General features: G+C 51.3%; 59 protein-coding genes and 1 other annotated feature (1 of these 60 only partly in view). Of the genes, 2 read left to right on the forward strand and 57 right to left on the reverse strand.

Going from position 1 to position 56,346, the window contains the following annotated elements; translation table 11 throughout:
• Positions 1-213: 213 nt before the first annotated feature.
• Together KO087_RS04935 and KO087_RS04940 are read right to left on the reverse strand one after the other, a co-directional pair.
• Positions 214-1,041: a bifunctional 5,10-methylenetetrahydrofolate dehydrogenase/5,10-methenyltetrahydrofolate cyclohydrolase gene (locus KO087_RS04935; RefSeq protein ID WP_215508193.1), complete on the reverse strand. Its 828-nt coding sequence runs from the start codon at positions 1,039-1,041 to the stop codon at positions 214-216.
• 54 nt (positions 1,042-1,095) lie between these two features.
• On the reverse strand, positions 1,096-2,169 hold the full coding sequence (locus tag KO087_RS04940; protein ID WP_215508194.1) for a C40 family peptidase: 1,074 nt from the start codon (positions 2,167-2,169) through the stop codon (positions 1,096-1,098).
• Between the two features lie 268 nt (positions 2,170-2,437).
• Between KO087_RS04940 and mgtE the strand changes: the two genes are divergently transcribed.
• The gene (gene mgtE / locus KO087_RS04945) at positions 2,438-3,796 is read left to right on the forward strand and encodes a magnesium transporter (protein WP_215508195.1); all 1,359 of its coding nucleotides are present in this window, start codon (positions 2,438-2,440) and stop codon (positions 3,794-3,796) included.
• Positions 3,797-3,866: 70 nt separating this feature from the next.
• Here the strand turns inward: mgtE and KO087_RS04950 are convergent, their stop codons facing one another.
• The 18 genes from KO087_RS04950 to cbiB all read right to left on the reverse strand — a co-directional run bounded on the left by KO087_RS04950 (position 3,867) and on the right by cbiB (position 17,364).
• Entirely contained in the window at positions 3,867-4,832 is a 966-nt protein-coding gene (locus KO087_RS04950; RefSeq protein ID WP_215508196.1) for an S-layer homology domain-containing protein, read from the reverse strand.
• 111 nt (positions 4,833-4,943) lie between these two features.
• Positions 4,944-5,465 (reverse strand): histidine phosphatase family protein, encoded by a 522-nt coding sequence (locus tag KO087_RS04955; protein WP_215508197.1) that lies wholly within the window; start codon positions 5,463-5,465, stop codon positions 4,944-4,946.
• On the reverse strand, positions 5,462-6,190 hold the full coding sequence (gene cobS / locus KO087_RS04960) for an adenosylcobinamide-GDP ribazoletransferase (RefSeq protein WP_215508198.1): 729 nt from the start codon (positions 6,188-6,190) through the stop codon (positions 5,462-5,464). Before cobS ends, KO087_RS04955 begins: the two co-directional genes overlap by 4 nt.
• Positions 6,187-6,717, reverse strand: a complete 531-nt coding sequence (cobU, locus tag KO087_RS04965; RefSeq protein ID WP_215508199.1) for a bifunctional adenosylcobinamide kinase/adenosylcobinamide-phosphate guanylyltransferase — start codon at positions 6,715-6,717, stop codon at positions 6,187-6,189. Before cobU ends, cobS begins: the two co-directional genes overlap by 4 nt.
• Positions 6,714-7,784, reverse strand: coding sequence for a nicotinate-nucleotide--dimethylbenzimidazole phosphoribosyltransferase (cobT, locus tag KO087_RS04970; protein WP_215508200.1), 1,071 nt, complete (start codon positions 7,782-7,784; stop codon positions 6,714-6,716). The genes cobU and cobT overlap by 4 nt, the downstream gene beginning before the upstream one ends.
• Positions 7,774-8,034 (reverse strand): cysteine-rich small domain-containing protein, encoded by a 261-nt coding sequence (locus tag KO087_RS04975; RefSeq protein WP_215508201.1) that lies wholly within the window; start codon positions 8,032-8,034, stop codon positions 7,774-7,776. The genes cobT and KO087_RS04975 overlap by 11 nt, the downstream gene beginning before the upstream one ends.
• Positions 8,003-8,761 (reverse strand): precorrin-6A reductase, encoded by a 759-nt coding sequence (cobK, locus tag KO087_RS04980; RefSeq protein WP_215508202.1) that lies wholly within the window; start codon positions 8,759-8,761, stop codon positions 8,003-8,005. Before cobK ends, KO087_RS04975 begins: the two co-directional genes overlap by 32 nt.
• Complete coding sequence (gene cobJ, locus KO087_RS04985; protein WP_215508203.1) at positions 8,758-9,486, reverse strand: precorrin-3B C(17)-methyltransferase; 729 nt, start codon at positions 9,484-9,486, stop codon at positions 8,758-8,760. Before cobJ ends, cobK begins: the two co-directional genes overlap by 4 nt.
• Positions 9,483-10,460 (reverse strand): cobalt-precorrin 5A hydrolase, encoded by a 978-nt coding sequence (locus KO087_RS04990; RefSeq protein WP_215508204.1) that lies wholly within the window; start codon positions 10,458-10,460, stop codon positions 9,483-9,485. Before KO087_RS04990 ends, cobJ begins: the two co-directional genes overlap by 4 nt.
• Complete coding sequence (gene cobM, locus KO087_RS04995) at positions 10,457-11,209, reverse strand: precorrin-4 C(11)-methyltransferase (RefSeq protein WP_215508205.1); 753 nt, start codon at positions 11,207-11,209, stop codon at positions 10,457-10,459. Before cobM ends, KO087_RS04990 begins: the two co-directional genes overlap by 4 nt.
• The gene (cbiT, locus tag KO087_RS05000; protein WP_251374922.1) at positions 11,206-11,742 is read right to left on the reverse strand and encodes a precorrin-6Y C5,15-methyltransferase (decarboxylating) subunit CbiT; all 537 of its coding nucleotides are present in this window, start codon (positions 11,740-11,742) and stop codon (positions 11,206-11,208) included. Before cbiT ends, cobM begins: the two co-directional genes overlap by 4 nt.
• The gene (cbiE, locus tag KO087_RS05005) at positions 11,735-12,334 is read right to left on the reverse strand and encodes a precorrin-6y C5,15-methyltransferase (decarboxylating) subunit CbiE (RefSeq protein ID WP_215508207.1); all 600 of its coding nucleotides are present in this window, start codon (positions 12,332-12,334) and stop codon (positions 11,735-11,737) included. Before cbiE ends, cbiT begins: the two co-directional genes overlap by 8 nt.
• A gap of 8 nt (positions 12,335-12,342) precedes the next feature.
• The gene (cbiD, locus tag KO087_RS05010) at positions 12,343-13,389 is read right to left on the reverse strand and encodes a cobalt-precorrin-5B (C(1))-methyltransferase CbiD (protein ID WP_215508208.1); all 1,047 of its coding nucleotides are present in this window, start codon (positions 13,387-13,389) and stop codon (positions 12,343-12,345) included.
• Positions 13,386-14,006 (reverse strand): precorrin-8X methylmutase, encoded by a 621-nt coding sequence (locus KO087_RS05015; RefSeq protein WP_215508209.1) that lies wholly within the window; start codon positions 14,004-14,006, stop codon positions 13,386-13,388. Before KO087_RS05015 ends, cbiD begins: the two co-directional genes overlap by 4 nt.
• The gene (locus KO087_RS05020) at positions 13,999-15,051 is read right to left on the reverse strand and encodes a pyridoxal phosphate-dependent aminotransferase (protein ID WP_215508210.1); all 1,053 of its coding nucleotides are present in this window, start codon (positions 15,049-15,051) and stop codon (positions 13,999-14,001) included. Before KO087_RS05020 ends, KO087_RS05015 begins: the two co-directional genes overlap by 8 nt.
• Positions 14,997-15,695, reverse strand: coding sequence for a precorrin-2 C(20)-methyltransferase (locus KO087_RS05025; protein ID WP_215508211.1), 699 nt, complete (start codon positions 15,693-15,695; stop codon positions 14,997-14,999). The genes KO087_RS05020 and KO087_RS05025 overlap by 55 nt, the downstream gene beginning before the upstream one ends.
• Positions 15,683-16,438, reverse strand: coding sequence for a sirohydrochlorin cobaltochelatase (locus KO087_RS05030; protein ID WP_215508212.1), 756 nt, complete (start codon positions 16,436-16,438; stop codon positions 15,683-15,685). The genes KO087_RS05025 and KO087_RS05030 overlap by 13 nt, the downstream gene beginning before the upstream one ends.
• Positions 16,439-16,446: 8 nt before the next feature.
• Entirely contained in the window at positions 16,447-17,364 is a 918-nt protein-coding gene (gene cbiB / locus KO087_RS05035; protein ID WP_215508213.1) for an adenosylcobinamide-phosphate synthase CbiB, read from the reverse strand.
• Positions 17,365-17,510: 146 nt separating this feature from the next.
• Between cbiB and KO087_RS05040 the strand changes: the two genes are divergently transcribed.
• A complete protein-coding gene (locus KO087_RS05040; RefSeq protein WP_215508214.1) occupies positions 17,511-20,951 on the forward strand; it encodes a pyruvate carboxylase in 3,441 nt (1,146 codons plus the stop codon).
• Positions 20,952-21,036: 85 nt separating this feature from the next.
• On the opposite strand, the gene KO087_RS05045 is transcribed toward KO087_RS05040, so the two are convergent.
• The 37 genes from KO087_RS05045 to KO087_RS05225 form a co-directional block, all read right to left on the reverse strand.
• Positions 21,037-22,440 (reverse strand): sensor histidine kinase, encoded by a 1,404-nt coding sequence (locus tag KO087_RS05045; RefSeq protein ID WP_251374921.1) that lies wholly within the window; start codon positions 22,438-22,440, stop codon positions 21,037-21,039.
• 14 nt (positions 22,441-22,454) lie between these two features.
• On the reverse strand, positions 22,455-23,132 hold the full coding sequence (locus KO087_RS05050) for a response regulator transcription factor (RefSeq protein ID WP_215508215.1): 678 nt from the start codon (positions 23,130-23,132) through the stop codon (positions 22,455-22,457).
• Between the two features lie 41 nt (positions 23,133-23,173).
• Entirely contained in the window at positions 23,174-24,895 is a 1,722-nt protein-coding gene (locus tag KO087_RS05055; protein WP_215508216.1) for a sensor histidine kinase, read from the reverse strand.
• On the reverse strand, positions 24,892-25,569 hold the full coding sequence (locus tag KO087_RS05060; protein ID WP_215508217.1) for a response regulator transcription factor: 678 nt from the start codon (positions 25,567-25,569) through the stop codon (positions 24,892-24,894). The genes KO087_RS05055 and KO087_RS05060 overlap by 4 nt, the downstream gene beginning before the upstream one ends.
• A 1-nt stretch (position 25,570) precedes the next feature.
• Positions 25,571-26,242 (reverse strand): phosphate signaling complex protein PhoU, encoded by a 672-nt coding sequence (gene phoU / locus KO087_RS05065; RefSeq protein WP_215508218.1) that lies wholly within the window; start codon positions 26,240-26,242, stop codon positions 25,571-25,573.
• Positions 26,243-26,254: 12 nt separating this feature from the next.
• Positions 26,255-27,013 carry a phosphate ABC transporter ATP-binding protein PstB gene (gene pstB, locus KO087_RS05070; protein ID WP_215508219.1) on the reverse strand — a complete coding sequence of 253 codons (759 nt, stop codon included), beginning with the start codon at positions 27,011-27,013 and terminating at the stop codon, positions 26,255-26,257.
• Positions 27,014-27,832, reverse strand: a complete 819-nt coding sequence (pstA, locus tag KO087_RS05075; RefSeq protein ID WP_215508220.1) for a phosphate ABC transporter permease PstA — start codon at positions 27,830-27,832, stop codon at positions 27,014-27,016. It lies immediately after the preceding gene.
• Positions 27,832-28,689, reverse strand: coding sequence for a phosphate ABC transporter permease subunit PstC (gene pstC, locus KO087_RS05080; protein WP_215508221.1), 858 nt, complete (start codon positions 28,687-28,689; stop codon positions 27,832-27,834). The genes pstA and pstC overlap by 1 nt, the downstream gene beginning before the upstream one ends.
• A 114-nt stretch (positions 28,690-28,803) precedes the next feature.
• Positions 28,804-29,757 carry a substrate-binding domain-containing protein gene (locus KO087_RS05085; protein ID WP_215508222.1) on the reverse strand — a complete coding sequence of 318 codons (954 nt, stop codon included), beginning with the start codon at positions 29,755-29,757 and terminating at the stop codon, positions 28,804-28,806.
• A gap of 111 nt (positions 29,758-29,868) precedes the next feature.
• A complete protein-coding gene (locus tag KO087_RS05090) occupies positions 29,869-30,327 on the reverse strand; it encodes a glutathione peroxidase (RefSeq protein ID WP_215508223.1) in 459 nt (152 codons plus the stop codon).
• 179 nt (positions 30,328-30,506) lie between these two features.
• Entirely contained in the window at positions 30,507-34,031 is a 3,525-nt protein-coding gene (gene nifJ, locus KO087_RS05095) for a pyruvate:ferredoxin (flavodoxin) oxidoreductase (RefSeq protein ID WP_215508224.1), read from the reverse strand.
• A gap of 155 nt (positions 34,032-34,186) precedes the next feature.
• Positions 34,187-35,131 (reverse strand): HPr(Ser) kinase/phosphatase, encoded by a 945-nt coding sequence (hprK, locus tag KO087_RS05100; RefSeq protein WP_215508225.1) that lies wholly within the window; start codon positions 35,129-35,131, stop codon positions 34,187-34,189.
• On the reverse strand, positions 35,121-36,986 hold the full coding sequence (gene uvrC, locus KO087_RS05105) for an excinuclease ABC subunit UvrC (protein ID WP_215508226.1): 1,866 nt from the start codon (positions 36,984-36,986) through the stop codon (positions 35,121-35,123). The genes hprK and uvrC overlap by 11 nt, the downstream gene beginning before the upstream one ends.
• Positions 36,987-37,032: 46 nt before the next feature.
• On the reverse strand, positions 37,033-37,644 hold the full coding sequence (locus KO087_RS05110) for a ComEA family DNA-binding protein (RefSeq protein WP_215508227.1): 612 nt from the start codon (positions 37,642-37,644) through the stop codon (positions 37,033-37,035).
• A gap of 16 nt (positions 37,645-37,660) precedes the next feature.
• Positions 37,661-38,029 (reverse strand): RidA family protein, encoded by a 369-nt coding sequence (locus tag KO087_RS05115; RefSeq protein WP_421949890.1) that lies wholly within the window; start codon positions 38,027-38,029, stop codon positions 37,661-37,663.
• A 2-nt stretch (positions 38,030-38,031) separates the two neighbouring features.
• Complete coding sequence (gene rsfS / locus KO087_RS05120) at positions 38,032-38,388, reverse strand: ribosome silencing factor (protein ID WP_215508229.1); 357 nt, start codon at positions 38,386-38,388, stop codon at positions 38,032-38,034.
• Between the two features lie 29 nt (positions 38,389-38,417).
• Positions 38,418-39,311: an LCP family protein gene (locus KO087_RS05125; protein WP_215508230.1), complete on the reverse strand. Its 894-nt coding sequence runs from the start codon at positions 39,309-39,311 to the stop codon at positions 38,418-38,420.
• Positions 39,308-39,871 carry a bis(5'-nucleosyl)-tetraphosphatase (symmetrical) YqeK gene (gene yqeK / locus KO087_RS05130; RefSeq protein WP_215508231.1) on the reverse strand — a complete coding sequence of 188 codons (564 nt, stop codon included), beginning with the start codon at positions 39,869-39,871 and terminating at the stop codon, positions 39,308-39,310. Before yqeK ends, KO087_RS05125 begins: the two co-directional genes overlap by 4 nt.
• Positions 39,868-40,476 carry a nicotinate-nucleotide adenylyltransferase gene (gene nadD, locus KO087_RS05135; protein ID WP_215508232.1) on the reverse strand — a complete coding sequence of 203 codons (609 nt, stop codon included), beginning with the start codon at positions 40,474-40,476 and terminating at the stop codon, positions 39,868-39,870. Before nadD ends, yqeK begins: the two co-directional genes overlap by 4 nt.
• 2 nt (positions 40,477-40,478) lie before the next feature.
• Positions 40,479-40,769 carry a ribosome assembly RNA-binding protein YhbY gene (yhbY, locus tag KO087_RS05140; RefSeq protein WP_215508233.1) on the reverse strand — a complete coding sequence of 97 codons (291 nt, stop codon included), beginning with the start codon at positions 40,767-40,769 and terminating at the stop codon, positions 40,479-40,481.
• A gap of 7 nt (positions 40,770-40,776) precedes the next feature.
• The gene (obgE, locus tag KO087_RS05145) at positions 40,777-42,048 is read right to left on the reverse strand and encodes a GTPase ObgE (RefSeq protein WP_215508234.1); all 1,272 of its coding nucleotides are present in this window, start codon (positions 42,046-42,048) and stop codon (positions 40,777-40,779) included.
• Positions 42,049-42,160: 112 nt separating this feature from the next.
• A complete protein-coding gene (rpmA, locus tag KO087_RS05150) occupies positions 42,161-42,451 on the reverse strand; it encodes a 50S ribosomal protein L27 (protein WP_215508235.1) in 291 nt (96 codons plus the stop codon).
• Positions 42,452-42,781, reverse strand: coding sequence for a ribosomal-processing cysteine protease Prp (locus tag KO087_RS05155; protein ID WP_215508236.1), 330 nt, complete (start codon positions 42,779-42,781; stop codon positions 42,452-42,454). It abuts the gene before it with no gap.
• Positions 42,781-43,089: a 50S ribosomal protein L21 gene (gene rplU, locus KO087_RS05160; protein WP_215508237.1), complete on the reverse strand. Its 309-nt coding sequence runs from the start codon at positions 43,087-43,089 to the stop codon at positions 42,781-42,783. Before rplU ends, KO087_RS05155 begins: the two co-directional genes overlap by 1 nt.
• An 11-nt stretch (positions 43,090-43,100) precedes the next feature.
• Positions 43,101-43,166 (reverse strand) — a sequence feature (ribosomal protein L21 leader region).
• 23 nt (positions 43,167-43,189) lie between these two features.
• Positions 43,190-44,371, reverse strand: a complete 1,182-nt coding sequence (locus KO087_RS05165) for a ribonuclease E/G (protein ID WP_251374925.1) — start codon at positions 44,369-44,371, stop codon at positions 43,190-43,192.
• Positions 44,355-45,026, reverse strand: a complete 672-nt coding sequence (locus KO087_RS05170) for a TIGR03936 family radical SAM-associated protein (RefSeq protein WP_215508239.1) — start codon at positions 45,024-45,026, stop codon at positions 44,355-44,357. Before KO087_RS05170 ends, KO087_RS05165 begins: the two co-directional genes overlap by 17 nt.
• Positions 45,016-46,869 (reverse strand): TIGR03960 family B12-binding radical SAM protein, encoded by a 1,854-nt coding sequence (locus KO087_RS05175; RefSeq protein ID WP_215508240.1) that lies wholly within the window; start codon positions 46,867-46,869, stop codon positions 45,016-45,018. Before KO087_RS05175 ends, KO087_RS05170 begins: the two co-directional genes overlap by 11 nt.
• A gap of 25 nt (positions 46,870-46,894) precedes the next feature.
• The gene (locus tag KO087_RS05180; RefSeq protein ID WP_215508241.1) at positions 46,895-47,539 is read right to left on the reverse strand and encodes a MinD/ParA family ATP-binding protein; all 645 of its coding nucleotides are present in this window, start codon (positions 47,537-47,539) and stop codon (positions 46,895-46,897) included.
• A 2-nt stretch (positions 47,540-47,541) separates the two neighbouring features.
• Positions 47,542-50,766 (reverse strand): penicillin-binding transpeptidase domain-containing protein, encoded by a 3,225-nt coding sequence (locus tag KO087_RS05185; protein ID WP_215508242.1) that lies wholly within the window; start codon positions 50,764-50,766, stop codon positions 47,542-47,544.
• Positions 50,759-51,253, reverse strand: a complete 495-nt coding sequence (locus KO087_RS05190) for a hypothetical protein (RefSeq protein WP_215508243.1) — start codon at positions 51,251-51,253, stop codon at positions 50,759-50,761. The genes KO087_RS05185 and KO087_RS05190 overlap by 8 nt, the downstream gene beginning before the upstream one ends.
• Positions 51,250-52,089: a rod shape-determining protein MreC gene (mreC, locus tag KO087_RS05195; protein WP_215508244.1), complete on the reverse strand. Its 840-nt coding sequence runs from the start codon at positions 52,087-52,089 to the stop codon at positions 51,250-51,252. The genes KO087_RS05190 and mreC overlap by 4 nt, the downstream gene beginning before the upstream one ends.
• Before the next feature lie 3 nt (positions 52,090-52,092).
• Positions 52,093-52,806 (reverse strand): RadC family protein, encoded by a 714-nt coding sequence (gene radC / locus KO087_RS05200; protein WP_215508245.1) that lies wholly within the window; start codon positions 52,804-52,806, stop codon positions 52,093-52,095.
• Positions 52,796-53,353 (reverse strand): Maf family protein, encoded by a 558-nt coding sequence (locus tag KO087_RS05205; RefSeq protein ID WP_215508246.1) that lies wholly within the window; start codon positions 53,351-53,353, stop codon positions 52,796-52,798. The genes radC and KO087_RS05205 overlap by 11 nt, the downstream gene beginning before the upstream one ends.
• Positions 53,350-53,853 carry a Gx transporter family protein gene (locus tag KO087_RS05210; RefSeq protein ID WP_215508247.1) on the reverse strand — a complete coding sequence of 168 codons (504 nt, stop codon included), beginning with the start codon at positions 53,851-53,853 and terminating at the stop codon, positions 53,350-53,352. The genes KO087_RS05205 and KO087_RS05210 overlap by 4 nt, the downstream gene beginning before the upstream one ends.
• A gap of 2 nt (positions 53,854-53,855) precedes the next feature.
• The gene (locus KO087_RS05215) at positions 53,856-54,233 is read right to left on the reverse strand and encodes a NusG domain II-containing protein (RefSeq protein ID WP_215508248.1); all 378 of its coding nucleotides are present in this window, start codon (positions 54,231-54,233) and stop codon (positions 53,856-53,858) included.
• Positions 54,234-54,374: 141 nt separating this feature from the next.
• On the reverse strand, positions 54,375-55,559 hold the full coding sequence (locus KO087_RS05220; RefSeq protein WP_215508249.1) for a hypothetical protein: 1,185 nt from the start codon (positions 55,557-55,559) through the stop codon (positions 54,375-54,377).
• A gap of 370 nt (positions 55,560-55,929) precedes the next feature.
• Positions 55,930-56,346: the final stretch of an RnfABCDGE type electron transport complex subunit B gene (locus KO087_RS05225; protein WP_215508250.1), read on the reverse strand. The gene runs 519 nt beyond the window's last position; 417 of the gene's 936 nt are visible here — the last part of the coding sequence; its start codon lies beyond the right edge, outside the window; its stop codon occupies positions 55,930-55,932.

Consider the following 56,346-nt stretch of genomic DNA (forward strand, 5'->3'; position numbering starts at 1 on the left):
TGTCATTATTCCCTCCTGATTGTGATTGGTTGGCAGACCTTTCTTATCATACCATTCTGGGAATAACGGGTGATTATCGCTAAAGCTAAACGGAACCCCCGGTCTAACCGGGGGTTTTCTAATGCAACAAAATCGAGTAAGCGAAATGCTTACTCGATTAAGTCCAACTTTATGGGGTCACTCTACCATTGTCGCGAGGGCTTTTTCATGGAATCAAATCGACTCCACAAACATATTGTCCAGCAATAATAAATTGGTCAGGCTTCCGACGCCGCCGGGCACGGAAGTCACGAGATGTGCCTTGTCCACCACCTCATCGAAATCCACATCGCCGGTTAATTTCCCCTTCTCGTCAAAGGCGATGCCGCAGTCGATGATGCATTGTCCTTCGCCGACAAAATCCGCCGTTACCCAGCGAGACTGCCCGGTGCCGTAAACCACCACGTCGTAATCCTTCGCCAGTTGAGGGATGTTTTTCGTACGAGAATGACCCAAGGTCACCGTGGCGTTTTTATCTAGAAGCATCATGGCCAGAGGCTTTCCGATGACCATGGAGCGGTTAATAATCAACACCCGCTTGCCTTCTAAATCCCCCATGGCTTCGGCGATCATTAAAGCGCTTTTCGCCGTGGCAGGCATCATTTTACCCTGCCCCGTGAAAATCTTCCATTGATTCAAGGGGCTCAAGCAGTCGATGTCTTTTTCCGACACAATGGCGCGGTCAATGGCCTCGGCGTCAAAATGCTTCGGCAGCGGATGAAAGATCAGAATTCCGCCGATGCGCCCATCCTTGTTGCCTCGTTCCACTTCCCGTAGGAGATCGCCCTCCGAAGCGCCTTCGTCGAATACGGTCACCGCCACATCCATGCCGACACTATCCGCCGATTTCTTAATGGCGTTTTCGTAACTGATGTCCGCCTTTTTATCGCCGATGCGAAGAATCAAAAGTTTATCGCCGATTTCTCTTTCTTTGGCAAGGGCCACTTTTTTCTTTAAATCCTCGAGAAGCTTCTCCCGCAAGGGGCTCACGTCAAATTTCATTAGTTCCTCCTCATTAAAAAAGAGCGGCGAACCGCTCTTCGTGTTTCCGACTTATTATAACACGCGCGTTGCATTGACAAAACGGGAGTCATAATATTTTTCAGATAATTTATTTTGTTTAACCCGTCCGCTGCCGCTGTTGGCGTGGATGAAGGTATCGTTGCCGATGTAAATGCCTACGTGGCTAACGCCCTTGCCCGTGGTGTTGAAGAAGATCAGATCACCCGGTTGCAATTGCGAACGATCCACTTGATTGCCCACTTGGGATTGTGCGGAAGACGTTCTGGGAAGGGAGATGCCCAATTCGTTGACATAAATGGCATAGACGAGACCGGAGCAGTCGTAACCGCCGTTGCCGGTAGCGCCCCATACATAGGGGGAGCCCATTTTGCCAAATGCCGAGTCGATTACGCGTTGCGCCTTGGCGCCGTCTACTTTCGGCGGTGCGGCAATGGGTTCGACCACTTTTTTGACCGGTGCTTGCTTTTGAATCACTTCGCGTTTTACGGCCTTCACGCCGCCTTCGCCGAAGTCTAAGTAGTTGGGATCGATTTGGAAATCCTTGCCTTCATCGTTAAGAATAATGAAGAGGCCGTCTTTATAGCTGACGACATTTACCGTTTGATCTTTGGCCAATTGGTAAGCGCCGTTGGCATTTTCAAGTCTTAAGTTTTGCTTTACCTTCGCCGGGGTCGTGTGGGGCCCTTCGATGGCTTCGATGTAAGCATTTTCTACGGATCCGAAAAGACCGTCTTCCGTATTTACCGCCACGGTGTTGGGGTAGTGTTTCACTGTTTGAAGTGTTTCACCGATAAAAAGGTTTCTGACAACCTTGCCGTCTTTTTTCAGGATGGCATTTTTCTTTACCGTGTAATATTGGGGCTTGCTTTCGGTTACCAGGATCTTTTCCTTGGGAACGGTGACCTTGGCATTGCCCTTTTGGACTATGTAGCCGCGATCATTGGTATCTACGATGTTCGCTTGTTCTTCTACGGCGAATTTCAATTCGCTGCCGCTGTACAATGTGGTGTTATGATCCTGCACGAAAACGCCGGTATCTCGAAGACCTACTACCGAAATGATTGCCAATGCAGTCGTTCCGATGGCAAGCTTGAACTTTTGATTCATGTAAAAACAACACTCCTTATTAATACTTCTCCTCGAACGATCCCTAAGGATCATTCCATTCGAAATTAGATTTTTCTTAATGATCTTTTGAAATTATAACACAGATGGTTACAGAATGTAACAATTTGAGAGGTCATTTATGTTACTTCTCTGTTACAGTTCTATGACTTATTATTTCTTTTTTAACAACCCACCTTCCACCTCGGGCTGACTTTTAATTGATTTCAATGGTATACTGTTAATGTAATCGAATCGGAGGTGACGGCCATTGGAATATGAAACCGACTATGACTTATTAAAAGAGAAAATCGATGCCTGCATTGCAAACGGCAGCATCAATGACGGCAAGGAGATCTTCAATACCTATCACTCCGTGGACATCGACGATGTGCTGGAGGATTTGGATACGACGGATCTGCAGTATTTCCTTTTTATGCTGGATCCGGAGGAGATTGCCAATCTCATCGAAAATGCCCGAGAAGAGCTTCAAGTTCGAATGGCTCATTTCTATTCGACAAAAGAATTAATCGATATTTTCAGTTACATGACCAACGCGGATGTGGCGGACTTGTTGGGGCTGTTGCCTACCAGCAAGCGCAAAGACGTCCTGAATTACATGAAGAAAAGCGAATCGAATATTCTTCAAATGATCTTGTCTTACGACGACGACAGCGCCGCAGGGATCATGACAACGGAATTTATTTCCCTGAAACAGTCCCTCACCGTGCGTGAAGCCCTGTTAAAGATCAAAGAAATCGCGCCGACGACGGAAATCATCGAATCGATTTTTATTACGGACAATTTGCACCGCTTGCAGGGGATCGTCGACTTAAGGGAAATTCTCGTGGCCCCGGGCTTTAAGCCTTTGGCGGATCTCGTGGAAAGCCATCCTTTCTTCGTCTATGCGGATCAGGACCAGGAAGAGGCCGCCAATTTAATTTATAAATACGACTTAAAGTATTTGCCCGTCGTGAACAAAAACGAAGCCATTCTCGGCGTTATTACCTCAGACGACATTATCGACGTTATGGAAGAGGAACATAACGAAGATATCTTGGCCATTGGTGGGGTTTCCAAAGACGAAGAATACGACTCCAACTTCCTTCACTCCGTGAAAAGCCGCCTGCCTTGGCTCGTTATCAATCTCTTTACGGCCTTTATGGCTTCGGCGGTAGTTGCCATGTTTGAAGACACCATCAGCCAAGTGGTGGCCCTTGCCGCCGCCATGCCCATTGTAACGGGCATGGGCGGAAACGCCGGCAATCAGGCACTTTCCATCGTCTTAACCAGTTTAGCCCGAGACGAAATCAGTTTGGAAGAAGACCTGCCTTTGGTTTTAAAAGAGATCGGTCTCGGCATTTTCGACGGCGCCGTCATCGGCTTTTTCGCCGGCATCGTCTTGTATCTGAAGTACCACAATGTGTATTTGGGGCTGATTATTTTTGCCGCCATGATTTTAAACATGGTTATCGCAGGCATCGTGGGCTTTTTACTGCCCCTTTTATTCGACAAGTTAAAGATCGACCCGGCCATTTCATCGCCGATTTTTCTCACCACATTTACCGATGTGTGCGGGTTCTTTATTTTTCTCGGCTTGGCCTCTGCCCTCTTGGCAAAATTAGTTTAATCCCTACAAACGACATAGATGCAAAAACCGAAGGTTATGTGCCTTCGGTTTTCTTTTTCCCTAAACAGGTTTATTTTGCAATTGTCGTATAGATGCGCTGAGCCAGTACCACGGCCTGTTCTCTGGAGGCGTGGGTCTTGGGCCTAAACGCATTGTCTTGATACCCGTCCATCAGTCCCATGGATCGGAGTGTGTAGACGGATTCACGTGCATAGGGGCTGATTTTATTGTGATCGCCAAAGGGCGCGCCGCTTGTTGCGTTTTCTTTCACGCCTACGCTCTTAATAAAGCGCGCCAGAATCGTCGCCATATCTTCCCGAGTAATCTTGGCATTCGGCGCAAATTTTCCGTTGCCTACGCCGTTGACCAGGCCTAAACGGGATGCGATGACCACGGATTCGTTTTTCGTGTCTTTAAAGGGGCTCTTGCCCGCCACCAAATGGACCCGTTCCACTTTTTCATAGAGGCGAACCATGACTTCCGTAAACTCTTCCCGGGTAATGTCTTTTTTCATGTCAGCCTTCACCGAAGGCGGAATCAATCCGTTTTTCCCGGCATCCCTTAATTCCTCTACAGACCAATTGCTGGAATTGTTAAATACCGGGCGATAGCCTACGGATACCGCATTGGTGTACCCGCTTTCGCCCGCACCGATGTAGCGGACGCGGAAGCTGTAGAGATTGCTCTCCAAAGCGGGATTCGCTAAATTCGAAAATTGCGCTCCGGAAAGCTTCACTTCCGCGCGGTCCTTGTCCTTTGCCGTGAGTTCGCCTTTAAAGCTTTGGCCCTTTGTTGAAGACCAGGGATTTTGATTGACTGAGCTGTCGATTTCAAAGGCCACGGTCTTGCCCGATGCCAATTGCTTCTTCACCCAATCGGGATTGATCCAACTGAGCGTAAAGGCATCGTAATTTCCGCTTTCACTTTGTGCCAAGGCCAAGGCCAAATTTTTCGGGCTTTCGACGCCTTGGGCGAAGACGCCTGTTGCGGGGAGTAAGATGGACGCACATAAAAAAAGTGCCAATAACCGTTTCAATGTGTATTTCAATGGTAACATCCTTTCTTTGCTTCTAAAGCTCCTAAAACTATAGCAAAAGGATGGGGCCCCTTGAAGACTTCCACCGGATTTGTAACGGAATTGTCACTTTTATTTGATTTCTATGATTTGAAAATTGTCCAACTTGTATTGGAAAAAGGACCGGACGTCGCCTTTTATGGCCGAAAGCACCAAGCGCATGAAGCCGTCGTGGCTCACGTAGAGGGTGTCGTCTTTTGCCCTCTTTAAAAAGGTTTCAGCCCGCACAAAGGCCTCTTTCAGGCTTTCGCCCCGAGGCGGCCCGTAATTAAAGGGATCGTCGATCCAAGGCGCGAGAGCTTCGCCGTATAAATCGTAGGCATCGTAAAAGCTGCGGCCTTCCAAAACGCCCAGATTCACTTCCCGAATCAGCGCCTCTTCTGCCACCGGCCCTCGATCCCATACCAGGGCCGCCGTCGCCTTTGCCCGCAAATAGGGGCTGGAGACGACGGATGTTACGCAAAGGGCGCCCACCGCTTCCTTCAATTTCTTCGCCGTGGCAGGATCCACGGGAAGCAAGGGTTCCGTCGACGTGGCGTAGTATTTCTTTTCATTGGCCAAGGTCTTTCCGTGGCGCATCATATAAATGCTCATGAGAAAAACACCCCGAAGAGGAGCAACATGAAAAGCTCCCCAGTCTCTGTTATGGCGCCGTAAACATCGCCCGTAAGGCCGCCGATTTTTCTTACGGAGAGTCGAGAGAAGACCACGCCCCATAGGCAGCCGGCCACGGGAAAGAGAAGAAAGGATTTGCCCCTCGTAAAGAGAATGATCGCAGAAAGGATCAGCCACTGCAGGTAGTAGCTGTTTTTCGACGCGCCATGTTTAAAGAAATTTCCCATGGACGAGGCGGGTGCCGAAGGGAAAAAGTGAATGGCGGTCAGTACGCCCATGCGCGCCGAGGCGAAGAATATTCCCATCTCCAAAGGCTGAATGGCCACCGATGCCAGCACGGAAAATTTCCCCAAGAGCACCAGCACCAAGGCCAAGACGGCAAAGACGCCGATGGTGGAATCGTGCATGATTTCCACGACCCGATCTCTGTCTCGATTAGACAAAAAGCCGTCCGCCGTGTCCATGAGCCCGTCCATGTGCAGGCCGCCGTTTAATAAGTACCAGGTGAGCAGACCGAAAAAGGCGGCGAAAAGAGGGCCGACGTCGTAGAAGAAATTGTTGACGAAACCGACGACCACCCCCATGAAAAGCGCAATCCAGGGAAACCAGAAAAGGCTCTTCCCCGCTTCTTTTTCGTTAAATTCCGTCTCCTGCGGAAGGGGCAGTCGCGTTAAAAATTGGATGGCTAAAAGTAAACTGTTCATTTGATCTTCACCGGAATTCCCGAAATACAGGCGTAGACTTCATCGGCCGCCAGTGCCAGTCGCTGATTCACGCGCCCCTGAATGTCTCTAAATGCCCTGGAGACGGGATGCATGGGTACGATGCCGCTTCCCACCTCGTTGGTGACGATCCACAGATCGCAGGACGTGCGCCGCGCCGCGGCAATTAAAGCCCCAAGCTCCTTCATGCAGGCCTCTTCGATTTTCTCCTCGTCCACTGCATCCTCCGCTGCGGAATACTTCCACAGGTAATTGGAAAGCATCACCGTGACGCAGTCCAAGAGGGCGGCGTCCGCTCCCTCGATCGCTTCCGCCAAGCGGTGATCCCGCTCCACCGTGCGCCATGAGGCGGGCCGCCTCTTTTTATGGGCTTCGATGCGGCGAATCATTTCCCCATCATCTGCGGTCTGCGCCGTGGCGATGTAGACGACGCGCTCGTAGCGACTCAATCGAGATTCCGCATAGCCGCTTTTTCCGCTCCTGGCGCCGCCGGTCACTAATGTAATCATAGAGACTCCTTTTCTATATTCACTAACAGGCCCGGATCGATGGCATTGTCTTCCATGGAGCCCATGTTTTTCATGGCGTAAAGAGCTCCCTCCATCAATTGAAAAAAGAGAGGACAGCCGCTCCCTTCCCCCAGTCGCATGGCGAGATCCAGTGGTGGTGTCATGCCTAAATGTGTGTTTACACGTTCCGATGCTTTCTCACAACTCTTATGGGAGAGAAAAATATAGTCGCTTGCATTCGGTGCCAATTGTACCGCCGCAAGGGCCGCCACGCCGGTGACGAAGCCGTCAACCACCGCCGCCACCTTTTCTTCTCCGCATGCCAAAAACACGCCGACGAGGCCTGCGAGATCCAACCCGCCCACTTGGGCGATTTTGTGAATCACATCGCCGTCTCCGGCGCGGGCCACGGCTTTTTTCACCACCGCCACTTTTTTCGCCAGCTGCGCTTTGGTAATGCCGGCGCCGTAGCCTACGCAATCTTCGGCGGACTCCCCGGTTAATGCGCTGAGCAGGGCCGCCGAGGTGGTGGTGTTTCCGATGCCCAGCTCCCCGGTGCCGATCATGGAGGCGCCATTTTTTATGGCCGCCTTCGCCACCGCCATGCCCCGCTTTATGGCTTCTATGGCCTCTTCCCGGCTCATGGCAGCCTCTTCGGCAATATTGCCAGTGCCGCAGCGAATGGGCGCATCGATAATCGATGCCTCCCGCGCCACATCTTTCTTCATGCCTATGTCTACGATATAAAGCTCTGAATCCGCCCAACGACTCAATGTCGCCACGCCGGTTTCCCCTCGGGCCATGGCATTGGCGAGCATTTGCGTAAAGACCTGAGGCGAGGAGCTCACATCTTCCGCCACCACGCCGTTGTCGGCACAAAAGACGACGATGGCCTTTTTCTCCACAGAAGGAATGACCCGCCGCTGAATCCCCGCCAGGCGAATGGTCATTCCTTCCAAGGCGCCGAAGGAGCCCGTAGGGTGGGTGCGATTGTCCCAATATTCCTTGGCCCGTTTCATGTACGCCTTATCCGCCCCTTCAATGGATCCAACAAGCTTATCCTTCATGGCGTTCTTTCCTTTTATTTATTTCTTCCCGAAGGCGATTGTTAATGTAATCGTAGCCCTTGGGGCGATGGGGAATGGTGCAATTGGAGCAGTCTTTTACGCCGCCTGCGTAGGAAAAATTTCCGCCGCAGTCCTCGTCCAGCAAATAAAGGGGGCAGTAACAGAACATGCAGTTAAAATCCCCTTCCATGGTGTGGCAGGGAAAGTATTTGCAATCTTTATTGGTGTAAAAGCGATAAGAGAATTCCATTCGATATCCTTTCTACGACGGCCTTGGTTTCGGAAAAATTCAGCCCCTCTTCGCCTTCTGTGCGAATCACCAGACTCGTCATGCCCAAACGGCGGGCGGCGTCGATTTTTTCGTGAAAGCCCGAGCCGGCGCCGCTGTTTTTCGTCACCAGAAAGTCGGCTTTGGCATGTTTAAAAAGCGCCAGGTTCATATCCAAATCAAAGGGCCCGAGCATGGCCACCATGTCTTCCATGGCGACACCGGCATCGTGCAACGTATCGATGCTTTTCGACGAGGGAATAATCCGATAGATGTGGCGGCTTTCTCCCTTTACCGACTCAAAAAGATCGCAATGTTTCGATCCCGTGGTAAAGAAAAAGGTGCCGTTTTTTTCTTTTATATACTCGGCGCAAGATGGGTAATCGTCGAAGATCACATCCCCCGCCTCATCCTCCACGGGCCGGTTAAAGCGGTAGTAGTCGATGCCCGCATCCGCGGCGGCCCCTTTCGCCTCTTTGGAGACGATCTTCGCGAAAGGATGGCTCATGTCCACGACGGCGACGATGCTTTTCTTGCGAATAAAATCCACCATGGCTCCGCGATCCATGGGCCCCACGTGAACTTCCGTATCTTCCGGCAGGCGGTCTTTGCCTTCTTCCCCGGCGACGCTCACGACGAGGGCGCGTCGATCCACGCTTTTTACGAGCCGCACCGATTCCGAGGTGCCGCCGATGATCCAGAGCTTCATAATTTATAGCCCCTGGGCGTAATTATGAAGCCGTTTTTTACATAGGTCTCTTTGTTTCCCACGATGACCATGGTGTTCATGTCGCAGAAGTTGTCGTCCAGAGCCCCGATTGTGGTGAGGATTTTTTCTTCCCCGTCTCGCCGGGCGTGTTTCACCAAAGCCACGGGCCTGGTATCCTCGTAGCCTTCTTCTTTTAAAATCCCCATGGCTTTTTTTAAATAATCGGGTCGCCCCTTGGAGCGGGGATTGTAAAAGCAAATGACGAAATCCCCCTGTGCCGCGAGGCGTATCCGCTTTTTAATTAAATCCAAGGGCGTCATTAAATCGGAGAGGCTGATGGTGGCCATATCGTGCATGATCGGCGCACCGACGCACGATGCGGCGGCGAAATTGGCGCTGATGCCAGGAATGACTTCAATGGCAATGTCTTTGTCTGCCGCCAGTTCCAACAAGGGCCCTGCCATGCCGTAGAGGCCCGCATCGCCGGTGGAGACCATGGCCGTGGTCTTTCCCGCCTCCGCCGAGGTCAGTGCCATTTTGCACCGCTCGATCTCCGACTTCATGCCCGTGGTGTGGATTTCTTTTCCCTTTGTGTAATTTTTAATGTAGTTTAAATAGGGCTTGTAGCCCACGATCACTTCCGAGGCCTCCAAAGCCCGAATCATGCCCAGGGTGAAATCCTCTTCGCCACCGGGGCCGATGCCAATAATAAATAATTTCTTCATCTTGTTTCCTTTGTTATGCTCAGGGTTAAACCCGCTTCAGCAATTTTTTCCGCAATCATCTCTTCCCCGCCCATAAAGGCCGCCGTGCAGGAGACGCTGGAGACGCCGACGGTGGCTTTGACAAAGTCGCTGCCCGAACAGCGATCGTCGTTTTTCGATAATTCCTCCGCGGTGTAAATCTTCAGGGGAAGGTTAAGCTGCTTCGCCGCATAAAGGATAGCGGCCTCCTCTTTTTTTATGTCGATGGTGTGGATGGCAGAAAGAGCCATGGGATGAATGGCATAAGTTTTCAATGTCTTTTTTATTAAAGCCACCAAAGCCTCCGGATCCGTGTTCTTTTTTGAACCGATACCCAAGTGAATCCGCCGAGGCACCAGTTGAAGGCCCCTTTTAATTTCCACGTCTTTTGTCGTAACCACGACGCCCTCTTTTACATCCGCCGCCTCGATGGATTCCACCCGCTTTATATGGGGGTAGCTCGGCAATGCATCTTCTTCGGAGTACCAAGGGATCTCCCGCCCGGCCACCATGGCGGCGGCCACTTCTTTCATGGCCACCATATCCTCGAATGCGTAGTTTTCTTTCTGCGCAAAAACGTCGATGGCTTCGAAGCCCAAGCTGTCTGACGCCGTGGTGAGTACCGCTTCGGCGCCCATGGCCTTCGCCAGCTTTACGGCATAACCATTACCGCCGCCTAAGTGGCCGCTTAAGATAGGAATCACGTAGCGCCCCGTGGGATCGATGACCACCACGGCGGGATCCTTTCGCTTGTCCTCAACAAAGGGCGCCATGTAGCGCACGGCGATGCCTGCGGCGCCGATAAAGACGATGCGATCGTATCCGCTAAAAATGGATCCGAACTCCTCTTTCTTCGCCGGCCGTTGAAAATCCTTGCCGAAGAGATCCGCATCGGAAAAATACTGCTTCGCCAACGCGGCCCCCTGAGGCGAAAAACACAATACCGCCGTCTTCACCGCTCCGCCTTTCTGTATTCCGTGGAGAAATGTTTGTCGTAGAGCTTGCTCTTTTCGTAATCGCTATCGAGAAAATCTCCCACGAGGATTTGGGCGTGTTTATAAATATCCCGCCCCTCCATGTCTTTAACAATGTCTTTCAATGTGGAGCGCACGACGATTTCATCGGCCCAAGTGGCCTTATAAACCACGGCCATGGGCGTATCGTCGGAATAGCCCTTTTTCAAATCTTCCACCAAGGCCTCCAATTGCCCGGCGGATAAAAAGATGGCCATGGAGGCGCCGTGGGCCGCCAGCTTGTCTATGGACTCGCCCTCCGGCACCGGGGTGCGACCGGCGCGGCGGGTGAGGATTACCGTTTGGCTCACGCCGGGTAGGGTGAATTCCCGCTTCAAGCTTGCCGCCGCCGCGGAAAAAGAGCTTACGCCGGGGATCACTTCGTAGTCGATGCCCCATTCATCCAAGGCGTCCATTTGCTCCTGAATGGCTCCATAAACGGAGGGATCGCCGGTATGGAGGCGCACCAGATTTTTCCCCGCCTCGGCGCTTTTTTTCATCACATCCAGCACGTCGTCTAAATGCATGGTGGCGCTGTTGTAGATCTCGGCGCCTTCTTTCGCCGAATCCATGTGGCGCGCATCCACCAAACTGCCGGCGTAAATAATCACGTCAGCTTCTTCCAAAAGCCGCCTGCCCTTTACCGTAATTAAGTCCACATCCCCGGGACCGGCGCCGACAAATGAAATCATCTTTTTCTCCCCTTTAATATAAACACGCCGTTTTCCGCCCGCAACAGGCCCAGTCGATCTTCCCTCGAGACGGCCACATACTTCAGGCTCCGGTCGTAGCCTTCTTTCTTCAAAAAAGCCTTCATGGCTTCGGCGTGGCTCATGGTAATGAAATTACCTGCCAAGATGCCGCCGGGCTTTAAATGATCGTGAGCATAACGTAATATACCGTCCAACTGCCCTCTGCTGCCGCCGATAAAAATGCGGTCGTAGCTTTCATCTTTCAAGCAATCCGGTGCCTTTCCCCGGATTACGTCGATGCCTACACCAAAGGCTTCGGCGTTTTTCTCGATTAATCCCACGGCCTCGTCCTTCACTTCCGCCGCAGTAACCGCACAGCCCAAGGCCGCCGCGGCAACGGAAATGGACCCGGTGCCTGCGCCGATGTCGAGAAATGAAAGGCCAGGGGCTAATTCAAGGCCCGCCACGGTTAAAATACGCACGTCTTCTTTTGTCATGGGCACGTCGCCGCGAATAAAATCGGAATCATTCATCCAGTTCAAGTTCAATCACCGCCAATGCTAATTCTTCGTCGATGGAAATTTCCTCGCCGATGGATGCGGAGAGGATCTTTTCTTTCTCGTAGGAAAGGTAGCTCGCACCGTGGATCCGGCCCTTGGCCCCCTTCGCCGCCAAAGCTTTCGACAGATCACTCGCCGTGAAGTGTTTGTCTAAAAGCACGCAGCTTAAGGGTTCTTTTAAAAGGAGCTCCACCTCCGGTTCTCTGCCGTGAAAGGAAAAGGCACACATCTTCTGCCAAGGAAGATTCAGCACCGCCGCCGCACATTGCATGCTGCTCAAGCCGGGAATCACTTTATCCACGTGAATGCCCCTTTCACGAAAGGTGCCTGCCAGTCCGAAGAACAGGGGATCGCCGCTCACGACAACGGCCACATGAAGGGCAGGATCCATGTTCTCCTCCGCCTCGCTCAGGCGCTTTACCGCCACAATATCTTCTCGAATGGGCGTTAGCTTTTCCGCCAAGCGCGAGAAGGCCACGACGCGATCCGCCCCTTTGATGGCTTCCACGGCTTCGTAGGTCATTTTCTTTAAATCGCCGGGTCCGGCGCCGACTATGGTAATCATCGCTCCTCCTACATGGTGTAAATAATGGCGTGGATTTTTATATCCTCGGTTTTTAAGTACAGGGGCACTCGCTTTTCAATGCCCCGCTCCATGGCTTCCATAAGATTTTCATAGCCCATGGCCGCCGCTTTTTTTATGGCCTGATCGGCGGTTTTTTCCGCCTCCACCGCGTCCATTTCCGCCACACTCGCCCCCGCCTTAGCCATGTAATAGACGATGGCTTCCATGCGCCCGTCGGCAGTGGCTGAGTGGGTTTGGTAAATGCCGATAGCCACCTTGGCCATTTTGCCCACATGGCCCATTAAGGTGATTTCCTGAAAACCTAAATCCCTCGCAAGACACAGGGCGTCGCCGAAGTAATTGGATACCTTCACCACGGCCACGTCCAGGCCCAATGCCGCCGCCCGCTCTTCGCCGTAATTGCCCGGCGTTAAAATCACGGCATCGGCGCCGGATCTTCTCAGTTTCTTTAATTCCAAATCGATGGTGGCCACATAGGCGCTTTTGCTCATGGGAACCACGAGGCCCGAGGTCCCTAAAATAGACAGGCCGCCGACGATGCCCAGGCGGGGATTAAAGGTTCTTTTCGCCAATGACTCCCCTTCGGGAATGTCGATTCTAATGGCGATGCCTTCATCCATATTGGCGCGAAGCAAGTTCTCGATCTCCCGACGGGGCACGGGATTGACGGCCAGCTCCCCGGCCTTGCCCATAAGCCCGTCTTCGGTGAAGGTGCCTACGCCGACGCCCTTCTCCCAGCGCACATCCCCTGTGTCGGTCTTTGTAATGGTGACGAAAATTTCCATGCCGTTCGTAATGTCGGGATCGTCGCCGCTGTCTTTAATGACGCTGTAGGTGGCCGCCTTCTCGCTCCGCTTCTGTTCATAGACGTCGATGATGAGCACGTCCCCCGCCGGCACCCTGACCTCGACGACATGGATCGTCTCTCTTCTTTTCAGGGCTTCAATGGCCGCCTTCGTCGCCGCCACCACACAGGTCCCGGTGGTAAAGCCCAATCGCATGTGCTTGCCGTCCACGACGGTGGTCTTGTTCATCGTCTGAAGTCCTCGTACAAAAGGGCGTTAAAAATCGATGCCGCCACATTGCTTCCACCCTTGGTGCCGATGGTGCGAATGTAGGGCACGGCGTATTCCGCCACTTTTTCCTTGGACTCCGCCGCGCCGACAAAGCCCACGGGAACGGCGATGATAAATTTCGGATCCGCCTTCTTCTCGTCCACAAGTTCCAACAGGCGGAAGAGGGCTGTGGGGGCATTGCCGATAATAAATCCTTCGCATCCCCTTTTGACGGCCTCTTCCATGGCCACAATGGAGCGGGTGGTCTTTCGCTCGGCGGCGGTTTTCGCCACTTCGTCGTCTGAGATCAAGGTGATGAGTTCCACCCCCGATGCCGCCAGGGCTTTTTTGTTGATCCCCGCCCGCACCATGTTCGTGTCCGTGTACACTTTGCCGCCGCTTTTTATCACGGCCCGGGCCGCCGCCATGAAATCGTCGTGAATGTCGATAATGTGGCGGTATTCCACGTCGCCGGTGGTGTGAATCATGCGGCGCACCACGGGCAACTCGTCCTTTTTGAAATCCACATCGTCTAAATATTCGTCGATGATTTCCATGGACGTCTTTTCAATGGCCATGGGCTTTTTTTCATACATGCCGGCAACTCCTTTCAAATTGTGTCCATCGTTCTCGAAACCGTGCGTTTTCTTTTTCGTCGCGAATGGCCATACGGAAGTAATGATCTTTTAAGGGCGCTTCCGAAAACGTTCTGAGCAAAATGCCTTCTCTTAAAAAGAAATCAAAACAAGCTTCGACATGGATATCTTTCAGGCGAATCAAAAGAAAATTCGCCTTCCCGGGCAGGGCCTCGGCGATCGTCGATTCTTCAAAAAGGGCCAGTAGTTTCTCACGCTCCGACGCGATAAATTCGCGGGACTTCGCCATGTACTCGTCGCAGTCCTTTAAGCGCAGACCGCAGGCTTCCGCCACGGCGTTCACCGACCAGGGCAGCTGCCGCTTTAAAAAGCGCTCCCGTATTCCGTCGTTTATCACCGCCCAGCCCAAGCGCAAGCCGGGAAGGGCGTGGCTCTTCGTGGCGGCCCGCACGGTGATCTGCTTCGGACGATACAGCCCCTTCTTCTGCGCCGCTTCCCCGCCCGTTACAAAAGAGAGGAAGGTCTCATCGGCGAGCAAATACCCGCCCCGGGCGACGCAGGCTTCGTAAATTGCCGCCACCTCATCTCCCGAAAGGGTATAGCCCGTGGGATTGTGGGGATTGGTGATAATGATGAGGGCGCCCTCAGGCATGTGGGCGATAAAATCGTCGACATTCAACCGAAAGGGATGGCTCATGGGATAAGTGACGATTTCTTTCTTCAGATCCTTTGCAATACTTTCGTATTCGCCGAAGGCCGGCGTAGGCAAATAAATTGTCTCAAAGAGAGAAATGCAGATAGCGATGATTTCCATGGCGCCGTTTCCCACGACGAGGCGATCTGCCTCAACGCCCATCCAATCACCTAACGACCGGCGCAGATCCCGGTAAAAGCGATCCGGATAGCGAGGCGCCCCTTCGAGCCCTCGTGTCATGGCGTCCTTCAAAATTTCAGGCACACCCAAGGGGTTGATGTTGGCGCTGAAATCCGCTAAAGGATGCGCACTCTTCCCTTCGTATGTTTTTGTATCGCCGCCATGTTCCAAGGCCGTCTCCTTCCCACAATCATGCTCATGTACTGCTTTCTGCCGGCGAAACGGGCGGGATCTGAAGCGACCACCCAGCGATCCGTTTCAATCGCTTCGAAATAAAGCAGGTGATACCCCGCCGCTTGCAAACGGGCGGCGCTCTCCTCGGCGCGGGTGGTCTTTAAAAGGGCGATGGTGTCCGCCGTTGGAATGGCCTCGTCTAAATGATCCGTCAAAAGAAAGGACTCGCCCTTTTTCGTCAAACTCTCCACGACGCCGTTTATGCCCGCAACAAAGGCGGGTATGCCCGGCACCAATTCTACGACAAAATCCGACTCACCTGCCTCCAATACCTCGATTAAGGTGGCGTAGATGGTGCCGTCGCCTAAAGTCAGAACGCAGGTCAACTCTCCCTCTTGCGTCACGGCGTCAATCTGTTCAAAGGCCTTTTGGTAGCGGCCGGTCATGTCCTCGGTCATAGGGAAGTCGAGAAAAATCACCTTTTCGTCATCGACAAATGTTTTTACCGCCTCATAGGCCCGTGATTTTCCCTTGTTCAGGGGAATGAAAATGTGATCCGCTTCCTGCAAATAGCGCAAAGCCCGCAGGGTTAAAAGATCTTCCGCACCGGGGCCCACGCCGATGCCCACTAATTTTCGCATGGTCTCGCCTCCAAATAGGTGCGGAGTTTTTCCGCATAAATGGCGCGGACAAAATCCCAGCTGCCCATGCCGCCTGCCACCGGCGCGACGGAGATGCCCGCCGCCTCGAAGCGAGTCTTTACGGAATCGTCGTCGCCGAAAATATCGTTTTTCGCGTGATCCCCGGCAAGAAGCAATAAGGGCGCCAGCTGCACCTCTTTATAGCCCCGCCCTTTCATGTAATCCAGGGGCAGACTGTCGTCGACGGATCCTTCGATGGTACACACCCGGTGGGGCAGATTATTTTCTTCAAACAAGCGGTTTAGCTCGTCGTAATCCTTATCCGCTGCCGTGTGGCTGCCGTGGCCCACGAAGACCGTGGGCTCGTCGAACCGCTCGCCTGCTTCATTAACGAAGCGAATCAAATCCGCCTCCTCGTGGAAAAGGGCTTCGCCCACGGCCACGCCGCGGCTTCTTAGATCGGCAAGCTTGTCGTATTCAAAGCCTTCGATGATGTGAAGGGGTTGAATAAAAATCTCTTCCGGCTGAAACCCTTCATTTAAAAACCCTTCCACCGCTTCCACTTCGTTTTCGTAGCGAATGCCGGTCTTTTTCTCGTAGCGGCCGATGACCATGCGGGAAGTAAATGCCACCCGCACAGGCACAACGGCCAACGCTTTTAATTCATCCACAACGGGATCCAAATCCCGACGAAGGGCATCTTCGTGGGTGGAGCCGAAGGTGGCGATAATCAATGCTTTCATGCACTCTCCTAAACTAAAAAATCAATGATGATGTAAATAACTAAATAAAAAACCGTGCTGCGCCACATGAGCGTTGTCACATCGTCGATGGCACCGGGCGCTACGGGATGAATCCCCCGTCCGATGGTGGGCTTATAAACATACTCGCCGAAGTAATCGTGGCCGCCGCCGAGGGCGATACCTAAAATGCCCGCCGCCGCCGCTTCGCACCAGCCCGCGTTGGGGCTTAAATGGGCGCCGTGAAATTCCTTTACCGTTAAAAAAGCCCGCTTCATAAGGGAGACCGAGCCCGCCGAAAGACACATGAGTAGGGCCGTAAGGCGGGCGGGGATCAAATTCGCCAAGTCGTCCAGCTTCGCCGCCCCGTAGCCCGCCAACAGATAGGTTTCGTTGCGATAGCCCACCATGGAATCCATGGTGTTGATCATTTTATAGGCCATGGCCCCGGCGGGACCGAAGAGGGCGCCGTAAAACAGCGGCGCGATAATGCCGTCGGAGGTGTTTTCCGCCACGGTCTCCACCGTCGCCTTAATGATCGCCTCTTCATCTAAAGACGCCGTGTCCCTTCCCACAATGCGAGACAACTGTTTTCTTCCCTTTTCCACAGATGTGGCCAAGGCCCTTTTCACGCCATGGGCTTCTTTGTGCAAGGTCTTTGCCGCCACGGCGGTGTAAAGCAAATAGACGGACAGGATTGCTTTCACAGGCCCGCTGAAAAGCCCTAAAAGGCCGCGAATCAAAAGAAACACCGCCGCCGTATTCGCCAGGGCGCAGGCGATGCCCAAGGGCTTTTTCCACCCATCCCTCACTTTTAAAATCATTTTATATTCCGCTGCGATGATCTTTCCCATGCCCACCACGGGATGGGGCAGCCACTCAGGATCCGCAAAGATAAAATCCAGCACACAAGCGATTAATAATTCCATGGCCCGTCCTTTCTGTTTTCAGTTTATCATGGGCGATGGTACGAAACAATAGAACCGAAAGAACTCCCGTAAAAACCTGTTTCTTCATGGATTTTCCTCGACTAAAGCGGTATAATAGAGCCATTATAATTACCAAGGAGGTCATTATGGAGAAAAGAAAGTTTAAGCGCATTCTCGTCGCCAACCGCGGCGAAATCGCCATCCGTATTTTCCGAGCTTGTCGTGAACTCGGCATACGATCCGTTGCTATATATTCGAAAGAAGACAGCCTTTCCCTGTTCCGAACAAAGGCCGACGAATCCTATGAAATCGGCAAAGGGAAAAATCCCGTCGACGCCTATTTGGACATCGACGAGATCATTCATCTCGCCAAGAACAAAGGCGTCGACGCCATTCACCCGGGCTACGGCTTTTTAGCTGAAAACCCCGATTTCGCTCAAAAGTGCGAAGAAGCGGGCATCGCCTTTATCGGCCCGAGAGCGGAAACCATGCGCCAATTAGGGGATAAAATTTCCTCGAAGATCATCGCCAGAGAAGCCGGCGTTCAAACCATTCCCGGCGTCGACGATGCCATTCACTCCGACGCAGAGGCTCTGGAATTTGCCGAAGAAGCGGGCTATCCCGTCATGATTAAGGCGGCAGCCGGCGGCGGCGGACGCGGCATGCGCGTGGTCAACAGCAAAGAAGAGCTTTTGGATCAATTCCACTCCGCCAAGAGCGAAGCGAAAAAAGCCTTCGGCAACGACTCCATGTTTATTGAAAAATATTTGGACCGCCCGAAGCACATCGAAGTCCAAGTATTAGGCGATGTCTACGGCAATGTGGTACACCTCTTTGAACGGGACTGCTCCATTCAACGACGCCACCAAAAGGTCATCGAGTTTACGCCGGCCTTCTCCATTTCCGACAAACTGCGCCAAGACATTTGTAACGACGCATTGAAGATCACAAAAAATCTTGGCTACCGCTCCGCCGGTACCGTGGAATTTCTCGTCGACAGCGCCGGCAACCACTACTTCATCGAGGTCAACCCCCGTATTCAAGTAGAACACACGGTTACCGAAATGGTTACAGGCATCGACATCATTCAAGCCCAAATCCAAATCGCCCAAGGCTACGCCCTTTCCGATGCGCCCATCGACATTCCGTCTCAAGAAAGCATCGAACGCCGCGGCTTCTCGATTCAATGCCGCGTCACCACCGAAGACCCGCTGAACAATTTTGCACCGGACACGGGACAAATCACCTTGTACCGCTCCTCCTCCGGCTTCGGCGTGCGTCTTGACGGCGGCAACGGCTTCCAAGGTGCCGTCATCAGCCCCTACTACGATTCCCTCCTGGTCAAGGTCATTACCCAAGGCCGCACCTGGGAAGACACGGTAAACAAATCCATTCGCTCCCTTCGTGAATTAAAAGTCGGCGGCGTCAAAACCAATATCGGCTTTTTGCTCAATGTATTGAACACGAAGGAATTCAGAGAAGGCACCTGCGACACGGGCTTTATCGCCGAACATCCGGAGCTCTTCGACATTAACACGTCTACGGACAAAGAACTCCGCGTTATGGAACACATCGGAAACATCGTGGTCAACGATAATTCCGACGCGAAAAAATCTTTCGACGTGCCGGTGGTTCCCCCGTTTAAAGAAGAAAGCTACAAAGGCTCCAAACAAATCTTCGACGAACTTGGCGCCAAGAAGCTTTCCCAATGGATTTTGGATCAAGACCGCCTGCTCTTAACGGACACCACCATGCGGGATGCACACCAATCCTTAATGGCCACCCGCATGCGCACCATCGACCTTTTGAAGGTCGCCAAGTCCATGAACTACAACATTCGCGAAATCTTCAGTATGGAAATGTGGGGCGGGGCCACCTTCGACGTCGCCTATCGCTTCCTCCACGAAGATCCCTGGGAACGGTTGGATCTCTTGCGCGAAGCCATGCCCAACCTTCTCATGCAAATGTTGGTTCGCGGCAACAACACCGTCGGCTACAAAAACTACCCCGACAATGTGGTCAAAAAATTCATTAAAGAATCGGCGGAAGGCGGCATCGACCTGTTCCGCATCTTCGACTCCCTGAACTGGATCGAAGGCATGCGCCTGGCCATCGAAGAAACCATTGCCAACGGCAAAATCGCCGAAGGCACCATGTGCTACACCGGCGACATCTTAGACGAAAGCCGCGACAAGTACACCTTGGAATACTATGTCAAGCTGGCAAAACAATTAGAAGATGTGGGCTGCCACATTATCGGCATCAAGGACATGAGCGGCCTCTTAAAACCCTACGCCGCCAGCAAATTAGTCCGCGCACTGAAAAATGAAATCTCCATCCCCATCCATCTCCACACCCACGACACCACCGGCAACGGCGTCGCCACCGTCTTAATGGCGGCAGAAGCCGGCGTAGACATTGCCGATACGGCCATTAACTCCATGAGCGGACTGACCTCGCAACCGGCCTTAAACTCCGTCGTGGCGGCGCTGGAAAACACCTCCAGAAGCACAGGCATCGACCTGGATGCCATTGACCGCATCTCCGCCTACTGGGCTGCCGTTCGCCCCGTTTACGAACAATTCGAATCGGATCTTAAGAGCGGTACCACGGAAATTTACAAATACGAAATTCCCGGCGGCCAATACTCCAACTTGAAACCCCAAGTCGAAAGCTTCGGCCTGGGCCACAAGTTCAAGGAAGTAAAGGAAATGTACAAAGACGTCAACCAAATGGTCGGCGACATCATTAAGGTTACCCCTTCCTCGAAAATGGTCGGCGATATGTCGATTTTCATGGTTCAAAACGATTTGACCCCTGAAAATATTTACGAAAAAGGCGCCAATCTGGACTACCCCGATTCCGTCGTCACCTACTTTAAAGGCATGATGGGCCAACCCTACGGCGGCTTCCCGGAAAAACTGCAAAAGATCGTCTTAAAAGACGAAAAACCCATTACCGTTCGCCCGGGCAAACTTCTGGATCCGGAAGACTACGAAGCGGACAGAGCCCACTTAAAAGACATTATGGATCGCGAACCTACAGAGCGCGACATTACCAGCTACGCCCTCTACCCCAAGGTATTTGACGAATACGCCAAGAATTTCAGCAAATACGATCAACTCTGGCGCATGGGCTCGGACATTTTCTTCCACGGCTTACAAGAAGGCGAAACCGCCGAAGTGGCCGTCGGCGAAGGCAAGAAAATGATCGTCACCTTAGTCGAAGTGGGCCGTTTGAAAGAAGACGGCACCCGCAACGTGACCTTCGACATTAACGGCTCCAGACGCAGCATCGACATTACGGACAACACCCGCCCCATGCCCACCACCGGCGGCAGCGGCACCTTAATGGCCGATGAAAACAATCCGCTGGAAGTCGGCGCTTCCATCCCCGGCACCGTGGCGAAAATCAACGTGGCCGTCGGCGACGAAGTAAAAGAATCCCAACCCCTCTTGGTTCTTGAAGCCATGAAAATGGAAACCAACATTATCTCCCCCATGGACGGCATTGTGGAACACATCTCCGTCAAAGAAGGCGACAGCGTGGAAAGCGGCCAATTGGTTTTGGAATTAAAAGAAAAATAACATCGGATAGAAGAAATGCAACAAGCCCCCGTAAAACCGGGGGCTTTTCATATGAAAAAGCAGCGACGATTCAGCCGCTGCTTTTTTATACTTCTTCGTTTCTCTTCGGGCACTTAAAGTAGAAGGTGCTGCCTTCGCCAAGTTTCGACTTCACGCCGTAGGAAAAGCCGTGTAACTCTAAAATGTTTTTACAGATAAACAGACCCAGGCCCGTGCCCACCACTTGCCGCTCGTGATTGTCGCGGCCGCGGTAGAATCTTTCCCAAATCTTGTCCCGATCCCCATCGGCCATGCCTCGTCCGTAGTCGCGGACGCAGTAGGTGATTTTATCTTTCTGCTCGATAATGTAAATATCGATCTGTTTTTTGTCCGTGGAGTAGTTCACGGCATTGGTGATGAAATTATAAATAACCTGGCGAATTTTATTTTCGTCGCATACCGCCCGCCCCTCGCCGTGAATGGCGAAGGTGTAGCCGGTGCGCTCCAGATTTTTAAAGCGGCAAAGCACATCTTCCGTGAGCGCCTTTAGATCCACCGCATCTAAATTCAACTGCCCCAGCCCCGATTCCACGCGGGATAGATCCAACAGGTCGTTGACGAAGTGGGTGAGGTAATCCGCTTCTTCGATAATGGTCTGCACGTGTTTGTCCCGCAAGGTTTTGTTGTCGCCGGAAATATCCCGAATCATTTCGCCGTAGGATTTAATGACCGTCAGGGGCGTTTTAAAATCGTGGCTCACATTGGCGATGAGGTCTTTTCGCATTTCCAGGGCGTCGGTTAATTCGCCGGTGGCGTAGTTTAAGGTGCGGGCCAAATCGTTGATCTCCGTGTAGTCCTGCTCCTTAAATTGTACATCGTAATTGCCCTGGCCTAGGGCTCTCGCCGTTTTCGCCATGTCCGACAAGGGGCGGGCCAGGCGGGAGCTTAGGTACAGCGACAGAATAAATGCCAGTATGAGGGAAATAATGCTTACGATGATAAGCTGATCTTTCAGTATTTCCACCGTGGAATCCACGGGATCCACATTGGTGGACACGGCGAGGAAATACTTCTGCCCCGCCTCTTCCCCTAAGTACGACACATATAAAATCGTGGAGGCATTTTCGTTTTTGTAATCCGCCACATAGGTTTCCTCTGTCTTATTGTCTTTTAACAGAGGCTGAAAATAAGTAAAAAAGTCGTCGCCGCTAATGGCGGGTTGGTAAATGTAATCCAGTGGATTCAAGGGAAAGACCAATCCGCCCCGCTCGTTGTAGACCTGAAGGCTCAGATTTTTCTCGAAGCTGTAGCGCAGGAGCGTATCTTCGAAATCGTCTTTGCCGAACAGGCGGGTCACGGCGCGGCCGACTTTTTCCGTGTCGCGAATTTTCATGGATTTGTAAAAGGAGTTGATGAACACGATTTGCAAAAGCCATAAAAGAAGCAAGATAAATAAGGCCATGACGGAAAAGTACAGCCAAAATTTCACGCGTATGCTCTTTTGATCCACGATACTCTCCCGGGTCACGATTGATCCTCGCCGACAAATTTATAGCCCACGCCGCGCACGGTGACGATGTAGTGGCGGTAAGGCTCGATGCTGTTTCTCAGCATTTTAATGTGGGTATCCACGGTGCGGTCGTCGCCGTAAAAATCGTAGCCCCATACTTTATTGAGGAGCTTTTCACGACTCAAGGCGATGTTTTCGTTTTCGGCAATAAAGACCAACAGATCGAATTCCTTCGGCGTCATATCCACCGGCTTGCCGTCTACATAGACTTCCCTGCCGTCGAGATCCACGGAAAGCCCCTTAAATTCCAGCACGTGATTTTCCTTGACGCTGCTGTTTCGCTTGGCGATAACCGAGAGGCGGGCCATGAGCTCTTTCGGCGAAAAGGGCTTCACCACGTAATCGTCGATGCCGATTTCAAAGCCGTAAAGCTTATCGTACTCTTCTCCTCGGGCACTGAGCATTAAAACCGGAATGTCTTTGTCTTTTTTTATTTCTTTATAGGCGCTGAAACCGTCTAATCGGGGCATCATCACGTCCATGACGATGACGTCGAAATCTTCGCGCTTGCAAATTTCCACAGCCTCCATGCCGTCGACGGCTTCCGCTACTTCGTAGCCTTCAAATTCCGCGTAGGTTCGAATCACTTCCCGAATCTTTGCTTCGTCGTCTACGATTAATAGTTTATACATAGGCACCTCTTTCCGATACCTATTATACTATAGATCCACCTTTATGACTTTGCGGAATAGATGCCCTTTTTCGGAAAGCTGAGGCGGAAGGTGCTGCCGTGATGAAGCTGGCTCTTCACCTCGATGGTGCCCTTTAGGCTGTCCACATTGTGCTTGACAATGGCGAGACCCAGCCCCGTGGATTTTTCGTTGTAGCTGCGGGATTTATCCGCCATGTAAAAGCGCTCGAAGATGCGCCGTTGATCGTCGTAGGAGATGCCGATGCCCGTGTCCTGTATGGTGACGACGAAAGTCGATGCATCGTCTCCGTCTAAGACGATGCGCACATTGCCGCCTTTTACATTGTAGGCGATGGCGTTGTCCACCAAATTGCTTATAAGCTCCCGCATAAGGTCCGGATGGGTGTAGAGGCGATTGTCCCGATCCGGTTGAAAGCCCAAATGGATCGCCTTCTGAGCAGCATCGGGCGCGTAGGATTTCAACACATCCGTCAACAAGGCCTCCATGTCCACGACGCGGTATTCTTCCGGCCGATTCTTCTCTTCCAATCGGCTCATGCTGATCACGGCGTCGATAAGTTCAAAAAGCTTTTTCGATTCGTCGAGAATAATATCCAGAAACTTCTCCTGATCCTCCTCCGCCACCATGCCCGAACGCAAAAGCTCCGCGTAGCCGGAGATGGAGGTGAGGGGCGTTTTTAACTCGTGGGTCACATTGGATGTAAATTCCCGGCGGCTGCGCTCGGCCAAACTCTGTTGGGTTTCATCGATCATTAGAATCAGCATGCCGTAAAAGGCTCCGGCGTCGTTAAATATGGGATCGAAGAAAAACTTAATGACCACGCCGTCCATGGCGATTTTCTGTACATCGTCTTTTTGATTGTCGAAGGCGCGGGAAAAGGCGTCGTAAAAATCCCGTTCCCGACACAAGTAAAGGAGGTCCTTGCCCTGAAAATGAATGTAGAGGGAAGCGTTTAAGAGCTTCACCGCCGCCTCGTTTATGGAGACGATCTTTCGATCTTCGCCGACGAGGATCACTCCCTCGGTCATGTTCTCCACCATGTCGTTTAAGCCCGTGAGCCTTGAGGTTAAGCTTTCCAGTTGATGGCGCTGGCGCAAGGCTTCTTTTTTCAGGGCCTCTTCGTAGGTTTTGTGGAGGGGGCTCAGCGCCATCTTGTATTCCGGATCCCGAATGTAGCGGCGAAAGTTTTGTATGAGAAAAACCCCTTCCTCTTCTTCCCGCTCCATCCAATAGATCAAAAGCAAATAAAGAGCCATACCTCCTGCCGCCGCGGCGATGACTGCGTAGGGCAGGTAGTGGAAGGTGGAGGCCATCATGCTGTCGTGGGCCATGACCTCGATCAACATGCTACCGCCTTCAAATACCGTGGTGCGAATGTATTGGGTTTCGAGAAAGCCTTTCGAATACACCGCCCAGCCGGCGCTCTCCTGCTCCTTGAGGGAGCTTTGTTTCGCATAGTCGACCAAGGCATCGGTGCGCTCGGAAAGGCTGTTGGTATAAAGCACCTTTCCTTCGCCGCTTAGGTAGACGATGCCGTCGTCTTTGTCGACGCTTCGGTTTTTTAAAAGGCGGAGGCGTTCGGATTCATCTGCCGTATGTATCAGGCGATTTGCCAATAGGTCGAGGCGATTGACATTAGAACGAATCCCTCGATTATGGTAGTCGAGGGATGCGGCTATTTGAAATATAAAGGCGATCATAAACGCCATGAAAAAACTGAATCGACGTATCTTTTTGTTCATTCCTTATATCCTACTTTGTAACCGATGTTTCGAACGGTTTCAATCAGCGAGGCCTTCTCCTTCAACTTGTGACGCAAAGAAGCGATGTGCACATCCACGGTGCGGGACTCCCCTTCGAAATCGTAGCCCCATACTCGGGCCATAATACTCTCCCGATTTAAGACGATATCTTTGTTCCTGAAAAGGTAGTAAAGAAGCTCAAATTCCTTGTAGGTCAGGTTAATGGGCTCGCCGTCTACAAGCACCGTGCGCTTCTTCTTGTCGATGACAACGCCGTCGATGGCGATGGACCCGTCGTCCTCTTCCTTCGGGGTGGTGCGGCGCAAAACGGCCTTCACCCGCGCCACCAATTCCAGCACGCTGAAGGGCTTGACGATGTAATCATCCGCCCCCTTGTCCAGACCCACGATTTTGTCCAGCTCCGAAGACTTCGCCGTCAGCATAATGACGGGGATCTTTTCCGTGGCGGGATTTCGGCGGATCTTGCTCAATAGTGAGAGCCCGTCTTCTCCGGGAAGCATAATGTCCAGAAGCACGAGAGACGGCACTTTTTCGCCCATGGCTTCAAAGAGTTCCTCGCCGGAAGCGAATCCCTGCACATCGAAATCGCTGTTTTTCAGGGCATAGACGATTAAATCGCGAATGTTGCCCTCGTCTTCCACACAATAAATCATATTACACCCCGAAAGTTTCTACGCCTAGGTAATCTTTGTGGTGACCGGTCAGGGAGAATATGACCCACTCGCCGATGTTTTGCGCGTGATCCCCGACCCGCTCCAGGTACTTAGCGATTTGCAAAAGGTCCACCAATTCCTCGGGATCTTCTTTTCCACTTTGCAAATTGCCGATGAGTTTTTTCCGCACTTGCACAAAGAGATCGTCTACCACGTCGTCGTGATTGATGCACTGGGTGGCCAAGTCTTCGTCTTTTGTGATGAAGGCGTCTACCGCCATTTTAATCATGGCCGTGGATTCTTCAAACATACGAGTGATTAAATCCGTGGTTACGGAAAGGGGCTTATCGTCCATGGTAAGAGAAATTTCGCAGATGTCCTGAGCGTGATCGCCGATGCGTTCCAAGTCCGTAATAATCTTTAAAGCCGCGGAGATAAAGCGTAAATCCCCGGCCACAGGCTGTTGCTTCAAAAGTAGCATGAGGCACATATCCTCGATCTGCCGCTCCATGCGATCCACGTCACGGTCGTTTTCGGATACGGCATCGGCAAGCTTTTTGTCTCGCTCTTTTAATGCCTTCATGGCATCGGCCACGGCTTGTTCCACCGCAGCAGCCATTTTTATCAACTGGGTATTTAATTCGTTTAATTCCAAATCGTATTGTTTTCTCATGCCATCCCCCTATTAACCGAAACGACCGGTAATGTAATCTTCCGTGCGCGTATCTTGCGGATTAGAAAACATTCTTTCCGTCGTATCCATTTCAATGACTTCTCCCGTAAGGAAAAATGCCGTCTTGTCCGATACCCGCGCCGCCTGTTGCATATTGTGCGTGACCATAACAATAGTATAATCCTTTTTCAAATCCTGTACCAGTTCCTCAATTTTTAATGTGGAAATCGGGTCCAGCGCCGAGGTGGGCTCATCCATTAAAAGCACTTCCGGTTCCACGGCCAAGGCTCGGGCGATGCAAATCCGCTGTTGCTGTCCACCGGATACCTCCGTGGCCCGTTGGTGGAGCTTGTCTTTCACTTCATCCCAAATGGCGGCGCCCTTTAAGGATCGCTCCACAATTTCGTTCAAATCGTTTTTATTTTTTATGCCGTGGGTCCTGGGACCATAGGCGATGTTGTCGTAAATGCTCATGGGAAAGGGGTTGGGGCTTTGAAATACCATGCCCACCCGCTTCCTCAGAAGGTTCACATCGTAGCCGGGCGCGTAAATATCTTCCCCGTCTAAGAGCATATGGCCTTCGATGCGGCAATCTTCCACCAAATCGTTCATGCGGTTAAGGCTCTTTAACATGGTGGATTTCCCGCAACCCGACGGGCCGATAAACGCCGTGATTTCATTACTCTTTATATCCAAATTGATCTTTTTTAACGCTTGAAAGTCGCCATACCACAAATCCACGTCGCTGACGAATAGTTTTGTCTCACTCATTTAATTGCCTCCTGCTAATTTCGATCCGATAAAGGAACTGAACGCGTTAATTAATAGGGTTAATACGATTAGAATAAAGCCCGTGGCAAATGCCTGATCCACAAACAGCCCTTCCGTGGAAAGGACGTACATGTGAAGGGACAAGGTGCGGCCCGAGGATAAAAGGCTTTTGGGCATGTCGGTGGTCGTCCCTAAGGTAAACATGAGGGCCGCCGTCTCGCCGACGCAGCGGCCGATGGCCAAAATGACGCCGGACAAAATCCCCGGCACGGCCACGGGAAGGACGACGCGAATAATGGTGCGAAGTTTTCCCGCCCCTAAGGCGAGGGAGCCGCTACGTAAACTGTCGTTGACGGCCATTAAGGCTTCTTCCGTGGAGCGGATGATTAAGGGCAGGATCATAATGGACAGAGTAAAGACCCCGGAAAGAATGGAATAACCCAGCTTCAAAGCGATGGAGAAAAACAACATACCGAAGAGTCCGTAGAGAATGGAGGGAATTCCGGAGAGGGTTTCCGTGGTGAGGCGAATCACTTCCACGATGCGGCTGCCTTTTTTTGCATATTCCACCAAATAAAAGCCGGTGAAGACGCCGAGCGGCGTGGCAATTAAAAGAGAGAGTGCCACGACGATGAGGGTGGTAATAATGGCGGGAAACATGGACACGTTCTCCGTGGTGTAGGTTTTTTCAAACATGGCTCCGTTTAAATGGGGTGCCCCTTTGAATACGATATAGCCGACGAGAATCATTAAGACGGCGAAGGTCGTAAAGGCCGCCGCGAGGATAAGGCCGCGAACAATGGCCGAGCGCGTTTTCATCAGTCCATCCTCCTTTTTACAACATTAAAGACAAGATTAATCAGCAAGATAAATATGAAGAGCACCACGCCGGTTGCGATTAAGGCTTCTCGGTGGGCGCCGCTCGCGTAGGCCATTTCCAAGACGATGTTGGCCGTCATGGTCCGGGTGCCCATTTTTATGCTCTCGGGCACGATGGGCTGATTGCCTGCAATCATAATGACCGCCATGGTTTCGCCGATGGAGCGGCCGATGCCGAGAATGATCGCCGCCAAAATCCCCGACTTCGCCGCCGGCACCACCACCCGCATCAAGCTGCGTTCGTGGGTCGCCCCGAGGGCGATGGAGCCTTGATAGTAGGATGTGGGCACGGAACGCAGAGACGACTCAGAGAGGCCGATGATCGTGGGAAGAATCATGATCCCCAAAAGCACCGACGCCGTAAAGACCGTCATCCCCGTGCCGCCCCACCAACCGCGCACCATGGGCACGAAGACCATGAGGCCGAAGAAACCGTAGATAATCGAAGGGATCCCTGCCATGAGGTTCACAGCGGGCTTCAAAATTTTGTAAAGCCGACTCGGGCAATAAAATGCCATGAACACGGCAGTTAAGACCCCGATGGGCACGCCGACGATAATCGATCCGATGGTGACGTAAACAGAGCCTACGATCATGGGCAGAATTCCGAAAGACGGCGGCGAGGCCGTGGGCTTCCAATCCGTTCCCATTAAAAACTTCGCAATCCCCGTCTGTAAAATAAAGGGCAGGCCGTTTTTAAAAATAAAGTAACAAATAACAATAATCGAGAAAACCGAGATGAGGGAGCAAAGCAGAAATATATACTCCCACGTCTTTTCAAAACCTTTTGAATGCATTCTCCTCCTCCTTTTCACGGCTACTTTATCAAGGTATTCTTAGGAAAAGATATGGCTTATGTAAAATCCATGTAAACAAAAAACAGGCGTCCGAAGACACCTGCTTTGATTTGTTTATTTTGCCAGATCGCCCCATGCGGTCATGTCGCCTTTAAAGATGCTTTTGATTTGTTCCAAGGTAATGTCTTTCGCCGGATTGTCTTTGTTGACGATGACGGCGATGCCGTCTTGTGCCAAGACCGTTCCTTGAACTTTGCCTTTTTCTTCATCTTTGAGTTCGCGGGAGCTCATGCCGATTTGTGCCGTTCCTTCGGCGGCTGCGGTGATCCCTGCAGACGAACCGTTGGATTGAATTTGAATATTGGCGCCGCTGTTCACTTTCTTGTAGGCTTCAACTAATTTTTCCATTAAGGGGGTGACGGAGGTGGAGCCTGCCACGGTGATTTCGCCGCTGACATTGCCGGGGGTGTAATCGCCCGCTTGTTCGTTCTTTACATAGCCTGCTTCTTCGGCAATGGCTTGGCCGTCTTTCGACAGAGCAAACTTGATAAAGTCGGCTTCTAAGGAGCCTTCCTTCGGTTCGCCTTTGGTGACCAAGAGGAAAGGACGAGCCAATTTGTAGTCGCCGCTTAAAATATTGGCCGGCGTCGCTTCCACGCCTTCCAAAGTGAGGGCCTTGACCGTGTCGTTTAAAGAGCCAAGGGAAATGTAGCCGATGGCCGAGGGGTTGCCTGCTACGGTGGTCATAACGCCGTTGGTGGAGTTTTGTACCGTCGCCGATGCCGTGGTGTTGTCCACTTCTTGTTCGCCGTTCTTTTCCAAAAGACCGGTAATTTCAGTAAAGGCGCCGCGGGTACCGGAGCCGTCTTCCCGGGTGATGACGGCGATTTGACCCAGCTTATCCAAGTCGCCGCTTTCCGCGCCCTTGGACGCGTTGGCGGTGTTTTTAGAATTATTTGTCGCCTGATCGTTGCCGCCCTTACCATTGTTGCCGGAGCCTGCGCATGCGACAAGACTCAGTGCCAAGAGGGAGGCCCCGATGGCCAGTTTTACATTTTTAAATTTCATCCTTTGATTCCTCCTATAAAAATCTTCATCAACTAAATGCATTGTATCGGCCACCTATTAAACCGATATGATTTCAATGTAAAGAGGATGTAAATCTTTTCGGAGCAGGATTTACAATAGCTCGTCGATATCGTGGATCATGTCTCGCGGTTCCCGATCCGATGGGAAATGGCTACGCAAGTGGCCGTCGCGATCGATGAGAAATTTCTCAAAATTCCAATGAATGGGATCGTCGCCTTCGTTTAAGGCGACAAACAGCGGATGGGCCTCCTCTCCTATGACCTTGACCTTTGAAAACATGGGAAAGGTGACGCCGAATTGAGATTGTACAAATTCCTCGATTGCCGCCTCATCTTCCGGCTCCTGGCCCCCGAATTGATTGCAGGGAAAGCCCAAGACGACAAAGCCGTCGTCATTGTAGCGCTCGTAAATGCGCTGAAGCCCTTCATACTGATGGGTGCATCCACAAAGACTGGCCGTGTTTACCACAAGCACCACTTTGCCCTCGTAGTCGCTGAAATCGACGGTGTGTCCGTGAATGTCTTTGGCGGAAAATTCGTAAAAATTCATCTAATCCCTCCCTTTCCATTAGTATACGATAAAATAATATCTTTCTCAATTAAAACGGCAAACATTTTCCGGATAAGCGTCTCCATTGAAACGCCCATGGCGAAACATAGCGGAAACGCGATTTCGCCCATCAAAAAAGGACCAAGTCAATGACCTGGTCCTTTGTTTGTTTTAAGAAATTAGCCGTTTAAACGTTCGTAGTTTTCGAAGCGTTCTTTGGCGTTTCTTTCTGCTGCTTCGTAAAGTGCTTCTGCACGTTCGGGGAACAGCTTCTTCAAGGACGTGTAACGAACTTCGCCTTCGAGGAATTCTCTGTAGGGTTTCGTCGGAGCCTTGGAGTCTAAGCTGAAGGGGTTCTTGCCTTCATCTTTGAGGGTCGGGTTGTATCTGTACAGGTGCCAGTAACCGGTATCCACTGCTTTCTTTTCTTCAGCGATGGAAACGCCCATACCTTGGCGAATGCCGTGGTTGATACAGGGAGCGTAAGCGATTACTAAGGAAGGTCCGTTGTAAGCTTCAGCTTCTTTAATGGCCTTGAGGGCTTGGTTCTTGTCGGCGCCGATGGCGATTTGTGCGACGTAAACGTAGCCGTAGCTGGTCATCATGAGACCTAAGTCTTTCTTGCGAACTTCCTTACCGTTGGATGCGAATTTTGCAACTGCAGCCGTCGGGGTAGCCTTGGACGATTGACCACCGGTGTTGGAGTAAACTTCGGTATCGACAACCATGACGTTGATGTTTTCGCCGCTGGCCAATACGTGGTCTAATCCGCCGTAGCCGATGTCGTATGCCCAACCGTCACCGCCGAAGATCCATTGCGACGGTTTGATTAAGACGCGTTTCATGCTGTTGATGGAAGCCAAGAGCTTGTCAGCTTCAGCATTGCCGGTCTTCTTGTCGAGCAAGGGAAGAATCTTGGCCGTAGCAGCCTTGGTAACTTCGTAGCTGTCGGAGTCTTCCAACCAAGCGTCGAATGCTTTGGCGATTTCTTCGTCAGCACCTAATTCCTTGAATTCTTCCATGTGTTTCTTAATGGTTGCTCTTTGTTGATCAACTGCAACCTTCATGCCGTAGCCGTATTCTGCGTTATCTTCGAACAAGGAGTTAGCCCAAGAGGGACCTTGGCCCTTGTCGTTGGTGCAGTAAGGCATACTCGGTGCGGAACCGCCCCAGATCGAGCTACAACCCGTTGCGTTTGCAATCATCATGTGATCACCGAAGAGTTGCGTAACTAATTTGATGTAGGGGGTTTCACCACAGCCTGCACAAGCGCCGGAGAATTCCAGGTGAGGCATGTGGAATTGCGAGTTCTTAACATTGTCTGCAGGAATTTGATCTTGCTTGGAAGATACGGTTTCTGCAAACTTCCAGTTGTCAGCTTGTTTTTCGAATTCGTTTTCGAAAGGTACCATGACAAGTGCTTTTTCCTTTGCGGGGCAAACTTGTGCACAGTTACCGCAACCGGTACAGTCGAGGGGAGAAACTTGAATGCGGTATTCAAAGCCTTCCAAGCCTTTACCGTTGGGTTTCTTCGTTTCGAAGGATGCCGGTTTCTTCGCTGCTTCTTCTTCGTCTAACAAGAATGGACGAATAACAGCGTGGGGGCAAACGAAGGAACATTGGTTACATTGGATACAGTTTTCAATTTTCCATTCGGGAATGTTAACTGCGATACCACGTTTTTCGTATCTGGAAGTACCGGACATGAAGGTACCGTCTTCCATGCCGACGAATGCGCTGACGGGAAGGTCATTACCTTCTTGGCGAGTCATGGGAACGAGGATGTCGTTAATGAATGCCGGTGCGCCTTCGATTTCGTGGGATTCGGTTTCGCTTAAGTTTGCCCATGCCTTCGGGTAGTCAACCTTGTGAGCAGCGTTCATACCTGCGTCAACTGCAGCGTAGTTCATGTTGACGATGTCTTCGCCCTTGTGACCGTAGTCTTTAACGATGGCTTCTTTTAATTTTTCTGCTGCAACTTCTTCGGGAAGAACTTCGGAAAGTTTGAAGAATGCTGCTTGCATAACCATGTTGGTACGGTTACCTAAGCCGACTTCGCCTGCGATCTTCGTTGCGTTGATGATGTAGAAGTCTACGTCGTTTGCAGCGATGGAACGCTTCAAGCTTGCGGGAAGATTTTCTTCTAATTCAGCTTCATCCCAGGTGGTGTTCAATAAGAAGGTACCGCCTTTTTTGATGCCGCGAAGCAAGTCGTATTGGTGTACGTAGGATTGCTTGGAGCAGGAGATGAAGTTTGCGGAAGTTAACAAGTAGGTAGAAGTAATCTTGTTGTGACCGAAACGCAAGTGAGACATGGTAACGCCGCCGGATTTCTTCGAGTCATAGTCGAAGTAACCTTGTGCATACATGTCGGTGCCGTCGCCGATGATCTTAATGGCGCTCTTGTTTGCACCGACGGTACCGTCGGAACCGAAGCCCCAGAATTTACAACCGATGGTTCCTTCCGGTTCGGTGAGAATTTCTTCATCGATGGAAAGGGACAGGTTGGTAACATCATCGACAATACCGATGGTGAATCCGTTTTTCGGTTCGCTTGCACGCAGGTTCTTGAAGACTGCGAGAATTTGAGACGGGGTGGTGTCCTTGCTGCCTAAGCCGTAGCGGCCGCCGATAATAACGGGACGATCGTCGCGGTCATAGTACATGTCTTTGACGTCGAGCATTAAGGGTTCAGCAGTTGCGCCTTTTTCCTTGGTGCGGTCTAAGACAGCCACTCTCTTGACACTCTTCGGCATGGCGTCGAGGAAGTGTTTCTTGGAGAAGGGACGATAGAGGTGAACTTTCAGTAAACCGACTTTTTCGCCCTTAGCGTTTAAGTAGTCTACAACTTCTTCAATGGTTTCGGTTACAGAACCCATAGCTACGATGACGTCTTCTGCATTTTCGTCGCCATAGTAGTTAAACAGTTCGTAGTTTCTGCCGGTTAATTCGGAGATTTGCTTCATGTAATCTTCGGTGATACCGATGATGTCGGTGTAGAAGTGGTTGGCAGCTTCTACTTCTTGGAAGTAAATGTCCGGGTTTTGTGCAGTACCGCGAACTTCGGGATCTTGGGGAGCCAAAGCGCGTGCTCTAAATGCATTCACTGCGTCCATGTCGACGAGTTTTGCCAAGTCGTCGTATTCGAGGACTTCGATCTTTTGGATTTCGTGGGAAGTACGGAAACCGTCGAAGAAGTGAACGAAGGGAACGCGGCCTTTAATGGCGGCTAAGTGAGCAACACCGGCTAAGTCCATGGCCTCTTGTACGGAACCGGAAGCGAGTAATGCAAAACCGGATGCACGAGCGGCCATAACGTCTTGGTGGTCACCGAAAATGCTCAGTGCGTGGCTAGCTAATGCACGAGCTGCAACGTGGAATACGCCGGGAAGTAATTCCCCTGCGATCTTGTACATGTTCGGGAGCATCAAGAGGAGACCTTGAGATGCGGTGTAGGTCGTGGTCAAAGCACCTGCTTGAAGTGCACCGTGTACGGCACCTGCGGCGCCGGCTTCGGATTGCATTTCCTTTACAGATACTTCGTTGCCGAAAATATTCTTTCTGTGATTACTGGCCCAGGCATCAATATGTTCTGCCATCGGGGATGAGGGCGTGATCGGGTAGATGCACGCTAAGTCAGAGAACGCATAAGCCACGTGCGCGGCGGCTGTGTTCCCGTCCATTGTTTTCATCGTCTTTGCCATTTCAACCTCCTAATATAACAACATTATCCTATGACTCAATTATATCAGTCATTAATTGAATTTCAAGTCGTTGACCGAAGTATTCAATATTTCAATCTGTTAAAAAACGAACATGCTACTGCCACGGATTTTTTTGTCGTTATGGCGCACAATCTTTAATGGTTGAGTTTATTTCTTTCGATGGATTCCAGCACCCGTTGGTTCAATGCCTCCGCCGCGTTGTAGCCCATTAATTTCTGTTTAAAGTTTCTGGTGGCGATTTCAATAATCATGGAGGTGTTCCTGCCGGTGCGCATGGGAATTTCGATCTTGGGCACAGACTTTCCGAGGATGTCGATTTTATCGTCTTCCATGCCCAAGCGGTTGTAGTCGGCAAAGTCGTCCCATTGTGTTAACTCGATGACCAGTTCCACTTCTTTTTCTTCCATAATGCAGCCGATGCCGAAGAGGCGCTCCACGTCGATGATGCCGATGCCGCGAATTTCCATAAAGTGGCGGGTGATGCTCGGCGAGGTGCCGATAAGGCGATTGTCCAACATGCGGATCAGGACGGAATCGTCGGCGATGAGTTTGTGGCCGCTGACGATAAGATCCAAGGCCGTCTCCGATTTACCGATGCCGCTTTCCCCGGTGATTAAGACCCCGACGCCGTAGATGTCGAGTAGGATGCCGTGTTTTCTGATGGAGGGGGCCAATGCCCGTTGCATGTACGTAATGAGTTTGTACAGGGCGACGCTTGTGGAATCGGGGGTGCGCAGGATGGTGCAGTTGTTTTCTTTGGCGTACGTGCGCATTTCCGGGAAGATCTCTTGATTTTTCGTAATGATCAGCACCGTAATCAAGTGTTCAAAAAAGGTCTTCAGCCGCAAGTCCCGCACTTTCGGATCCAGCCCTTTTAAATAGCACCACTCGGCGCCGCCGATGACTTGGATGCGGTCGGCGACAAATTTTGTGTAAAAGCCACAAAGTTGAAGGCCCGGTCGATTGCATTCCGACGAGTAGAGGCGAACGGCGCGGGTGTTGTCCGCCTGTTGGATGACTTCGTAATCGTTGTCTGCGATCAGTTGTTGTACGCTGATACTTCTTTTTTTATTGTTCATCTTTACCTCCGTGAAAGTGATCGACCAATGATTGTGCCGCGGCTTTTGTCATGCCGTCCACCGATGCCAGTGTCTCTACATCGGCACTTTTGATTTTCGACAGGGACTGAAAGGCCTGCATCAGGGCTTGTTTCCGCTTGGGCCCGATGCCGGGGATGCCGTCAAGTTCCGACTGAAAGCTCGACTTGGACCGAAGGCTCCTGTGATAGGTGATGGCGAAGCGGTGAGCCTCTTCCTGAATTTGATAGATAAGGCGGTAGACAGGCGAATTTTTCGCCACGCGAATTTCTTTCTTATTATAATAAATGCCTCGGGTTTTGTGGAAGTCGTCTTTCACCAGGCCGGCTACGGGGATGTTTAGATTTAATTCTTCCAAAACCGTTAATGCCTGGGTTACCTGTCCTTTTCCCCCGTCCATTAAGATAAGATCGGGGAATTTGGCGAAGCCTTTGCTTTCGCCGAGGCCCGCTTGCTCTCTCAGGCCTCGTTTAAAGCGGCGGCTAAGCACTTCTCTTAAGGATGCGTAGTCGTCGGGTCCCTCCACGTCTTTGATGCGGAAGCGGCGGTAGTCGGTTTTCTTCGGCAGACCGTCTTCGAAGACCACCATGGAGCCCACGGATTCCACGCCGGAGATGTTGGAGATGTCGTAGGCTTCGATGCGACGGATGGATTCCCCCATGGCCAAGGCGTCCTGCAATGTTTCCAGCGTGTTTTCCACGGTTTTTTGTTTCGTACGCATTTGATCGGCGTGCTTGTCCAGCATGTCGATGGCGTTTTTTCGCACCATGGTCATGATCTGCTTCTTCTCGCCGATTTTCGGCACGGCAATGTGCACATTGGCGCCCTTTTTCTCCGTAAGCATGGCCTCGACGAGTTCCCGCTCATCGAAGTAGTCGTGGACGTAAAGTTTCCCCGGAATGTAGGCAGTGCCGTGGTAAAACTGGGCGATAAAGGCTTTTAACAGTTGACCCGGGCTGTCGCCGTAGGGATTTTCCATAAAGAAATGCTCCCTGCCCATGTTTTTTCCCCGGCGGAAGAAGAAGATTTGGATGCACGCATCCCGCCCCTGAGCCGCGAGGCCGATGACGTCAAATTCGTCGTCTTTGCCCGCCGCCGTAATGCGCTGCTTTTCCGTTAAAGTATAAAGGGCTTGAAGCTTATCCCGAATGGCCGCTGCCCTTTCAAATTCCAGGGCCTTGCTCGCCGCTTGCATCTCCTCTTCCAATTCGTCGAGAAAAGGCACTTTCTTGCCGTCGAGAAAATCTTCGATGCCTTGAATGTAGCCGGCATACTCTTCGGCGGATATGGCGCCGATGCAGGGGCCGGCGCAGCGGTGGATGTGGTAGTTTAAGCAGGGCCTCACCACGGGATTGGGCTTCGATAAATCCAGTTTGCAGTTTCTCAAAGGGAAGCGCTCGTGGAGAATGTCGATGGCGGAATTTACCGCCAAGACGTCGGGGAAGGGGCCGTAGTATCGACCGCCGTCTTTTACGATGCGCCGCGTCTTCATAAGCCGGGGAAAGGGCTCATTGGTGATTTTTATATAGGGGTACTGCTTGTCGTCTCGAAGTAAGATGTTGTATTTCGGCAAATACTCTTTAATTAAATTGGATTCCAGAATCAAAGACTCCAATTCGCTGGAGACGATGATGTATTCGAAGTCTTCGATGTGGGAGACCATGCTCCGCACTTTCTTGTCTTTTTTTCCGTAGGAGCCGAAGTACTGCCGCACCCGTTTTTTTAAATTTTTCGCCTTGCCCACGTAAATAATTTGATCCAGTTTGTTTTTCATTAAGTAGACGCCGGGATCGTCGGGCAAGGTCTTTAATTTTTCTCTTATGGCCAATTGACTCATGACACGCTCCTCTTGGCTAGTAAAAAACTGACCCCGTCGGTCAGTTTTAAAGTTGGATATTATTTTTTAAGCTTTCGAAGGTTTTATCGCCGATGCCCGGCACTTCCTTTAAATCCTCCAAGGTGGTAAAGGGATGGGCCGTGCGGTATTCGATAATTTTATCGGCGGTCTTTTCACCGACGCCGGGCAAGCGCATCAGGTCATCTTTCGACCCGTTTTGTATGCTCACCGGCCCGGTTTGAGCAGGTGACGGCCCGCCGGCGGAGGCGGCCGGCGCCTGTTCGCCGACTTTGGGAATATAAAGTTTTTCCTCGTCGTTAAGCTTTTTCGCTAAATTAATTTGCGAGGTGTCGGCATTGCCTACGATGCCCCCTGCCGCCGTAATGCCGTCTTTGACGCGGGCGCCTTTTTCCAGCTCGTAGAGCCCGGGATTTTTTACGGCGCCGCCGATGTCCACGTAGATGGCGGAGCCGATGCCTTCCTCTTCCGCAGGTTGTGTCTCTTTAAAATCGCTCTTCGCCACGTCCCCGTTTTCGATTACGAAGGAAGGTTCCTCGGCCCCCGCCGCCTTCAAACGATAATGGTAGTAGGACACGGTGAGAACCAAGAGGCACAGGGATGCGAAGGCCAGAATCTTTTCCCGATCGGTAAGCTTCATACAACCTCCGAAGATGCTATTTTACGCGCGCAATGGCTTCCGCTTCGATGACCACATTTTTCGGAAGGGCGGTGACGGCGACGCAGCTGCGGGCCGGCTTGTGTTCCGTAAAAAATTCCCCATAGACTTCGTTGATCGCCGAAAATTGATCCATGTCCAAAATAAAGAGATTCACCTTCATGACGTGGTTTAAGTCGGAGCCGGCGGCTTCCAGGAGATTCTTTACATTCGTAAGGCATTGGCGCGTGGCTTCTTTGATGTCGGTCTTGACTTCCCCGGTTTTCGGATCCACGGGAATTTGACCGGATAAGTACACGACGCCGCCGTCTTCCACCGCTTGGGAATAGGGACCAATGGCCGCCACGGTTTTATCCGTTTGAATCATTTTCATTGGTCTGCCTCGCTTTCTTCCTTGTCTTTGCTCCACAGCCGTTCCAAATTGTAGAACTCACGCATATCCCTATGGAAAATATGCACGATGACGTCGCCGTAATCCAAAATGATCCAGCGGGATTGGCCGTTGCCTTCGTGATGGTAGGTGTGATAGCCCGCCTCGGCCATTTTATCTTCCACTTCTTCGGCGATGGCATTTAATTGAGGTGTCGAGCCGCCACTGATGATGACAAAGTAATCGGCAATGGCCGTCATGTCGCGAATATCCAAGGTTTGAATATCCGCACCTCCTCTGGCATCGGCGCTTTTTTCGATAATGTCTAACATGGCTTGAATCGTGTCTTTGCTCATAATAACCTCCTCTTTTTATTTGTACCCTATTATTTTTGCTTTACGTTCATTTTGTAGAATAATTGGTCTGTCCCATCGAAGTCCACGATGTAATAGCTCAGGCCGCCGATCATGTCCGCCGTGCCCGGAACCGTCGCCGTTTGGAGATTTTCCTCGCCGATGGAGACCATGGTCAGGCCCATGCGGGATACTTTCGACAGGGGCATATTGCTCGTGGTGTTATCCATGTAGCTCACCAAGAGAGAGGGCGCATGAAGCACCCCTTTGGAGCTTTTCACTTTTTGTACAAAGGCGGACATAAATGCCTGTTGCGCCTTCACGCGGTCTAGGTCGGCATTTTTGTAGCCCTTCCTGAAGCGCAAAAACTGCATGGCCTGATCCCCGTTCAGGTGTTGATGGCCTTTTTTCAGATGAATAGACAAAGGCGGATCCGCCGAGGGATCTTCGTAGTCCATGTCCATGGGCACATAGACGTCGATGCCGTCGACGATGTTTACCACGTCTTTCACGAAGGCGTAGTCCACGACGATGTAATAAGGAATATTTAAGTCGAAGTTTTTATTTACGGTTTCCAGGGCCAAATCGGCCTTGCCGAAGGCATAGGCGTGATTTAATTTCGTCTTGCCGTGATCCTTGATTTTCACACGGGAATCCCGCGGCAGGGAAATCAAGGATGCCGTCTTATTTTCTCCGTCCACATCCAGAACCATCATGACGTCGCTACGGGTATTTTGTGCTTTTTTAGAATCTAAACTGTCCACGCCAATTAAGAGGACCTGAAATTTTTCATTGCTGTTTTTTAAATCGCTGATCCAGGTCTTCGCCTCGGAATCATCGCCCATATTCGTGTAAAAATTCAGGGCTGCGACGGCGACAAAGACGATTAACAGCGTGAGGAAAAATCCTCGAAAGAAGCTTTTCATCTTAATTTCTCCATGTAATCATTGTAACAGCGGACGGTATCTAAATGAATGGTGGTGCCGCGCTCAATCAGAAAGAGCAAATTGCCCTGCACCGAAGCGGCCATGGCCTCAGTCAAGTCGGCTTCGGCTTTTTTCCGCAAATCTTCCACGCCGTCGAAGTTTCGCATGGGCTCCAGGTAGTCGGCTAAAAATACCACCTCTTCCACCGGCGACATGTTTTCCGTCCCCGTGGTGTGGTAGCGAATGGCCCGAAGGATTTCCTCATCGTCGATGCCGTAGTCGACTCGCGCCGCCTCCGCCGCCACATAAGCGTGGAGCACTTGTGGAAAGGCCTTAAAACTGTCCAGGTCCTTCACCTGAAGGCGCCGGGCCTCTTGCCACAAGCGGTCCTTGTCCTTGAATTTACAAATATCGTGAAACAAAGCCGCCGTCTTCGCTTTTTCTACATCGACGCCGTGAATTTTTGCGAGCATCTCCGCCATTTCCGTGACGCGCAAAATATGTTTGTATCGTTTTTCGCCTATGGCTTCGACGATTTGATCAAATGCTGGCCCTTTCAATAGATGTAAAACCTCTTCTTCCTGATATAGGCCATGACGTCGTCGGGAATGAAATACTTCACCGACTTGCCTTGGCGTATGCGATTTCTTAAGCCCGTGGAAGATATTTCCAATAGGGGCGTATCGATTAACACAACATCTGCATCGTAGGTGGTTTTGAGGTGGCGAATTTCCTCGCGAATGGCTTCTTTCGTAATCGCCCCGTCCCCGGGACGCACGGCCACGGCAAATTGTGTCAACTTCGCCAGGGCGTCGAAGCGCTTCCAGGTCTTTAAGTCCTGTAAAATGTCGGAGCCTAAGAAGAAGTAAAATTCCGCTTCCGGATAGATTTTCTTCAGCGCCGTCAAGGTGTCCACGGAATAGGTGGTGGTGGTTTTCGTTACTTCCAGATCCGACGTTTCGAAATAGTAATTTCCCGCTACGGCAATGTCCACCATCTTGAGGCGCTCCTTGGCGGTGACGGAGTAATCCCGTTTGTGGGGGGCGTTGCCCGTAGGAATAAACAAGACCTTGTTTAAGCCCAAGTGGGCACGCATGTACTCGCTCATCATTAAGTGGCCCATGTGAATGGGATTAAAGGAGCCGCCCATGATCCCGATTTTCATACTTACTCCAGAACAATGACGGGGTCTTCTTTGGCGGGGCGGTAGAGGGTGAGCTTGCTGCCGATGCCTTGGACGAACTCCGCATTCAATGCTTCGGTGAGGGTGGCCGCCGCCTCATTTAATTCCACCGCCGTGTTTTGCAGAAGGGCGATCTTCACCAATTCGTGGTCTTCAAGCAAATGATCGATTTGCTCGATCACCCCCGGCGTTATGCCGTTTTTTCCGATTTGCATCAACGGCTTCATGCCGTGTGAAAGACGCTTCAGTTGCGCCCGTTGTTTTCCTGTAATCATAAACTCCCTACTCGAAAAATTCAAATTCATAATCCGCAATAAAAACGGATTGGCCTTCTTCTATGCCCAGCTCCCGAAGCTTGTCGATGACGCCGTTTTTCCTGAGGTTTTCTTGGAAATAACGCAGGGAATCCCTATCATCGAAGAAGGTGGAGCCCAAAAGGCGCTCGATGTACGGGCCGTCGACAATGTAGCGGCCGCCTTCTTTTCTCACCGAAATGCCCGGTTCTCTCTCTTCTTCTTCCACATAATAGTCCTCGTCCAAGCTGTCGTATTCGATGTCCGTGTTTTGAAGCACCTCATAGACTTTGTAGAGCATGGGCTGAATATCTTTGGTGGTGGCGGCGGATCCGGAAAAGACCGTGTAGCCCCGTTCTTCCAGTTCGCTGCGCAGTGCCGCTTCCCTTTCCTGCGCCTCGGGCAGGTCCATTTTATTAATAAAGACGATTTGCGCCTTGTCCTTTAATGCAATGTTGTAGTCTTCAAGCTCCCGATTAATGGCCTCGAAATCCTCCAGGGGATCCCGATAATAGGCGCCGCTTCCGTCCAGAACGTGGATCAATACGCCGCTACGCTCCACGTGTCGCAAAAAGTCGTGGCCCAAGCCCACGCCATCGGAGGCCCCTTCGATGAGGCCTGGAATGTCCGCACAGACGAAGCTCTTCCCCGGGCCCAAATAGACCACGCCTAAATTCGGCGAAAGGGTGGTAAATTCGTAATTGGCGATTTTCGGCTTCGCACTGGAAATGACGGAGAGCAAGGTGGATTTACCTACATTGGGAAAACCCACGAGCCCCACATCGGCGAGAAGCTTCAGCTCCAAGACAATGGTGCGCTCTTGGCCCTTAAAGCCCATTTGCGCAAAGGTCGGTGCCTGGCGGGTGCTGGTTGTATAGCGTGCGTTGCCCTTGCCGCCGCCGCCCCCTTGGGCGATGACGAAGCGTTGGCCCGCTTCTTTCATATCGACGATGATTTTATTCGTCTTCTCATCCCGCACCAAGGTGCCTACGGGAACTTTCAACAGTATGTCTTCGGCATCGGCGCCGAATTGTTTTTTGCTGCGGCCGTTTTCTCCGTTTTCCGCTTTATAAACCCGCTTGTAGCGAAAATCCATAAGCGTCCGCATGTTTTCGTCGGCGACGAGTACGACACTTCCGCCGCGCCCGCCATCGCCGCCTGCCGGCCCTCCGGCGGGAACGTATTTCTCTCTTCGCCAAGCCACAGCGCCGTCACCGCCGTTGCCGGCTTTTACCGTAATGGTACACAAATCGACAAACATCTCACACCCCCAGTATGATTGGTATTATATCACAGTCCGATTTATGAAAAGATCTCCCATCTCTAAACTATGTATAAGAAAAAATAAACCGCAGATTTCTCTGCGGTTTTTCTTATGCTAATTCTTCTACGGGAAGAACGTTAACTACTTTTTTCTTTTTACCACGACGTTCAAAGGAAACGCGTCCGTCGGCGGTGGCAAACAATGTATCGTCGCTGCCGATTCCTACGTTTAACCCGGGATGAATCTTCGTGCCTCTTTGACGTACGAGAATGTTGCCGGCTAATACGTGTTGACCGTCGCCTCTCTTTACGCCGAGACGTTTCGATTCGGAGTCGCGACCGTTTTTAGAACTACCCATTCCCTTCTTCGAAGAGAAGAGTTCAAGTGTAAACAGAATCATCTAAACCTCCTGAGTCTCTATTTTAATGTAATTTTCGTATGCACTTTCAATGGCCTTTAAGCCTACGACCATGGAACGAAACAAAAGCTCCGTTTCATGGGACACGATATCCTCCGGCAGGCGAATGCTCACATAAGCTTCCGACTGTTCGAAGGCCATGGTGTCTTCGTCGATAGAAAGCAAATCTTCCATGGACAAAACACAGGTCAAGGTGAGGGCGCTGACGCCGTGACAGACGATTTCGCCTACCTCGTCTCCCTCGCCCGCATGATTGTTCGCCGAAAATCCGAGGATTTTTCCGCGGCGGACAAATAAAGTGACCGTTGTCATTACGCCAAGGATCCGATTTCTACCAGTGTATACGGTTGACGATGGCCACGCTTAATGCGTTCGTTTTTCTTCGCTTTGAATTTATAAACAATAACCTTTTTGTCTTTGGCTTGTTTTAAAACTTTTGCTTCGACTTTGGCATCGGCGACGTAGGGCTTGCCTACATTCACACTGCCGTCTTTAGCGACGAGAAGCACCTTGTCAAAAATGACGGCATCTCCTTCGTTGGCATCGAGCTTTTCAACTTTCACTAAGTCGCCTTCGTGAACGGTGTATTGCTTTCCGCCGGTTTCAATAACTGCGTACATTGTAGCACCTCCTCTTTACAAGACTCGCCCCGATAGGTGCTATGCTTTTAACCTATAGGGTGCGGTTACATCACAGTATATTACCACATCCGGCCTCGAATTACAATTCTTTCTCTTGTTTTAATTTATTTTTTACGGCTTCTCTGTGTCTTTTTTCCGCCGCCTGAAGCTGTTGCTCAAAGGGCAACTCTTTTCGCTCCCGTGCGATTTCGAAAAGGCCCATGGCGCTGAAGCCGTAGACTGTGGTAATCATGGGTCCTTCCGACAGGGCCTCTTTCATGAAAGCCGTAAGGTCTGCCATTTGCGCCTCGCTCATGCCGTGAACGAAATCCACGACGATCATGCCGCTTAAATTTCTGAGATGAATCTGCTTGGCGATTTCCTTTGCCGCTTCTCTGTTCACTTCCATGCGCATGGCGTCGAAAGAGCCTTTCTTTTTCACCGCCGCCATGTTCACATCCGCCACATAGGCGCCTTCCGTGGCATCCATGACCACATTGCCGCCGGATGGGAGGGGCAGGGTCTTTTGAAAAATAGCGTTCCACTGGCTGCGCCATTTGGCCGTGGAGCGAATGCTGAAGGACGGATCCACGACGCAGTTTAAGTATTTGGGCAAGCGGGCAATGAGCTTCTTGTCGTTGACCACCATGGGAAGGTCTCTGTAGCGATTGAGCACATCCATGCCTCGGTCCTGAGTTAACAAGAGTTGGCTCTTCGGAAGAAAATTCACGGAGGCCTCGATTTTTTCCATTAATTCACGCAGGTGTTCGTACTCTGCGGCCATGTGGCCCGGCTGACAGGCGGCGGCTTCCGTTCGAATAATCATCCCCGCCGAAGCCTTTAGGCCATTGGCCCAACCCGTGAGGCGCTTTCTTATCTCCACATCGTCGATGCGCTTCGAGATGCGAATCCCCGAAGACTTCGGCAAGAGGACGATGTTTTCGCCCCGAAGGCTGTAATCCATGGAAAGCACGGCCCGCTTTTGATCCAGAGGCGATTTCTTTACTTCCACAATAATGGAGTCGCCCCCTTTTATTTTGTCCCGATAAGCTTTGGGATAGACGTTTTTCATGGGCAAATACCCGGTGTCGTCGCCTCCGAAATCCACAAAGGCGCAGTCCATGGCCGGCAAGACGTTTTTCACGTAGCCTCTGTAAATATTTCCCACTTGAGAGGAATTGGACAGGAGATGAATCTCCCGTATGTCGCCGTCGGAAATCAGGCCCATGATTTTCGGCTCTTCCCCGTCGGCAAACAAATAGCTACTAGAGCCGTACTTCATGATCGTCACCGTCCCAACTTTTGATTCGACGAATTTGAATGTAGTCAATGTCCACGCCCCGCGTTTCGAATAAGCCCATTAAAAAGCGGTCGGGCCGCAAATTTCCGTTGCCCCCTGCCCGCAAGACGGCGTAAAGGGCGGCGCCATCCGCTTCTTCTTTCCATGCCAGGGAAAAGATGCCGTCTTTAATGTCTTCTTCCACGACGATGCGCTTCTTGCCTTTTTTCTTTCGACGACGAACGAGGATCTCGTCTTTTTCCATGGCTTCATCGGCCATTTTTTTCAGTTCGTCGACGCTGCCGTAGTGGGCCGCGGGAAAGAAAAAGCGGTACTCTGTCTTAGCGATGCGTTCAAACACCGACTTGGGATCGAAATCCGCTGTGGCTTCGATGATCTCCATGCCCACGGGCAAGGCAGAATTTAGCGCCGCTTTAATCTCTTCGGGATCGGCGCCGTCTTCCACTTCCATGTCCATTACTTCGAATTCGCTTTCCATGCCTACGCTCAAGGGCTGGGCGATGGAAAGCTTTTGATGGGGATTAAAGCCTTCGGACCAGAGAATGGGCACGCCGGCTCGTTGAATGGCCCGATTAAAAAGGCGGATCGTATCTAAATGGGAAATGAATTTTATCATGCCCGTCTTTTTAAATGCCATGCGCAGTTGCATGAAATTCACCCCACATTTCGCAATTTTCGATGCCGCAACCGTTGCATTTTTTGCGGCAATCCGGCGTGGTCATCGCCGCCTTGGATTTTTCGTACTCTCGCCACAAATAGGCCTTCTTCACGCCAATGTCGATAAAGTCCCAGGGAAGGATTTCGTCTTTCTCCCGCAGGCGATTGGCGTAAAAGTCGCCGTCGATGCCCACTTCCCCCATGGACTTGACCCACACGTCGTAGCGGAAAAATTCGCTCCAGCCGTCGAAGATCTGACCGTTTTCGTAGGCGCGCAAGATGAGTTTGCCGATTCGCCGGTCGCCGCGGGCCAAAATCCCTTCCATGCGGGAAAGGTAGGGCTCGTGGTATTGGAATTTCACCTTCGGATCCCGCACCGCCCCTTTCACGGCGTGGATCTTTTCGAAAAATTCGTCGATGGTGTCCTGTCTTTCCCACTGAAAAGGCGTAAAGCCCTTGGGCACGAAACAGGAAGCGGAAGCGGTAACGCGGAAATTGCCCTGAATTTCTTCTTTGGGCCGATTGAAAAAGGCGTCTTTCACCTTATAGGCCAAGTGGGCGATGCCTAAGACGTCCTCCATGGTCTCGCCCGGCAGGCCGATCATAAAGTAGAGTTTGATTCGGCTCCAGCCTTCTTTAAAGACGGAATTCACCACCCGCATCAAATCCTCTTCCGTGACGTTTTTGTTAATCACATCCCGCATGCGCTGGCTTCCCGCCTCCGGAGCAAAGGTAAGCCCGCTTTTTCGCACTTTCTCGATCTCCTTGAGCACATCGACGATGAAGCTGTCCAAGCGCAGAGAGGGCAGGCTGATCCCCACGTTTTTCTCCTCGTAAGTGCGGCTCAAATCCTGCACCAGAGGCATGAGGCGGGTGTAATCGCAGGAAGAGAGGGAGGTGAGGGAGATCTCGTCGTAGCCTGTGTTTTTTAAGATGGATTCGGCCATGTCCGTTAAGGTATCGACGCTTCGCTCGCGAATGGGGCGATACATCATCCCCGCCTGGCAAAAGCGACAGCCCTGGGTGCAGCCTCGGAACAATTCGATGACGGCACGGTCGTGGACTGTCTCCAAAAAAGGCACGATTTGCCGATCCAATTGGAAGGTGGCGTTCATGTCGTGGAGTCGCACCCGCTTAATGACGGGCTTCGCTTCGTCCACCATGGGCGTGTGGCTTTTTATTGTGCCGTCCTCGTTGTAGGCGACTTCGTAGAGAGAGGGAACGTAGACCCCTTCCATGGCGGCCAGGGAACGAAGAATTTCTTTTCTGGAACGACCTGCGGCGCGGCCCTCTTTGATCTTGTCCATGACCTGTATGTTTAAATGCTCCCCTTCGCCGATTAAAAAGCAGTCCATGAAATCCGCCAAGGGCTCCGGCGTTGTGGCGCAGGGTCCGCCGGCCATGACGAAGGGCTCGTCTTCTCTTCGCGCTTCTGCGAGCAAGGTAATATTTCCCATGTCCAACATATAGAGAATGTTGGTGTAGCTCATTTCGTATTGCAGGGTAAAGCCCACCACGTCGAATTCCGACAGGGGCCTTTTCGTCTCCAAACTATAGAGGGGAATCCCTTCGTTTTTCATAGCTTCCGCCATGTCCGGCCAGGGCGCAAAGGCGCGCTCGCAGGCGTAGTCCGTTTCGTTCATGGCAAAATACAAAATCTGCATGCCCAAATGGCTCATGCCCACTTCGTACACGTCGGGAAAGCAGAAACAAAAGCTGAGCGCCGCCTCGTCTTTTACCACACTATTTAATTCGCCGCCAATGTAGCGGGCGGGCTTCTCCACTTTTTTTAAACATTTTTCCAGTCGTTGCGCGTCTATCATGGAAACCTCTTTCTAATCACCGTCTCTAGCGCCCTTTTAGAAAAGACCAAAAAGACTTCTTTTCTCCTCCTCCGGCTGCTTTGCCTTGAAGGGAAAAAGACGGTGCTTGTACTTCGTTAAAAAACAGGGCGTCGTCGAGATGCAGGTTTTCGATGCCTTCCAGTGCTTCTCTGTCTCCGGGCTTTAGGCGATTCAACACCACGACCACCTTGGCGGGGCATTTGTTTTGCCGAAGGACAAAGCGAATGCGGTCCAGGTTGCGAACCGAGCCCGGTTCATTGGTCACGACGCAATAGATGACATCGGCGGCCTTGGCCCAATTCACGAGGTCTTTTTCTCTGTAGCGGGACAGATCCACAAAGACATCGTCGTCGCCTAAGCCTTTAACTGCCTTGAAAAAAGCCTCGTCGTCGATTTCTTCCAAATCGTGAAAGATGTTTCCCTGAATGAAATCGTAGCCCTCTCCTTCGATCGCCACGTCGTGCAGGGGCTTTCCCTGAAGAAAGTCCATATAGTCTTCGATGGCATCGGTTGCTTCTTCTAAAAACATATCCTGCACGCGGGTGCGGTTGGAAGCCTCAATTAAAAGGCCCTTCGCCTCTTTGGCGAAATCTCGGGCCATGGTGCTGGTGCCGCATCCGCCCACCGTTGAAATAATGACAGTAATCATGCTTACTCCGTTTCCAATCCCGTTTCCGTCGGGAGGGTTTCATCTTTGATTTCTTTGTAGAAGCCGAAATACTGAGCCAAAACCTGTTGCATAATGGGTCCGCAGTTGGCCCCGTTGCCCCCTTGGAACAAGACCACGGTCACGGCGATCTCGGGATTATCCGCCGGGGCGTAGCCCACTTGCCAAGCGAAAGCGTCGTAGCTTTCCTTGGTGTAGGGGTTCACGCCGGCCCGTTGGGCACTCCCGGTCTTCATGGCCACTTCCACGGGAAACTTTTCAAACAAGTTGGCATTGAGACCTGACAGGGCCACAAGCTTCATGCCTTCGCGAAGGTCTTTATAATACTCGGGCTTTAGACCCACTTGTTTCACTGCCTCTTTTTTGTGATCTTTCCCCGTCAATAAAGTCAGGGGATAAAGATTGCCGCCATTGGCCAGGGCCATGGCGTAGCGCTCCATTTCCACCGGCGTATAGGCATTGGAGCCTTGCCCGATAACCACATTCATGGTATCCGCCATGGTCCATTTGGATTGATCGATGTAGGTGTATTTTAAGAGATCGGCTAAAGGCACTCGCTGGCCCTTGCCCTTCTTCTCACCGTCCACATGTAAATCCTTTAAAAAGGTGTAGACCTCGTCGCGGGTCATGGGCGTCTTGTCGTCTAAACAATTCACCACGGCATTGACTGCCTTGTCTCTTTCCTTGTCGGAACGAATGTCCGCCATATAGACGGAGCGGTTTTCGTTTAGATGGCGACGCAGGAGGGCTTTTAATGTTTTTTTCTTCGACTCGGGATCGGGAATGGTGCCTTTGCTTTCTCGCGGTATGGCAATTTCCAGCCCCGTACGATCCCCTAAACCGTAGCGCTTGGCCATGGCGGCGATTTCATGGGGCTTCACTTGAATGCCTAAGTCCACATTGCGCCGTTGGTCTTTCCCGAGACCCAATGAGTAAAAGTAATAGTTACAGGAATCCCTTAAAGCATAGGCCAAGGTTTCATTGCCGTGTACCTCGCGGCTCTGATTCCACAACCAGCAACCGAAGGTTCTGCCGCCGATGTCCACATAACCGCCGTCGGGAATTTCCATGTCGGGATCCAAGCCTTTTTCAAGGGCCACGGAAGCCGTAACCATTTTAAAAATACTCCCCGGCTGAATCGCCGATTGCATGGCGATATTATAAAGGGGGCGCGGCGCCAGTTGATTGTCCTCTTCCTTGGGCTTTAAGCTTTCCCAAGCCGAGGGATTGATCCCTTTGGCGAAGAGATTGGGGTCGTAGGAAGGATAATTGGCCAGGGCCAACACCTCGCCTGTGTGCACATCGGCCACGACCACGGCGCCGGATGCGGCATTTTTAAAGGCCGTGCCCTTTTCGCGGCTGGTCAGGTAGGAATAGGTGCCCCAAGGCGAGACGTAGGGCGTGGCGGTGCGAATTTGTTGAAGCACCGTGGCCAAACTTTCCTCCGCTTTCTTTTGCAACTCGATGTCGATGCTCAGACGCACGTCGCCTCCCGGCTCTGGCTTCACTTCCCGAATCACGCCGGTGGTGTTGCCCGAGGAATCCACGGAGACGGTTTTTCTGCCGTCGGTGCCCTTGAGCCGATCTTCGAAGACCTGTTCCATGCCGGTCTTTCCGATAAGGTCGTTGCGGTTGTAGCCTCGCTTTTTAATGTACTTGTCGATTTCCTTGTCTTGGGCAATGTTTCCGATATAGCCCAGCACATGGGCGCCTAAATTCCCCTCGGGATAATAGCGAATGGGCTCCACGGAAATATGAATCCCCGAACGATTGGAGAGTTTCTCTTCGATTTTCGCCACGGTTTCGTCTTGAATTTCGTAGGCGTAGTTAATGGGCATGTAGGCGTAACTGCCCTGACTGCCGATGGCGTCGTAGACATTTAAAATGCCGAAGACTTCGTAGGGGCTCAGGTGCTTGTCGATATCGAAGCGGTCCCTGCGGGCTTCGAAAATTTCTTTTGACGAAGCGGCGCCCTTTAAGCCCGCCCCCTTTGCCAGGTCGATGGCATTATTCAATTGGGTGTAGTTTGGCTTTTCTCCGCTGACGGAAATCCCCGTGGCCATGCCTTCGTCAATTAAGTAGCTTTGCACCGCCTCGGCCATGCCGTCGACGGCGGCAAACTCTTTTCTGTATTTCTTTGCCGTGATGAGTTTCACCAATTGTGCGTTGGCCAAATTGCCCTTTTTATCCACCACCACGGTCTTGTCGTTTTGTTTCTTTAGTTCCAGATCCGCGCCTTTTTTCACAGCAAAATCCACACTGTTTTTTAATACCTTCTCATCGGAGAGGAGGAATTTTTCCGGATTGCGCTCCTTTAAAACGGCGATTAAATCTTCCGCCGCAGTCGAGGACCAGCTGACCTCGGGGGAGATGTCCATGAGCCGCACTTTCGCCTGAATGTAGCCGTCGTAGTATTCGTTGCCGTAGCTTCTCAGGCCCACGGAAGGCACGTCGTTTTTCACAATATCATAGGCCAGTTTACGGCCGATGGGATGAGCCAATACCTCTTCCACATACATGGGGTGGTCAAGCAAAAAAGCAATTAAATCCTCGTCGGCACCGGTGGTTTGGGCGAATCCGTAGCGTTCCTTAAAGCGGGCGGCCTTTTGCGGATCCGAATACGCCACCCGAGTGCCTACGCGAACCATGCCCCCCTCTTGAAACACCCGTTGGCGAAGCAATTGGTTTAATACGGAATAGCCGTAATGGCTGCGGTAGGGCTTTTTCAGGCGACTGCCGAGAAACGCGGCGAGCTTTTCCTTGTTCATCAAGGCATTCAGGACCAAAGACTTGGGCGCATCGCCGCTTTTGTAGTCGTTTAAATCGCGATAGACCAAGCTGTTTAAAAGAATGGGATTGGCCTTCATATAGCCTGCCCCGTCTTCTTCCAAGTAGCGACTCAAAAGTAGGTAGGCATTGTTTTTCTCTTCCCGCGTGAAGCGCTCCAGCTCGTCTTTTCGAATTTGCACGGCAAAAACGGGGCGGTTTCCCGCCAAAACGACGCCGTTTCGATCGCGAATCTTTCCCCGCTGCGCCGTAATGGCAATGTCTTTTACCCGCCGCTCGTCGGCGAGCTTGCGGTATTTGTGGCCTTGAATCAAGGTAATATGAAAGAGTTGCAGCAAAAGAAAGATAAAAAGAACGGCCATGACCGTGGTAAAGATCTTGTAGCGATCCCATGCCTTCGCTTTTTCCCAAAAATTATGCATCGCTATCCCTTCCGAGCACTCTGTAATCTGTAACTTCCTTTAAAAAATAATGGCTCATGACCGCGCCGTAGATTCCCGTGGAAAGGGGCACGGTGAAAAAGGTGTAGGAATCCACCATGCTCACCTCCCAGCCGAAAATCATCAGCAAAATGAAAAAGACCAATTCCGCCACAGCCGCCGTCACGGCGACAACCACTCCGGTAGCCACAGGCGCCGGATGGGGAATGAGGTGATCCCATCCGTAGGCCGCGGCAAAAAACATGCCGTGGAGTAGCACATAGGGCCCGATGGCCGCCGCTACTGCCCCGTCCATGATAAGGGCGGATACAAAAGCGAAGGCCAATGCCCACTTTTTGTTAAGGCGAAAAAGGATAAATAGAGCGGCTGCCGGCAAATAGCCCCGCAGAATCGACGGCAAACTTTGAAATAGAGGCGACATGTAAATAAATGGCGTGAGAAAAAGAAGCGCGTCGCTTACTCGTTTCATTTCCCACCTGCCAATACAAATACCCGGTAGATGTTGTGGAAATTAATGCCACTGTCCACCTTAATGTTTTTCACCATTTTATCTTCGTCGGTGCTCACTTCGCTGACGGTGCCGATGTACATATCCGGCTCGTAGCCGTCGCCGATGCCCGTGGTAAAGAGGGTATCTCCCACCACGATGTCCGCATACAGATCAAAGGCATAGCCCTCCAAGCGTCGGTTTACGCCGCGGAGCACGCCGCCGTCGGAGGTGCGGATGCTTCTAAAACTAATGGCGTTTTCTTCGTCGATGATGCTCCGCACCTGAGCGGAAAAAGGCGTCACCTTGGTGACATAGCCGATAACCCCTTCCGCCGACGCGTCGTCGCCCTTGGTCATGGGAGCGATGACCGTGTCTCCCACATGAATGCCCGCCTTGGAGCCTTTGTTAATGGTAAAGCGGTGGAAATACATCCCTGAAGACTTCGCCGTCACCCGCGCATCCACGGCGCCGAGCTTTCGGTTGTTTCGAATGGCGTAGGCGTTGGACAAAAAGGTGGAGCGATTGACAATGTCTTCCAGGTTTTTATTTTCTCTTTTCAGTTGGGTCAGCTCTTTTTTCATGCGCTTATTTTCGGCGCTTAAGGAGGTAACGTGAATCAGGCTTCTCGCCCCTTCTCCCACGTAGTTCAGACCCGTGCCCAAGGTGTCGGTGACGGGGCTTGCGGCGGTAGACACGGCGAAATCCAAATTGCGCAGAATGTCGGCGCCGTAAGGGGTAAAGCCGAAAAACAAAAATAATAGGACGAGGGCCCCGCGCTTAATCCAATTTTTCTTTAATTCTACTAAGGGCTTCATAGCCTATAACGCTCCATCTTCTAAAAAACTGTAAAAACTGTGATCGCCGACGATAATGTGGTCCACGACGGGTATGCCTAAAAGCTCGCCCGCCCGCTTCAAGCGCTCGGTGAGGCTTCTGTCTTCCGAAGAAGGCCTGGGATTGCCCGCCGGATGATTATGTACCAAGGCGATGGAATGGCATTTCTTGCCGATGGCCCCTTGAAAGACATCCCGCGGGTGAACCACAGTGCAGTCCAAGGTGCCTCTGGAGATGCACTCCACAAATTGCAACTCCTTCTTCACGTTCAGGCCGATGACGCGAAACTCTTCGTGCTGAAGCCCCATTAAATCCGGGGAAACGAAATCCGCAATGGCTTTCGGCGTGTTTAGGGGCACGGCTTGGCCCATGGGCCGACGCATTCTCCGCGCCATTTCCACCATGCCAACGAGGCGGGCGGCTTTGCTCTTTCCGATGCCTTTGACGGAGAGAAAATCGTCGTAGGTGCCGGTGAAAAGAGAGCTCAGGCCCTGACGAGCCGGAGACTTGCTTTCCAAGCTGTCGATAATATCCTGTGCCACCTCGATGGCGGTTCTGCCCATGGTGCCGGTGCGCAAAAAAAGAGCCAAAAGTTCGCTGTCGGAGAGGGCTTCGGCGCCGTAAGTCATGAGCTTTTCCTCAGGCAGCGTGGCGTGATCGTAGTCCAGAAGCTTTTTCTTTTCCCCATTATCGCTCATGGCCCACTCCTTTCAATTGCTTTTCAATGGATGCCACGTGCATGCCGATGACCGTGTCCATGGCTCCCTCTACCGTGATCTTAAATTCGTCGATGTCCTGCACGCCATAGGCCCCCGCCTTGTCCATGTAGGTGTTTTTGTCTAAATAGGCCTTCATTTGCGCCTCGGTAAAATCTTCAAAGTGCACGAAAGACTGATCGTAGTCTACGTATTTTTTCTCGCCTAAAATGGCGTAGGCGCTGATAACCCGGTGCGTCCGCCCCTTCATGGCCAAAAGCATTTTCTCGGCCTCGGCGCGGTCTTTCGGCTTACCTAAGATTGTATCGCCCAATACCACCACCGTATCCACGGCGACGACCACATCCTCCGGCCGCTTTTCTTTCACGCACATGGCCTTTTGAAGGGCCAATTGCATGGTGTAGATCTCCGCAGGCGACAAACGCAAATGCCTTTCATCGTAGTCCGGTTTTTCTATTTCGAAAGTAAATCCTCCCTCCGCCAAAAGTTTTTTTCTGCGGGGAGATGACGAAGCCAAGACTAAGCTCATAAACGCACTCCGATCTTTTGTAAATGACGACTGACATAAATGGCCGCGAGGCCCACGAAATAGCCTGTAAATAATCCTAAAATCAAGAGGAGAGGCAAATAGGTCAAAAGGCCCATGTTATGAACCATGACAATGGCCGTGGTGATCTGTCCCACATTGTGGAAGAAGGATCCGATAAAACTGATGCCGATGAGTGTGGCGCTCTTAATGGTTTTTAAGGATAAAATCATGGCCAAAGACGAAAGCAGGGCGCCGGTGCCGCTGTAGAAAAAGCTTGTCACATTGCCGGTGACGAGCATCAAAAGCACGCTTTTTAATATGGCCACGACGAAGCCTTCCTTGGGCCCGAAGACCACGATGGTCGTTAAAATCACCACATTGGAAAGGCCCAGGCGTGCTCCCGGCAGGGGCACGGGCAAGGGAATCATGGTTTCCATAAAGCCCAAGGCCACGGCCATGGCGATCATTAATCCTAAAAATATTTGTTTTCGACTATCCATGCTTACCTCAACAATAGATCCATGGTGGGCGTCTCGTCGCTTTTGATTTCAGCGATGATGCGGTGGGGAAGGCAGACAATCATCTCTCCCGGCCGCTTAATAGGCGCCATATTTAAACAAATGCCGTCGGGGCAGTCGGACTCCGTCATCTTTGCCCCATTTTCGTCAATGGTCAATTTATTTGTGCCGCCGTGCGAGTGGAAAACATACGTCTTTCCTCTGTGGGCGTCGTCCATGGGAATTTTCTTCACTTCTTTGCCGTCGATTTGCACGCTCACATAGGCGTGGGCCGCTTCTTTTTTCGGAATCAACTGCGTCGCACCGAGGCCCAAGGCGACGACGAGAATAACGAAGGCGATGATCACATCGGTTTTATTCATGGCTCCCCCCTTTTTCAACATTTAATTATACCATAGATAGGCAGCGGAAAAAGAAAGGCTCTATGGGAAAAACAAAAGCCCCGGCATGAACTATTGCCGAGGCTTTGGAAGTCCGTTCTATTTTGTTGCTTTCTGAAATTATCAAAATTCGTTTTCCACAACTTCATCCGGTGAGTCGTAACCCGGGGTCGTAATTCTCTCCCATCTTCCCGGGTCATACTTGCCGCTTTTAATTACCATCGTCCCTTTTACCTTTTCGTAGTCAATAGAGAAAATTGTTTTTAAATCTTCAATATCAATATAGAAAATACCATCTTTCACAAAAGGCTTATTTTTAGGTCTAAAGTATTCGCGGGTTCCCGGGGGCGCCTCATAGAGTTCATCAATACTTATAAAGATGTTTTTCTCACTATAATACGCATCGAAATACTCATCTCCCTTGCCAGGCCAAGCAACCAAGAACCAAGTCTTTCCATCCCCGGCATCCTTATAGTAGGTTGCCGGATCGTTGTAATCTCCCGGCAATTCTCCTCTCGGCGTATCAGTAACGGGCATGTATTTTACAAATAGCAGATTCATCTCGCCAAAAGGATAATAGGTAACCCCATCTTTGACGATAACATCCACCGTCCCCGCATCTTTTCCTTCAATGTTCAACGGCACTATAGCGCTTTCTATATTTTTGTGGGCCTTCTTTTCAGCTATCACGAATTGGCGGCTCTTTTGATCGTAATCATAGGTCATTTCTCGTTCCTTGCGCACGCCGCCGGCTTCAGTATTTTCTATATAGGTTTCGTTGTTTACGAAATGATCGCCGACTTTGTCGAAGAGATCGATATGAGACGAAATGTCCGGCTCGTAGACCTCGTTGTCCTTGACGCCGTAGAGATAGCCCATGCCGCCCGTAGTGAACAACTTTCTCAGATAGAGATAAGCGTCTTTTCCGACCACCAAGAGATGGGGGTTGTCGTCAAATCCGTCTTCTTCCACACCGCGAACTTCCCGGGGCTGTAAATCTTCGTCAATATAAATAAGCTTTAAGCCGTCATCCTTTTTCACAATGGCATAGGCGGCGAGCTTGCCGTTGTCGTCGTAGTCGTCAATCCACAAACATTTTTCACCCTCGTCGGTGGTGTAAATGGATAAATTGTCTTCCGCATATCGGCGAATGGCTTTTTCATTGTATCCGCCTTCATTCGCCTCACCCGTTTTAGGCGCACCGCCGGTGTCGCGCGAGGCGATTTCGTTGAGAATGGGGCGCGGCTTGGCACTGACGCACCCGGTGAGCAAACAGGCAATCAAAAAAATGGACAAATAGCGTTTCATAAAAACCTCCTGCCGTTTTTATTTATATTATATCATTTTAAATAATAAAATCAGCCGTTTATTTCTTTCATCCGTAAAACAGCAGGATCATTCGTTTTTTTCGCATAAATTCTTTCAATTTTTATCGGTTCAGTTGATTCTTTTCATGATCAGGCAGAAAAAAACGGCGATGCACCTCTTCAAGGCCCTCTCCTTATCCCTCATCTTATTACTGTCTTTAGCCACAGAAAAAAATGACGTACCATAGAGCCTTTCTTCCTGAAAATCCAGTCATGGAAATCTCGGCACAATCCGCACTTTTCAGACCTTCCGGAAAACATAAAAATAGTGCCGACGAATTCGCCGACACTATTTCTGATCTTCAAACGACTTATTGCACTTTGCTGTTGTCGTCAGCGGCGACGACTTTTTCTTTTTCAGCTGCCTGTTGAGCGGCGGCTGCTTTCTTTGCTTCTGCAGCTTGCAATTTCTTTTGTTTTTCTTTTTCCTTCATTTTTTCGACGCGTTCAGGGTATTCTACGAAGATAGCACCGGTGGGGCACTTGGATGCGCAGATACCGCAGTTGATACACTTCGAATAGTCGATGGATGCCAAGTTGTCTTCGACGTGGATTGCGTCTTTCGGGCAATTCTTTTCGCAAAGACCGCAGGCGATACATCCGATGGAGCAGTTGGTGCGAACAACTTTGCCCGGATCGTGGGTCGAACATTTAACTTCGGTTTTTTGTTTGTAGGGCATGAGGCCAATAATGTTTTTCGGACAAATGTCGATGCATTTCTTACAAGC

It is taken from the genome of Peptoniphilus rachelemmaiella, assembly GCF_943169845.1.
GTDB classification, from domain to species: domain Bacteria; phylum Bacillota; class Clostridia; order Tissierellales; family Peptoniphilaceae; genus Aedoeadaptatus; species Aedoeadaptatus rachelemmaiella.

Excerpts from the sequence above, each read along its gene's own strand:
- KO087_RS05210 (WP_215508247.1), bottom strand. The coding sequence starts at position 53,853 with ATGGATAGTCGAAAACAAATATTTTTAGGATTAATGATCGCCATGGCC.
- pstB (WP_215508219.1), bottom strand. The coding sequence starts at position 27,013 with ATGAGTGAGACAAAACTATTCGTCAGCGACGTGGATTTGTGGTATGGC.
- cobK (WP_215508202.1), bottom strand. The coding sequence starts at position 8,761 with ATGAAGCTCTGGATCATCGGCGGCACCTCGGAATCGGTGCGGCTCGTA.
- KO087_RS05040 (WP_215508214.1), top strand. The coding sequence starts at position 17,511 with ATGGAGAAAAGAAAGTTTAAGCGCATTCTCGTCGCCAACCGCGGCGAA.
- nifJ (WP_215508224.1), bottom strand. The coding sequence starts at position 34,031 with ATGGCAAAGACGATGAAAACAATGGACGGGAACACAGCCGCCGCGCAC.
- KO087_RS05175 (WP_215508240.1), bottom strand. The coding sequence starts at position 46,869 with ATGATAGACGCGCAACGACTGGAAAAATGTTTAAAAAAAGTGGAGAAG.
- cbiB (WP_215508213.1), bottom strand. The coding sequence starts at position 17,364 with ATGGAATTATTAATCGCTTGTGTGCTGGATTTTATCTTTGCGGATCCT.
- obgE (WP_215508234.1), bottom strand. The coding sequence starts at position 42,048 with ATGTTTGTCGATTTGTGTACCATTACGGTAAAAGCCGGCAACGGCGGT.
- KO087_RS04975 (WP_215508201.1), bottom strand. The coding sequence starts at position 8,034 with ATGGAATTCTCTTATCGCTTTTACACCAATAAAGATTGCAAATACTTT.
- KO087_RS05090 (WP_215508223.1), bottom strand. The coding sequence starts at position 30,327 with ATGAATTTTTACGAATTTTCCGCCAAAGACATTCACGGACACACCGTC.
- KO087_RS05125 (WP_215508230.1), bottom strand. The coding sequence starts at position 39,311 with ATGAAAAGCTTCTTTCGAGGATTTTTCCTCACGCTGTTAATCGTCTTT.
- KO087_RS05085 (WP_215508222.1), bottom strand. The coding sequence starts at position 29,757 with ATGAAATTTAAAAATGTAAAACTGGCCATCGGGGCCTCCCTCTTGGCA.
- KO087_RS05050 (WP_215508215.1), bottom strand. The coding sequence starts at position 23,132 with ATGTATAAACTATTAATCGTAGACGACGAAGCAAAGATTCGGGAAGTG.
- KO087_RS05180 (WP_215508241.1), bottom strand. The coding sequence starts at position 47,539 with ATGATTACTGTCATTATTTCAACGGTGGGCGGATGCGGCACCAGCACC.
- radC (WP_215508245.1), bottom strand. The coding sequence starts at position 52,806 with ATGAGCGATAATGGGGAAAAGAAAAAGCTTCTGGACTACGATCACGCC.
- cobU (WP_215508199.1), bottom strand. The coding sequence starts at position 6,717 with ATGATTACATTAGTGACCGGCGGCGCCAGGAGCGGAAAAAGCGGCTAT.
- KO087_RS04940 (WP_215508194.1), bottom strand. The coding sequence starts at position 2,169 with ATGAATCAAAAGTTCAAGCTTGCCATCGGAACGACTGCATTGGCAATC.
- cobT (WP_215508200.1), bottom strand. The coding sequence starts at position 7,784 with ATGAAGGATAAGCTTGTTGGATCCATTGAAGGGGCGGATAAGGCGTAC.
- phoU (WP_215508218.1), bottom strand. The coding sequence starts at position 26,242 with ATGAGAAAACAATACGATTTGGAATTAAACGAATTAAATACCCAGTTG.
- cbiT (WP_251374922.1), bottom strand. The coding sequence starts at position 11,742 with ATGAATGATTCCGATTTTATTCGCGGCGACGTGCCCATGACAAAAGAA.
- KO087_RS05030 (WP_215508212.1), bottom strand. The coding sequence starts at position 16,438 with ATGAAAGCATTGATTATCGCCACCTTCGGCTCCACCCACGAAGATGCC.
- KO087_RS05165 (WP_251374925.1), bottom strand. The coding sequence starts at position 44,371 with ATGAAGTACGGCTCTAGTAGCTATTTGTTTGCCGACGGGGAAGAGCCG.
- cobM (WP_215508205.1), bottom strand. The coding sequence starts at position 11,209 with ATGATTTCATTTGTCGGCGCCGGTCCCGGGGATGTGGACTTAATTACG.
- nadD (WP_215508232.1), bottom strand. The coding sequence starts at position 40,476 with ATGAAAATCGGGATCATGGGCGGCTCCTTTAATCCCATTCACATGGGC.
- KO087_RS04935 (WP_215508193.1), bottom strand. The coding sequence starts at position 1,041 with ATGAAATTTGACGTGAGCCCCTTGCGGGAGAAGCTTCTCGAGGATTTA.
- cbiE (WP_215508207.1), bottom strand. The coding sequence starts at position 12,334 with ATGATTACCATAGTCGGCGCCGGACCCGGCGATTTAAAGAAAATGACC.
- yhbY (WP_215508233.1), bottom strand. The coding sequence starts at position 40,769 with ATGATTACAGGAAAACAACGGGCGCAACTGAAGCGTCTTTCACACGGC.
- rplU (WP_215508237.1), bottom strand. The coding sequence starts at position 43,089 with ATGTACGCAGTTATTGAAACCGGCGGAAAGCAATACACCGTTCACGAA.
- pstC (WP_215508221.1), bottom strand. The coding sequence starts at position 28,689 with ATGCATTCAAAAGGTTTTGAAAAGACGTGGGAGTATATATTTCTGCTT.
- cobS (WP_215508198.1), bottom strand. The coding sequence starts at position 6,190 with ATGAACAGTTTACTTTTAGCCATCCAATTTTTAACGCGACTGCCCCTT.
- KO087_RS05220 (WP_215508249.1), bottom strand. The coding sequence starts at position 55,559 with ATGAAACGCTATTTGTCCATTTTTTTGATTGCCTGTTTGCTCACCGGG.
- rsfS (WP_215508229.1), bottom strand. The coding sequence starts at position 38,388 with ATGAGCAAAGACACGATTCAAGCCATGTTAGACATTATCGAAAAAAGC.
- cbiD (WP_215508208.1), bottom strand. The coding sequence starts at position 13,389 with ATGAACAAGACCACCGTCGTGGACGGCAAGCACATGCGATTGGGCTTT.
- cobJ (WP_215508203.1), bottom strand. The coding sequence starts at position 9,486 with ATGAAGAAATTATTTATTATTGGCATCGGCCCCGGTGGCGAAGAGGAT.
- KO087_RS05170 (WP_215508239.1), bottom strand. The coding sequence starts at position 45,026 with ATGGCATTTAAAAAGACGGGCATGATAAAATTCATTTCCCATTTAGAT.
- KO087_RS05215 (WP_215508248.1), bottom strand. The coding sequence starts at position 54,233 with ATGAATAAAACCGATGTGATCATCGCCTTCGTTATTCTCGTCGTCGCC.
- KO087_RS05205 (WP_215508246.1), bottom strand. The coding sequence starts at position 53,353 with ATGAGCTTAGTCTTGGCTTCGTCATCTCCCCGCAGAAAAAAACTTTTG.
- KO087_RS05155 (WP_215508236.1), bottom strand. The coding sequence starts at position 42,781 with ATGACAACGGTCACTTTATTTGTCCGCCGCGGAAAAATCCTCGGATTT.
- rpmA (WP_215508235.1), bottom strand. The coding sequence starts at position 42,451 with ATGATTCTGTTTACACTTGAACTCTTCTCTTCGAAGAAGGGAATGGGT.
- uvrC (WP_215508226.1), bottom strand. The coding sequence starts at position 36,986 with ATGAGTCAATTGGCCATAAGAGAAAAATTAAAGACCTTGCCCGACGAT.
- KO087_RS05055 (WP_215508216.1), bottom strand. The coding sequence starts at position 24,895 with ATGAACAAAAAGATACGTCGATTCAGTTTTTTCATGGCGTTTATGATC.
- KO087_RS05190 (WP_215508243.1), bottom strand. The coding sequence starts at position 51,253 with ATGAAACGAGTAAGCGACGCGCTTCTTTTTCTCACGCCATTTATTTAC.
- KO087_RS05115 (WP_421949890.1), bottom strand. The coding sequence starts at position 38,029 with ATGATTCAAACGGATAAAACCGTGGCGGCCATTGGTCCCTATTCCCAA.
- mreC (WP_215508244.1), bottom strand. The coding sequence starts at position 52,089 with ATGAAGCCCTTAGTAGAATTAAAGAAAAATTGGATTAAGCGCGGGGCC.
- KO087_RS05185 (WP_215508242.1), bottom strand. The coding sequence starts at position 50,766 with ATGCATAATTTTTGGGAAAAAGCGAAGGCATGGGATCGCTACAAGATC.
- KO087_RS05025 (WP_215508211.1), bottom strand. The coding sequence starts at position 15,695 with ATGCGAAAATTAGTGGGCATCGGCGTGGGCCCCGGTGCGGAAGATCTT.
- KO087_RS04955 (WP_215508197.1), bottom strand. The coding sequence starts at position 5,465 with ATGAGCATTTATATGATGCGCCACGGAAAGACCTTGGCCAATGAAAAG.
- KO087_RS05060 (WP_215508217.1), bottom strand. The coding sequence starts at position 25,569 with ATGATTTATTGTGTGGAAGACGAGGGCAACATTCGCGATTTAATCGTC.
- KO087_RS05110 (WP_215508227.1), bottom strand. The coding sequence starts at position 37,644 with ATGAAGCTTACCGATCGGGAAAAGATTCTGGCCTTCGCATCCCTGTGC.
- hprK (WP_215508225.1), bottom strand. The coding sequence starts at position 35,131 with ATGAACAATAAAAAAAGAAGTATCAGCGTACAACAACTGATCGCAGAC.
- KO087_RS05015 (WP_215508209.1), bottom strand. The coding sequence starts at position 14,006 with ATGTATGAAAAAAAGCCCATGGCCATTGAAAAGACGTCCATGGAAATC.
- pstA (WP_215508220.1), bottom strand. The coding sequence starts at position 27,832 with ATGAAAACGCGCTCGGCCATTGTTCGCGGCCTTATCCTCGCGGCGGCC.